Origin of the sequence: Acinetobacter sp. SwsAc5 (assembly GCF_013391485.1) — a bacterium.
Classification (GTDB): Bacteria; Pseudomonadota; Gammaproteobacteria; order Pseudomonadales; family Moraxellaceae; genus Acinetobacter; species Acinetobacter towneri.
Map to the genome: position 1 here is coordinate 1 of NZ_JACAXD010000005.1, position 57,671 is coordinate 57,671.

The following is a 57,671-nucleotide window of genomic DNA, read 5'->3' on the forward strand; positions in this document are numbered from 1 at the left end:
CCACCTGAGCCATGACAGTATCCATCCCTGCTCGCATATCCAGAGGTTGGGTAGAAAGCCAGATTTCATCGATACGGATCATGTTGCCAGCACCTTGAGTAATTCTGCCAAGGCAGGTATTTCTGATACTTGCCATTTCAAGCCAATTTCTGCTTTTGAGTGGGGTAAAGTAATTTGAACTTTTAACATGTCAGTAGGAGTAGGATCTAATGGTGCAGAGCAAGATAAGGCAATAAATGCAGGTTTATTCGGTAGTGGTGAGCGATCACTCCCTGGCTTAGCATCAATTAAGCGAATCCATTTGGATACAAGATTTGTATTCAATCCATGTTGCAAAGCGACTGAAGCAATTGAAACGTCCGGTGCTTTACAAGCCTGAACGATCTGCTGTTTAAATTCAGCACTGTATGTTCTTCGTTTTTTCGCAAGAGATGCGATGGATGTCTGATTATTTGTAGTCATAAATTTAAGTCCCCACTTGTTTCTAAGTGGGGACTAAATTAAGGCTTATAGGATGAATTCAGAAGGTGTGTTCAGCGGACGCTTACCAAGTGTTTAACTTTAAGTTACAACAAAAAAACAACCTGCATTTCTGCAGGTTGTTTTTTATGTCGTCAACGATGCGCTAAAACTTAGTTTTTATGACGCATGTGTGGGAATAAAATCACATCACGGATACTCGCAGCGTTGGCAAACAACATTACCAAACGGTCAATCCCGATGCCCTCACCTGCAGTTGGTGGTAAGCCGTATTCCAAAGCTTCAACAAAGTCTGCATCGTAATGCATCGCTTCATCATCGCCTGCGTCTTTTTCTGCAACCTGTGCTTGGAAACGCTCAGCTTGGTCAATCGGGTCATTTAATTCTGAGAAACCATTCGCCAATTCACGACCACCAATAAAGAACTCAAAACGGTCAGTAATGTGTGGGTTATCGTCATTACGACGTGCCAAAGGCGACGTTTCTGCAGGATATTCTGTAATGAAAGTCGGCTGACGTAATTGAGTTTCTACGGTTTCTTCAAACACGATGGTTTGTAGTTTGCCCAAACCAAAACCAGGCTTCACCTGTTCTTTCAATTCTTCCTGCACAAATTTAGCCAAGAAATCACGGTCATTAACATTTTCTGGCGTGAATTGTGGATTATGCTCAAGAATGGCATCAAACATAGAAATTTTCTTGAATGGGCCTTTGAAGCTATACACTTCATCACCATACGGCACATCGGTAGTACCCAAAATATCCAAAGCCAGTTTTTCTAGCATTTGCTCAGTCAATGCCATCAAATCTTTATAGTCGGCATAAGCTTGGTAGAATTCGATCATGGTAAATTCAGGGTTATGACGTGTAGACACCCCTTCATTACGGAAGTTACGGTTAATTTCAAACACACGTTCAAAACCGCCAACCACTAAACGCTTTAAATATAATTCAGGCGCAATACGCAAGAATAACGGCATATCTAAAGCATTATGATGCGTTTCAAATGGACGTGCCGATGCACCGCCAGGAATCACATGCATCATTGGCGTTTCAACTTCCATAAAACGCTGTTCAGTTAAAAATGCACGAATACCCGAAACCACTTTGGCACGAATTTCAAAGGTTTTACGGGTGTCTTCATTTACGATTAAGTCTAAATAACGCTTACGATATTTCGCTTCGGTATCGCTTAAACCATGATATTTGTCTGGTAATGGACGTAAAGATTTGGTCAACAATTCAAAATGTTGAATATGAACATATAAATCGCCTTTGCCTGAACGACCAATATAGCCTTTCACTGCGATAATATCGCCCAAATCTAGGCTCTTGATCGTCTCTAATGTTTCAGCACTAAGTTCTTTACGCGCCACATACAACTGAATACGACCTGTCATGTCTTGAATTACGATGAATGAACCGCGGTTCAACATCACACGACCTGCTACAGACACATACACTTTTTCGCCTGCTTCAATTTCTTCTTTAGAAACTTCTGCGAATTGTGCCTGCAAATCTTCTGCGTAGTTTTCACGCTTAAACGTATTTGGCCAAGGGCTAGTTCCCTTCGCCTGCGCTTGTTCTTGAATTTGCTTTAACTTGGCATGACGCTGCGCAATTAAATCGTTTTCGGAAATAGTGGGTTCAGAAGTCGATTGAGCGTTATGTTGCGTCATCTCTGCCTCGAATAATTACTAAAAAAAGAAGTTCAATAGAATAGCAGATTTAGACACGATTTCGTATGCCTTCTCTGACTCGAGCAATTTATTTTTTAAATTGCCACTTGCTTTTGTGATTTTTTGTAGACTTAGACCAAAAGCTAACTTCTTTCTCAGGCTAAGCGCACTACAATATTGTTCAGAAAATAGATGAAAAAGACCGTATTTTGCTGTTTTTAAACCTGCTGATGTATCAGTCTAAATATTTTATTTTCTATCCACTTTATCTTTAGGCTCAGTTTGACTCAAGATGTTTAACTTTGTGAATCTGACAATGAATACATGTGCTTTAAAAGTCTTGTTTTTACATGGATTAGATTCCTCGCGGGAGTCGACTAAATTCCATGCCATAGATGCAAAACAAAAATTTTGTATCAATGTCGATTATCGCAACTTAAATTATCAAACTGTTGCCGATTTTTATCACAATATCATTCAAAAAATTAAGCCTGAAATTTTGGTGGGACATAGTCTAGGCGGCTATTGGGCACTCAAAATGTCTTTGTCTCACCATATTCCGTGTGTGGTGGCAAATCCAAGTTTAGCTCCCACGTTTCGCAATGACTATCCTGCAATTTCAGATGATGACTTGCAGCACGATATTCCACAATTGGCTTATTTAGAATTGGGCGATGAAATTTTGGATATGCATGCCGCGCAAGCATTTTTAGAAAACTATATGCAGACCTCTACTTTTGAGTCTGGGCATCATCGCTTATTGCATCCAGAAAATATTAATTCTTGTATTCAGCAAATCGAACAAGCTTATCTTGCCAAATAAAGTCAAAGCTATCCATTAAAAATAATCAATTAAACATCACCCATTAAAAAAGCCTGATCACAACTATGGAGATCAGGCTTTTTTACAGCAGTTACAATAACTTAAAAGGATTAAGCCACTGCTTGTTCTGGTTTAGATTTATTGTCCAATACGGACCAAATATCTAAACCTAAATTTTTGTGTAAATCTGGTAAGTCTAGGAAAATGCTTGCACCTAAAACTTGATGATTACATTTTTCAGCCAATTGTTTCACTGCTTTTAAAGTGCCACCTGTCGCCAATACATCATCTACAATAATGACTTTTTGCGCTTGCACATCGGCAGCCATTTCTAAACGGTCTAAACCGTATTCTAAGCTATAACCCACACCCACAACTGGTGGTGGCAATTTACCTGCTTTACGCACAAGTACCAAACCTTTGCCTGTACGCTGTGCCAAAAGGCTCGCCAATACAAAACCACGTGCTTCTACTGCAATAAAGCTTTCAACTTCAGCTAATTTTTCTGCAGGAATGCTGGCAATTAAAGCATCTGTTAATGAATCCAAATTATTCATAAACAAAGGCGTTAAATCATAAAAATCTACGCCTGGTTTTGGAAAATGAGGAACTGTACGAATATGCGACCACAAAAAAGTAGACAAATTGCTCATGGAAGATCAGAAATGTGACTAAAGAATGGTTGAATTTTACCGTTTATTTTCACATAAGGCTAGTGATCGAATCGGCAAGACTGCCATCAATCACGCATCAAAACACTACAAGGTTTTGATTTATATAAACTTTAATATACTTAAAAAATACTTAAAAATATTAATATATATTTATTCCATAATAAAATAGCAAAAATATAAGACTTTTACTGTACGACCAAGGTCTTAAATGGCATTTAAACGCATAAAAACGTGATTTTTCCTGCAGCCATTCTCTCATTACAATGCCGTATCTATATCAAAAGAGGTCTTTTCTGCGCGGTTATGTCCCATGCAGCTATTCATTCTATAAAAGCACAGATTAAAATCGCTTATTTACTTTACTTTAGCCGTATAACTGCGTAAAAATTTAATCAAATAGATATATCATACAACTAGTCGTAGATAAGTTTTTTGCTGATCTGGAAATTTAAAGATCGGTTTATGGAGAATTGAATGAAAAAGTATCAATGCATCGTTTGTGGATGGATTTATGACGAAGCAGAAGGCTGGCCTCAAGATGGTATTGTGGCAGGTACATTATGGGAAGATATTCCTGATGACTGGACTTGCCCAGACTGCGGCGTTTCAAAAGCTGATTTTGAAATGATTGAAGTTTAAGACCACGAAAAGACCATGTCCGATGGTCTTTTTTTAACGCCAATTTCTATGCCCTCATTTGGAGTACACCTTATGCATCCTATCGTTATTATTGGTTCAGGCATGGCAGGTTATACTGTTGCACGCGAGTTTCGTAAGCTAAATGCAGAACAAGAGTTAGTCATGATTTGTGCAGATGATGCTGCCAATTATGCCAAACCAACTTTATCTAACGCATTGGCGGGCAATAAAGCCCCTGCTCAAATTGCATTGGGCGATGCAGCTAAAATGGCAAGCCAACTCAATATGCGTATTGAAACCCACACTTGGGTTAAAGCAATTGATGCAGAAGCGCATGTACTTGAATTAGAAAAAGAGGGTGTAAGCAGCCAACAACCTTATTCTAAATTGGTTTTGGCAGTGGGTGCGAATCCTGTACGTTTAGCCATTGCGGGCGATGGCAGTGATGACATTCATGTGGTAAATAATTTAAGTGATTACACCGCATTTCGCCAACAGCTTGAACAACGTCAAGACAAACGTGTGGTGATTTTAGGTGCAGGTTTAATTGGTTGTGAATTTGCCAATGACTTGCAGCAAACAGGACACCAAGTCACGGTGATTGACCTTGCACCACAACCACTAGGTCGTTTATTGCCGGATTATGTAGCCAGTGCTTTTAAACAAAACCTAGAAGAAACGGGTATCCATTTTGTATTGGGTACAACCGTTGAAAAAGTTTCGAAAATTAAAAATGACGACTATTTAGTGACCATTACCAGTAGTCAGTCTTTAATTGCCGATGTGGTACTGTCTGCCATTGGTTTACAACCAAACATTGCTTTGGCTAAAACAGCAGGCATCGAAACCAGTCGTGGGGTCTTAACCAATGCGCAACTTGAAACCAGCCAAGCTGATATCTATGCAGTAGGTGACTGTGCGGAAGTGAATGGTATTTTATTGCCGTATGTGATGCCAATCATGCAGCAAGCACGTGCCTTAGCCAAAACCTTAAATGGTGAAACTACTCAGGTACACTACCCTGCCATGCCTGTTGCAGTGAAAACACCTGCTGCACCACTGACCGTTTTACCTGCGCCACTAGGGGTAGATGTCAACTGGCATACCGAAGAATTTGACGATGGCATGATTGCCAGAGCCTATGACCAAACCGATACCTTACGTGGCTTTGTCCTATTAGGCGCAACAGCGGCCAAACAACGCTTGAGTTTGACCAAATTAGTGCCAGACTTATTGCCTGTATCGGAATAAAATAAAAACAATAAAGGGCGATTGATTTCGCCCTTGCCTGACATGAGGATCACAACATGAATAGTGCACTTCAGTTCACCACATCGCCCTATACGGCATTTATGCACGAAACCAAAGTCGATTTAGGCAACGGAATTCAGCTGCATGTCGAAGTGGGCGGCAAAACTGAAGATCCACCTATTTTGCTGATTATGGGTTTAGGCGCACAAATGTTGTACTGGCCCGATTTCTTTTGTAAATCACTGATTGATCAGGGCTATCGTGTCATTCGCTATGACAACCGCGATATTGGTTTGTCATCCAAAATTCGCCACAAAGGCCCGCGTCTGAACACCTATAAAATGATGGGACGTTTTAGCTTAGGTCTGCAAAACCACGGTGCACCTTATAACTTATTTGATATGGCGGATGATGCTGCATTGCTATTAGAGCGCTTAGGCATTGAAAAGACCGAAGTGATTGGTGCTTCTATGGGCGGCATGATTGCCCAAATTTTGGCTGCCAAATATGCAGATCGCGTGAATAATTTAGGCTTATTATTTACCAGTAATAACCAGCCTTTTTTACCACCACCATTTCCGAAACAACTGTTCAGTTTGCTAGAAAGACCAAAATCGCAAGATGAAAATGGCATTGTTGATCATAGTTTAAAACTCTTTAAGGTGATAGGCTCACCAGGCTATGTGAATCAACTCGAAGCGATGCAAACTGCACGCAAATTATATCAGCGAAGTTATTACCCTGCGGGTGTACTTCAACAGTTTTTAGCAATATTATGTACAGGCTCGTTGCTACAACTGGACAAACAAATTCAGCAACCTACCCTTGTGGTACATGGTTCGCAAGATCGTTTGCTCCCACCAGGGCATGGTAAGGCTGTTGCGAAAGCGATTCCGGGCGCTAAGTTTGAATTAATCAAAGGAATGGGGCATGATATTCCTCCACACTTTATTCCTCATCTTAGCGAACTGTTTGCTCACCACTTTAAATCATAATCATTAGGACACTATGGCTGCATTACCATCTTTAAGACAGCTGTCATACCTCGTTACACTGTCTGAAACGTTACATTTTACAGAAGCGGCTCGCCGTTCTTTTGTAACTCAGTCGACTTTGTCTGGCGGGATCATGGAACTGGAGCGCCTGCTTGGCGGCGTACTGGTAGAACGTGATCGACAGAATGTACGTTTAACCCCATTGGGTGAACAAGTCGTAGCACGCGCCCGTGTTCTGTTAGCAGATGCACAGGACTTAATGCGTTTAAGCCGTGAAATGAGTGAGCCTCTCACAGGTGATTTACACTTAGGCGTGATTCCAACCATTGCCCCATTTATTTTGGCGCAACTGTTAGATGAAGTGCATAAGCAGCTACCTAAAATTCAATTGCATTTACACGAAGCGCAAAGTGAAAAAATTGTCGAAAAACTGGAACACGGCAATTTAGATATGGTGGTGTTAGCCCTGCCATTCGATACGCGTGGTTTGAAAGTGGCTGAAATTTCTAAAGAAGATTTGTTCTTGGTTTATCACAAGGGCGATCAAAAATCGGCGCAGGCCAATTCTTTAGATGATTTGGATTTATCGCGTTTAATGCTGCTTGAAGAAGGTCATTGCTTACGTGATCACACTTTAAGTGCTTGCCCGATTGGTGAACGCAAAAACGATCATCGTTTAAAAGCCAGCTCTTTGCCGACCTTGGTTGAAATGGTGTCTGCAAATTTAGGCTTTACCCTATTGCCTGAAATTGCAATTCATAATGCCATGATCAAATCGAATCCAGATTTACAGATCAAAAGTATTGAGGCTGCACCAAGCCGTACTTTGGCTTTAGTGACGCGTAAAAGCACGCCATTACAAAGTGAATTTGACGTTTTGCTGCAGATTTTACAGAAAATCACTCAAAACGCAGTCTAAATTTAGACACACGATCCAACATTTCATTAAGGAGCCAACATGGCTCCTTTTTTATTTTTCGTTCAAAAATGCGTATTGTTTTTGCAGTTCACTATGATTTAAGTGACTTATAAATATGAATAAGTTTTAAAATGTGAGATTCATCACAAATTCAACAATTCACTCTTACAACTGAACGAAAGAACGGTATCGAGTTACATTACTCACGTTTTCAACACATTTCAAAAAAAATATTCAGCAACAATTACTTATATTTACCATTTTTATATAAAAATCACTATATTTAAGGATATTCAGTTACAGCAATATCACGCACAATCTATTTATCAAAATTATTTATAGAACAGCACAGGAGTATTTGTCATGATTCACAGAGATCTCATTTTACCTGTGCCTGTTCTGCTGATTGATGATCAGGTAGAAGCATCACAAAATTTAAGCCACATTTTACAAAATTTTGGCTACCCTAAAGAGGTTCTACTTTGCAGCCCATCGCTCGCAAATGCAGTGCTGATGGTGCAGCAACATTTGCCTAATTTGGTATTTATCAATTTACAGTCTTGGTCAAAAGCTCAAATTGATTTTATCCAAAATCTCAAACTTTTCCGTAAAGATACCTTAATTGTGGCGGTGCTGCCTTCAAGTATGCCAAAACAATTGCTACAAGCTATTCATTTAGGCATTTCAGCCTATGTCTTTAGCGACCAATCTGCAACAGGCATGCAAAACCAGATTCGCACCATTTTACGTGGCGGCTCACCGCTAGACAGCAACTTAGCCAATGAAATCTTAGCCTGCGAACAATCCATTGTCGCACATGGTCATTCTTTGGCACTCTCTAAAACTGAACATGAAATATTGGCGCTTTCAGGACAAGGTTTACCTTCACAACAAGTTGCTGCCAACCTGAATGCTTCAGAACAACTGGTGCATGGTTATGTGAAAAGTATTTATCGCAAAATTATGAATGCGGATGATGCGATGTGCTGTTTTTCTTAAATTATTGATCAATAAATATCAATCAAAAATATAAGTCTTAAATAAATATTAGAAACAAAAAAAGAGCGATGTCTGGCATCGCTCTTTTTACCTGTTATAAATGTTTGAAACTAAACAATACTATCGGTCAGTATACGCTGCGCATTGTGTGGCTCTTCACCCTCAGCTGCTTTTACACGCACCCAAGTTCCATCACCCTGCAACAACCACGCCTGTTGATTGTCTTGCATGTAGGTCAATAAACCTTGCTCATAAATACGCTTTTTCAAGGCAGGATCTTCAATTGGGAAACACGCTTCAACACGGTTAAATAAGTTACGATCCATCCAGTCAGCACTTGAACAATAAATACGTGGATTGCCATTATTAGAGAAATAATAGACACGGGTATGTTCAAGGAAACGTCCGACAATCGAACGCACACGGATATTTTCCGATAAGCCCGGCAAACCTGGGCGCAAGCAGCAAATTGAACGGATGATGAGATCAATTTGCACACCCGCCTGAGACGCCTCGTACAATTTATTGATCAATTGCATTTCAGTCAGTGCATTCACTTTCACAATAATTTGTGCGGGCTTACCTGCTTTAGCATTGGCAATTTCTTCATCAATATAATTCACCAACTGTGCGTGCAGGGTAAATGGTGCATGCAACAACTTTTTCAGTTTTGCCATTTTACCCATGCCTGTTAGCTCTTGGAAAATACGATGCACATCTTCACACAGCTCTTTGTCTGTGGTCAGTAAACCATAGTCGGTATAAATACGCGCATTGCCTGCGTGGTAGTTACCTGTGCCTAAATGTACATAACGCACCAATTTATTATTTTCACGGCGCACCACCAAAATCATTTTGGCGTGGGTTTTATACCCCACAATACCGTACACAACCACAGCGCCCGCTTCTTGCAACACGTTAGCCACAGCAATGTTAGATTCTTCATCAAAACGTGCACGCAGTTCAATCACCGCAGTCACTTCTTTACCGTTTCGTGCAGCCTCTGCAAGCACTTGTACAATTTCAGAATCTGCGCCACTACGATATAAAGTTTGTTTGATTGCCAAGACTTGTGGATCACGTGCAGCTTCACGCAGCAAGTTAATCACGGGTGCAAAAGATTCAAACGGATGGTGTAATAAAATGTCTTGCTTTTGCATCGCTGAAAAAATATTTTCAGACTTTTTTAACACCTTTGGAATGGCGGGTGTATGTGAATCATAACGTAAATGTGGACGTTTAAAATTAGACAATAAACGCGCCAAGTTCACTGGGCCATCTACTTTATAAAGTTGTTCTTCTTCAAGATCGAACTCATCTAGCAAATAATCATAAATGGCTTTCGGGCAGTTGTGCGTTACTTCTAAACGTACCGCACGACCAAAACGGCGTGAGTTTAATTCGCCTTTTAGGGCTTTGGCCAAGTCTTCTACATCTTCATTTAAGGCCAAATCTGCATTACGGGTCACACGGAATTGATAGCATCCAGTCGCAGTCATGCCCGGGAATAAGTCAGACACATGCTCATGAATAATTGCTGAAAGCATGACGTGGTGCTCTTTACCGCCTGTAAGTTCATCGGGCAAACGCACTACACGTGGTAATGAACGTGGTGCAGGAACAACCGCCAAATCAATTTGACGACCAAAAGCATCTTTCCCTTCTAAAGTCACAATAAAATTCAGACTTTTATTGACCAAACGTGGAAATGGATGTGCAGGGTCTAGGCTAATTGGGGTTAATACAGGGGCAACTTGCTCTTGGAAATATTTTTTCACCCATGCCGATTGTGCAGGGGTTAATTCACCACGACGTAAGAAACAAATGTCTTCTTCACGTAATTTTGGCAAAATTTCCTGATTTAAAATACGGTACTGGCGTTCAATAGCAGCATGTGCTGTTTTAGAAATTTGATCTAACACCTGCTTAGGGGTTAAACCATCTGGACTACGGCTTTCATTGCCCAAGTCCAATTGTTCCATCATGCCCGCAACACGAATTTCAAAAAACTCATCCAAGTTACGTGAAAAAATCAGCAGGAAGTTCATGCGTTCCAACAAAGGATGCAACGGATCGACAGCTTGCTCAAGCACGCGCAAATGGAAATCTAAAATAGACAGTTCGCGGTTAATGTAGCGATCATTATATGTATATTCTGTTTGCGCAGGAGTCGCGCCTGTTGCCGTATTCATACCCACCTATGCTTTTTTAAAATGTTTGGCACTGCTACAAGTATGCTTCAATTTTGTGACATTTTCATAAAAAAAGCCTAAAAAATTAGGCTTTGTGGATATTTTCACATTTTATAGTTTGTTTTCGCTCAATTTAGGGAATTTCCGCATAACGCATATAGCGCTGCACCATCTGTTTACGGGCTTTTAATGCCCCCGCATTACGATGTTCCTGAAAATATTTTGGATTGGTTAAAATCGCAGCCAAGAAAATTGCTTGATCACGGCTTAAACTTTTTGCACTTTTGCCAAAATAATGCTGTGCCGCAGCTTCGGCACCATAAATATTATCGCCAAATTCTACCGAGTTGAGATAGACCTCTAAAATACGCTGCTTTGACCACATGCGTTCCATCATCCATGTCGCCACAACTTCTTGCCCTTTACGCAAAAAAGATCGCTTATTGTATAAAAACAAATTCTTGGCGAGCTGCTGAGAAATTGTGGAACCACCTGCAACAACCTTGCCTTCATCTTTGTTCCGTTCCAGCGCAGTTTGAATACCTTCCCAGTCAAAGCCATGATGTTGCATAAATTTGCCATCTTCGGCAGTCACCACAGCTCGCTTTAAATTATCACTGAGTTGGTCATAGTCGCGCCATTGATGTTGTATAGGCTTACTCGGTTCAGCCCAATAATCCAAACGCATCATCATGGTCGATTGCACAGGCTGCGTACGCCACCACACCAAGCTGCTAAAAATCCATAATTGAACCAAAAGCACCACACTGACAAGAATTAACAAAGTTCGTATAAAAAAAGCTTTCATCTTGGTGCATGGCTCCTGAAGCGTTATTTTTTCGTGTTAAGCTTAGATTGATCACTACGACACAATATTCAAATATATGTCCCAACATCCCCCAAACCTGCGCAACAATAAAGTTGAAATTCACCTGTGGTGGATTACCGCAGCCCTGATTGCAATAAACGTGGCTTTGTTTGCATGGCAAGTGCTCAACGGCATGAACATTAGCAATCCAAGCCCGCAAGATGCAATACGCTGGGGTGCTGATTATGCACCTTTAACCTTTTTGGCGGAACCCATTCGCCTGTTCAGCAGTATGTTTTTTCATTTTGGTTTAGTACATTTAATGTTAAACATGTGGGCGTTGTATATTTTTGGCAGCGTCAGCGAACAGTTATTTGGGCGTGCCTATTTCGTAGTTTTATATCTCTGCGCAGGGCTGATGGGTAGTCTGCTCAGTGGCTATGTCAGTATTCAAGACAGTTACACCCTGCTTGAACAAGGTGTTGCCAATCCTAAACTTTTACCTAGCGTAGGTGCAGGTGCTTCTGGTGCAGTCATGGGTCTTGGAGCAGCACTCACTATATTCGCTTTACTGCCAAAATTACCACGGCAAAAGTTTTTGCTAGATCGTAAAACTTTGGTCATCGTGATGGCACTGAACTTAGGCATGGGCTTTATGATTAGCGGCATTAACAATGCTGCCCATATTGGTGGCATGCTCATGGGCGCAGCCATGGCATTGCTTTGGTACATTGGGCAACGTACTCAGCAGAATACATTCTTTACCGTATTGGGGATGTTGATTGCCTTAGTGGCTTGTGCTGTCTTTTATTGGTATTGCCAACAATTGATTGACCCGGTTCAACCACTTTGGCAAGAGTTGCTCAGCATGATGCAGCGCAGCTTAGGTTCAACATAAGCAACATTGCAATCTGAACTGGCAAATAAGAGATGAATCAGGACTGATTCATCTCCCTCAAACTTTGCAGTGGTGGAATATCGCATAAATAACTTAAACGATAGCGTCCAATCACAGCACAAAGCACAGTCATAAATACAGGTAAAATTAGCCAGATTTCCCAGTGCGGTTGTAGCATTAAATCCATACGGTAACTGGCAACAGCACTAATCACTTCGGCAAATAAACACGCTACAATTCCCGCAATAAAGCCCATAAAGCCAATTTCCAGACTCAGCATACGTTTCAGTTTTTGTTTAGAACTACCAAAAGAACGTAGCAAAGCAACTTCGCGTTTGCGTTCATCCATGAGTAAATTTAAGCAAGCCACCAAAACCAACAGCCCCGACACACTCACCAAAATTGCTAAAATCGTGATGATCTGTACCAACACATTCACAATACGTTTGATTTCATCCAAAATTAAACTGACATCAATAAATACTGTATTGGCAAACTGCTGAATCAATTGAATCAGTTTAGGCTTATCGGCCTCGGGTACATAAAAGCTGCCCAAATAACTACCTGCATTTTCATCCATGGTATGGGGTGAAAAAATAAAGAAAAAGTTAGGGCTAAAACTTTCCCATTCCACCGTGCGCAGATTAATGACTTTGGCTTGTAGGATACCTTCAGGCAAATTAAAACTGAGCTGATCACCAATTTGAATACCAAGTTCTGCGGCAGTATTGGCCTCGACCGACACCTGTCCGACAGCACTGAAATCTGCCTGCCCGTTCACAATGATATTGTCGGCAGGATAGCTGTCTGATTGGGTCAAGTTCAGTTCACGTCTTAAGGTATTACTCTGCTGAATTAATGCTTCGGCAAAAGGTTGATCATTTTTGGCGACCAAACGCCCACGTACATTCGGATACAGTGGTGTCCTGTGCCATTGATGCTGCTCTAATTGTTGTTTTAGCTCAGGCATATCAAAAGGTGGTAAACCGTAAACAAACTGATTTGGAGTACCTTCAGGTAACTGTTGCTGCCAGCGATCTAGCAGGTCGGTACGCAACACTGCAAGTACCGTAATTAAACTTAATCCTAAAGCCAATGCAGTAATTTGAAATGCCGTGACAGCAGGCGCACGAATATACGCTGCGAGTCTGCCTTTAGAATGACGCAATAATTTTAATAAACTCCACACCACTCCATACAGCAATACGCACAGCGCAATAATCGCACCAATCACCCATGTACTAAGCACTAAACTTTCGGTCAAGACCACACAAAATACGATTAGACTTAGCGTCCCTGTAAGCAACATCCACCACCAAGCGCGCATGCTTTTGTCTTGTTGGCGAATCACGCGAATCGGTGCGGTATTCAGCAATTGCAATAAATTAGGCAGCACAAAACCCAACAACACCACAGCACTGGTGAGCATGGCGATTGGCAATGGCCCAAGCAACATTGCCATGGCTGAAAATTGAATTTCCAGGTGCGGAATCAGTTGCAGCATGATTTGCAACAAAGCATAGCCCAACGTCACGCCCAAAATACTGCCAATGCCCATAGCGATAATTAAGACCAAAGCAAGCAAAGCCAAATAAGCGGCTAAAATTTGTCGTTTACTTGCACCAATACAACGTAATAAGGCGATATGATCCTGATTTTGTTGCACATAGCGCTGACTGGTCAAACCAATCGCAATCCCACACAATAAAATGGTCAGGATATTCGCTAACTGTAAAAAGGTATCTAAATTGGCAATGGGGCGCATTAAGCGAGTATTGCCTTCACTGGCATTGCGTAGTCTTAAACTACTTTGTTCTTCAAAGTTTTGTTTAGGGCTGGCCGTTTGCTGTGCCTGTGCAGGCTGTTGTGTATGTGTTTTAAAATACTGCTCAAAATTTTGTGTATCTTTGGCGCTGCCTGCCAACAACAAACGGTAATCTATGCGGCTACCCACTTGAATCGCGTGGGTACGTGCCACATCGGCCTGTGAAATAATTACTGTCGGCGAAAAACCTGAAAAACCGAGTTCCTGATTAGAATCATGTTCAATTTTGGCAGTCACGGTAAATGCTGCATCGGCAATATTTACTGTTTCACCCAGTTTAACGTGAAGTAAATCCATAGCACGTTGGCTTAGCCAAATTTCGCCAGACTGAATCTTGTCCGCTGCAGGACTGACCCGTAATTCACCGCGTAACGGAAAATTGTGCTCAATCGCTTTGACATTCACCATCACAAATTGTGCTTGAGTATGTGCCATCGAACTAAATACAGTCACATGCGACTGTTGTAACTGATGTGCAGTCGCCTGATCCTGCCAGTCTTGTGCAATGGGTTCATTGTCGCTCAGGACTAAATCACCCGCCAACATTTCTGCCGCTTGCAACGCTACAGCATTTTGAATTTGCTCATTGCTAAACTTTAAGGCTGTGGTCGCGCTAATCGCTAAAGTCAGCGCAATAATCAGTAAATAGACACCACTGCTTTTAAAACTCTGCTTTAACAGTTGATGAAATAATGCGTTCATTTCATCCTCCTGTTATGGCAGCGGTTGGCTTAGCTGCAAATTGCTCAACCAATTGCCCATCAATTAAAGCGTAATGGCGCTGACATTGTGCCGCCAGTTTCGGGTCATGCGTGACCAACACCAAAGTTGTGCCCAACTCACGGTTCAATTCAAATAACAATTGCTCAATTTCAGTTGCAGTTTCACCATCCAAGTTTCCTGTCGGTTCATCGGCAAAAATAATTTTAGGTTCACGAATTAAAGCGCGTGCAATGGCGACACGTTGTTGCTCGCCTCCCGAAAGCACTTTCGGCGTTTGCTGTGCTTGTCGTTCTAAACCCACACGTTTCAGCAAGTTGAGGGCTTTTTGTTCTGCCTCTGCATATTTAAATTTTTCCTGCAAACGTAGTGGCAACATCACATTTTCCAGTGCCGTCAAATGCGGCAATAACTGAAATGACTGGAACACAAAACCAATATGCTTTAAACGAACTTCTGCACGTTGTTCTTCGTTTAATTCTGCAATTGACTCACCACATACCACCAATTTTCCACTGCTGGCCTGATCTAATGTTGCCAAAATACCCAATAAGGTCGATTTTCCTGAACCCGAACGACCTGTAATGGCCACTTGTTCACCTTCCTGAATATCGAAGTTTAAATTCTCAAAAATGGTCAATTGTTTTTGTGCAAGTTGTATCTTTTGTGTCAAATTTTGGGCAGAAATAATCGTTTGTGGCATGATATTAGATTCTTTAGTGTTTTGAGTCATACGTTTCCCATTATGCAAAATCGCAATCTAACTAGTCGTGTCTTCCCGCGTGTGTTGCTGCTCGGACTATGTTTCAGCCCATTCGTGGTATCTGCAAAAACCATTATGATTGTAGGTGACAGCTTAAGTGCAGGTTACGGCATACAACCACAACAAGGTTGGGTTCACTTATTGCAAAAACGTTTAGAACAACAGTATCCGAAACAGCATAAAGTGGTCAATGCAAGTGTCAGTGGCGAAACCACCAGTGGTGCTTTGGCGCGTCTGCCTAAATTGCTGCAGACCCATCGTCCAGACGTTGTAGTCATTGAGTTAGGCGGAAATGATGGCTTGCGTGGACAACCGCCACAAATGATTCAAAAAAATTTAGCGAACTTAATTCAGCATAGCCAAAAAGCCAAAGCGAAAGTGGTGATTTTTGGGATGAAAATGCCGCCAAATTACGGCTCGGCGTATAGCAAAGCATTTGAAAATAACTATAAAGTGGTGAGTCAGCAATATAAAGTCAAATTACTGCCATTTTTTATGGAAGGTATTGCGGGCAATAAGCAATTGATGCAAAAAGATTTAATTCATCCAAATGCCAAAGCTCAGCCTATTTTGCTAAATAATGCTTATCCATATATCAAAGGCGCTTTATAAAGCGCCTTTGAGGAAAATCTAATTGCTGTGCGGTTCGGATTAAAAATCAAAAAAAACCACTTCACCTGTTTCCAGTGAATATTCTGCACCGACTACTTTCAACTGACCTTGTTCAATCAGGTTTTCTAAAACTGCTGAACCATGACGCAATTGATTTACCGATGCAAATACATTGGAACGTACTGCATGCTTAGACAATTTCGCCAAATCATTTTTCAGTTCAGTCTGCATTAAGGTTTCAACTGAAGGGCGAACACGGTTCACAATCGACATTAAATTTGCCGATGGTGGACAGTCTGGGCACATTAAAGTATCAATTGTCGCTTGAATTGCACCACAGTGACTGTGTCCTAAGACAACAACCACAGCACAGTCATAACGCTCTGCCGCAAATTCAACACTACCTACCTGTGATGGCGCAACCACGTTGCCCGCAACACGAATTACAAAAAGATCACCCAATCCTTGGTCAAATACCATTTCTGCAGGAACACGTGAATCTGAACATCCTAAAATAATGGCAAATGGATTTTGGTCTTCTGCCATTTCTGCACGCTGTTGGTGCGACAATTGCTTCGGATGTCTGGTATCACCAGAAACAAAACGTTGGTTTCCTTGTTTAAGACGTTCTAAAGCTTCTTGAGCTGTTAGCATTCTTGATTTACCACCGATCTTTGAAGTTGCGATATTCTAAAGCCAGTTTTTATGAATGTCACTTGCAAAAAAATATGCAGCTGCGCTTTTCTTTATTCATTTTTGTTATAAATTTTTTCACTTTTTATTGAGATAGGTCACATTTTCTACCAATTTCAAAGCTTTGATCAAAAAAGCAAGGGATGACTTTCATTTTTAAACGCCTACAATAGACAGAATACACTTGTGCAATTAGACCTAAGAGCTAGTGCCTATCATTATTGGAGCCTGTTTTGGGTTCGTCAGGGGAAGACGTTTTCATGATGAAATTTATTCGATCACGTTATCTACATACGACTTTATTGGCTTTGGGACTAAGTACATCTTGCCTTGTGCAAAGCGCTGCGCCCAATCCATATACCTTCACAAAAAACAATAACGCCAGTAACAGCAACGCAACTGAACTTAAACTATTACAAAATCATTTTCAGCAACAGCGCAAACAAGCAGGACTAAGCTCTAAAAGCATTCGTGTTGGAGATGTCGTCTGGAGCTATAACGAAGGTGGCTCGCACAGCAAACCCACAATTTTATTGATTCATGGTTTGGCAGGCACACGTGATAATTGGAACCGTGTCGCGCAATTTTTAACCCCACATTATCATGTGATTATTCCAGATTTACCCAATAGCGGTGACACCAAAACTCCAAGCAATTTTGATAATTCAGTTCCGAATGTAACTTCACAACTGCGTCAATTTATTGAAGCAATTGACTGTGAAGAAAACTTACACGTGGCAGGACATTCTTTAGGCGGCTCAATTGCAACCGTGTATGCCTCGCAATATCCTTTTGATACGCAAAGTTTATTTTTACTCAATAGTGCAGGCATTTATAAACTTGCCAATACGCCTTACACCAAAAATCCATTATCTTTAAATGACTTAATTGTGAGCAAGCATGGGGATTTAGCCGATGTTGCCAGACAGGTCATGCAAAACCCGCCTGCGATGTCATCACAAATTCAACATGCGCAAGAAGAAGTGTTGATTTCTCGCTCAGCGCAAACCCGCAAAGCAATTGAGCAAATTGTCAAACTCAACCGTATTTATACCCCAGACTCTTTTGCCCGTTTAACGGCATCAATCGAAGCACCCACCCTAATTTTGTGGGGCAAGCAAGATCGCATCATTAATGTTGAAGTGGCCAAAGAATTACAATCATTATTAAAACGTGCGGAAACACCTGTTATTTTGAATAATGTCGGACACATGCCTTTACTGGAAGCAGAAAAACAAGTAGCACAATATTATTTGCCGTTTCTGTCTAAAACACAGAACCTAAAAAACCCACTTGCTGATAAACTGATTCCTTTAAATTAATTATTATATCAACCATCATGCAAAAACATTCGATGATTGAGCAACTGATTGATGCTCACCTAGATTTTTTGGATCAGGAATTTGCTCAAGCCGAAACTGTGCAAATGGAATTTGTGCAATTTTACCAATGGTTCCGCAAACAAACATTACAGGACTTATGGCGCTCGGAAGCAATTTACGCACTTATTCAACAACAAATTTTAAATACCCCAGCTAGCTCATTTTTAATTGAACAAATTGTAGAGCATATCCGCTTTGCCTTGGTACACCCTGCGAATGACAACAGCAAAATTTCCGATGTCATCCCAGTTTTGACCATAGATAAAATTGCCCAATACGTTGCCAGTAAAAGTGGGCATCGCCAACGCCTAATTAAAACTGTGGTAAATAATCCTGCCTTTGCCGCTATGATCACCCAACTCATTCAACACTCAATTCAGGACTATTTGGATAACTCTGTGATAGCCAAAAATGTTCCAGGTGTTTCGCGCTTTATGAAAATGGGTAAATCAGTTTTAGAAAGTGTGACCGATACCAATTTGGATCATGCTATTCAGCATTATTTGCAAAAAAATGTGCAAAAACTGACGCAAATGAGTGAGTCAGTTCTGAATCAGCATTTTGATGATGAAAAGCTGTATCATTTTCAGGCAAATTTATGGCATAAAATTAAAGATTTACCACTTTCGACCTTAAAAAATTATATCGAGATTCAAGACCTACCCCAAACCGTGAATCTTGGTCATGAAATCTGGGATCATTTACGTCAAAGTGACTATTTGAAACAGCAAGTGCATGATGGGGTTTATGCGTGGTATGTACGCAATCAGGCGCGCCCTTTTGACTTGTTATTGCACGACTTAAACATTGATGAAGCGCTAGTCCAACAACAATTACAACAACTGTTAAATCCAGTCATTCAAAAAATGATCGCTGAAGGCTATTTAAAGCAACGTGCGCGCCATTATTTAGAGAAATTTTATTATTCTGAAAAAACACAACAAATTTTAAATCTACAAACGAATGAATAGGGTCTGTTGACAATTTCAGATAAAAAATAACCTCCTAAAATTTAGGAGGTTATTTTTAAGCGAGGCTTAGAGCTTATTTAAAATAAGCACCTTCAGATTGACTGTGGTCAGTCTGATCCACCACACGCATTAATTCTGGTACATGCTGCTTCAAAGTAGTTTCAACACCTTGCTTTAAAGTCACATCAATTGCTGAACAGCCTTGGCAACCGCCACCAAATTTCAACACTGCTGTTAAACCATGTTCTTCATCTTCCACAACTTCTACCAAAGCACAATTACCGCCATGCCCTGCTAAGCCCGGGTTAATTTCAGACTGTAAAACATAAGTAATACGTTCTTCGACCGAAGCATCTGGGCCAACACGTGGCACTTTTGAATTCGGTGCACGGAACGTCAACTGACCACCAAAACGGTCTTTGTTGTAATCAATCACAGCATCCAATAAATATGGAATAGACGGTGTGTCAATAAATGCAGGAAAGTCTGGGTATTCCTGTTTGTAATCTGTTGGTACAACTTCATCAGGTGCACTATAAGCCATGCAACATTCAGCACGCGGTGTACCAGGATTTTCCACAAAAACACGTACACCAATACCCGGTGTGTTTTGCTTTGCCAATAAATCCTTCAAATACTCTTGAGCAGTTGGCGTAATCAATAAGTTTGGAATTTCATCTACAACTGCTGTGCTGCTGTTCTCAGTCGACATAACAATAATTTCCTCAAGCTGAAGTGGCTATTTTAACTGAAGATGCGGGGTAATAAAAAAAAATCAACCAAAATTGTCGGATTTATTCACAAAGTTCGACTCAAACTTGGTTTTGATGCATTATTACAGCAGAATTCAATTAAAAGAATAGGCGTTTATGCTCGATTTACCCATTAATCATACCGTAACCCTGATCATCATTACGGTCATTGTCTCGTTGCTGGCATTTTCCAAACAAGAATTGATGAACCGACTGATCTTTTGGCCACCTGCCATGCAACGTGGGCAATATGACCGCTTTATCACGCATGGCTTTGTGCATGCCGATGGTACGCATTTACTGTTCAATATGATCACGCTGTTTTTCTTCGGGAGCATTATTGAAAGCTTTTATCGTCAATATTTGTATGATCTAGGCTTTGTGCTGTTCTATTTAGGTGGCTTAATTGCGGCAATTATTCCAAGTTATTTAAAACACAAAAATGACCATCGCTGGGCCAGTTTAGGTGCTTCAGGAGCGGTATCTGCTGTGCTATTTGCCTATATTTTATTTGAGCCATGGAAGTTGATTTTTGTATTCTTCATTCCAGTTCCTGCTATTATTTTTGCAGTGCTGTACGTGGCGTATAGCATTTGGTCAGGCAAACGAGGCAATTCTAATATTAACCACAGTGCGCATTTATGGGGCGCAGCTTATGGTGTAGTTGTCACTATTTTAATTGAGCCTCGCATCTTGCCACATTTCTTAAATAAATTAGCTCAATTGCCTTTCTAGCCACCTCACATCGCAGCATACAGCGGCTCTGTGTATATGCATTGAGTCGCTTTCTAAGCAAAATGCTCAACGAACTGAGTAAAACAATCCGATCATTCTTTGCACAATAATACTGATAAGCAATAACACGCTGTAACCCAGCCTCAGCCTATACTGAATACACATAAAATAAAAAAGGAGTGTGGCATGAAAAAAATTGCACTTCCGAGCAGCATATTACTCAGTTTAAGTTTAGGCGCCTGTGCGGTACATACCCCTGAAGGGAGTATTGTGGTCGATCCAGATCGGAGCGTTTATCCGAAAGGCTATTCTCCGCACCGCCATCCACATGCAAATGGTGACTTCTGTCCACCTGGCCAGGCGAAAAAAGGACGCTGTTAATTTGCTGAAGCAATCTGCTATTTCTTCCAAAACTACTACTTTTCCAAAAGTTCTTCGCTAAAAACCTTCGTCTCCACGAAGGTTTTTTGTGCAAATTTTACTTTAGAATTCATACAATTTTGGTAGTTTATGCCACCCAAACTCGCAATTTGGCATAGATAATGTATACATCTGTATATTAATTTCAATTTAGTTTGCGAGTTTTTGCATGTCCACTTCTTACGATGGCCTACAGTTCCCAATTCATCCTGAAAATCACAAACCCAGTACATCAGGCACTGGTAAGCAAATTATTGCCGAAGCATTAGCCACGGTAGATCATGAAAGTTCAAACAAAGCTTTGGCTGAAAAAAACTGGCGTAAACACTACCCGCAATATTTTAAAGCTTTGGTCGAGCATGGTATTCGTAGCCAGCACAACCCTATTCAAATTGCAGAAGATGGTTTAAGAAAAGCACATCAAAGTTTTGAGTTTTATCGTCATGGCCAAAAACATGTGCTGAAAGATGCCATGCAACTGCCTACTGAAAATTTGCATACCTTTAAATTACAAGGGACTAGTCAGGCTGAGCCTGAATGGTATGTGCCTTATCATGGGCAGAAATTACAAGGTCAAGCCTTGTTGGATCAAATTGCAGCGTGGTTGGCTGCAGGGATTATTGAACCAAGTCATGCTGCTGCGTTAAATGCAGCTGTGGCGCATCCCGAATGGTTTGATTTGTCAGACCGTAATACGGTGCTATTTGGTGCAGCTTCTGAAGCTGGCCCACTGACATGGTTAGCCAAATGGAAAGCCAATATCATTGCGGTCGATTTACCCAATAGCCGTGTATGGAACAAAATTTTAACCACGGTTCAGCAAGGTAATGCCACCTTGTATGCACCTAGTTCCGAGCCATTGCCAACAGATAGTCCGTTGAATATTTTACAGGAAAAACTGGGGGCAAACTTACTAACCCAAACTCCAGAAATTGCACAATGGTTAGCGCAAAAATCTGAAACACTCGATCTTGCTGCGATTGCTTATTTAGATGGTGAAAAACACGTGCGTGTTGCCATGGCAATGGATGCTATAATGCAATACGTCAGTGCACAAAAGCCTGATACCAGCCTGATGTTTATGTGCACCCCAACCGATGTCTATGCTGTGCCTGAAGAAGTGGTTAGCGCATCGGCAGAGAAGTTTAAGCAACGCTCTCAAGGGCAAAAGCTACTAACCAAAAGTATTTCCACTATTTCACGCAGTCATTTCTTCCAAAAAAATCTGCACAATTTAATTGCTTCAGACAACGGGCAGCATTATGGCATTGCAGACTGCTTAGTGGTTGAACAAGGCCCAAACTATGCCTTAGCTAAACGCATCCAACAATGGCGCGCAATCTTATCCCGTCATAACGGTCAGCGTGTCAGCATCAATATTGCACCTTCAACCACCACACATTCAGTCACCAAAAATCCATTGCTGAAAGCTGCATTTAGCGGTGCTAGTTTGTTTGATGTAGAAGCGTTTAGCCCTGAAACCACCAATGCCATTATGGCAGCCTTATGGATTCATGACTTGCGTAATCCGGATTCAGCGGCTAACCCTGCTGTGCAACTTGAGCATCCTCTTCAATTGATGATGGAAGGTGCTAACCACGGTGGATTGTGGCGTGTGGCATATTTAGCCCGCACTGCACTGCCTTTTGCTGCGCTATATGGTTTTGCTGCAGATAAATTACCGCTAGACAAAGTCATCGCTAAGTTTAAAAAGTAAAGCAGAGACCTCACTTTAAAAGCTTGCTTGCAGATATTTCATTTAATTGATCTGTAAGCACAAAAAAAGCGCTGTATCGTTACAGCGCTTTTTTAACACTCAAATGTTTGATATTAGTTAAACACTTTTAGGAATAACCAGAACAAGCTACCCGATAAACAAATTGTTGCAGGTAGTGTGAAAATCCATGCAGAAAGAATCGTGCGAACCATCTGGAAATTCAGACCTGATTTATTTGCAACCATCGTACCTGCCACCGCACTGTTCAGTACGTGTGTAGTCGAAACTGGCATCCCTAAACCATCTGCAGCAGCAATCGTTGACATGGCCACAAGCTCGGCAGACATACCCTGACCATAAGTCATATGCTGCTTACCAATACGTTCGCCAACGGTCACCACAATACGTTTCCAGCCAACCATCGTACCCAAGCCTAGTGCTAAAGCAACGGCAACTTTGACCCAAGTTGGAATGTATTGTAAGAACGAATCTAAATGGCTACGGTAGCTTTTAACCACTTTTTTCTGTTCTTCCGACATTTCAGGCAAGGCATTGGCTTTGTCTAAACGCTTGAATGAAGTCGTGCTTAAATACATATCATTACGCATTTCTGCCACTTCAGCTTCAGGTACGTCTTTTAAGTTGCCATATTGACCCACTCGCTCACCCAAATGATCTGTTAAGCTTGCCAAAGCAGGTACGACTTCAGGAGTAATTTCTTTGGTCTGAATATAACTAGTAATAATCTGACGCGCTTTCTCATCTGGCATATCTGTATGTTGTGGATAAATCACATCAGCCGTTTGCGTAGAAAGCTGCTGGAACGATTGGATGTGGTTTTGGCCTAACTCTTTGTTTAACGAATACGCCAACGGCACAATCCCGATCAAAATCAACATGATTAAACCCATGCCTTTTTGACCATCATTTGAACCATGCGCAAAACTTACCCCAGTACAGGTAAAAATGAGAATGGCACGAATCAGGGGTGGTGGTGGTTTATTGCCTTCAGGTGGCTGGAATAACTCCATTTGTTTCTTGAAGATTTTTTTCACCAAGAGGAACAAAATCGCAGCAAAGGCAAAACCAATTAATGGCGAGAACAATAAAGCCTTACCGACTTTCATGACTTGTTCCATGTCTACGCCACTAGCGCCTGCACCAGAGTTAAGCAAGTAGTTCATAATCCCCACACCTAAAATCGAACCGATTAAAGTGTGTGAACTTGACGCAGGAATACCAAAGAACCACGTTCCTAAGTTCCAGACAATTGCGGCAATCAACATGGCAAACACCATGGCAAAACCTGCACCTGAACCGACATTCATAATCAGTTCGACTGGAAGCAAAGCAATAATACCGTAGGCAACTGCACCACTGGCGACCATCACCCCAAGGAAGTTACAGAAACCCGCCCACATTACTGCCACAGGTGCAGACAAGGCATTGGTATAAATGACCGTTGCCACAGCGTTGGCTGTGTCGTGGAAACCATTCACAAATTCAAAGCCTAAGGCAATGAATAAAGCAGTTGCCAATAAAATCACCGAGTACATGCTCAAGGCAGGTACGTGGGATAAGTCCGCAGACAATTGGAAACCAATATAAATAAGGGTAGAAACGATGATCGTTAAAAACACCGGCATAAAAAATTTCGGTGTAGGCACATGAACATTGGTCGATTTAGTGGTCGACTTGTGCGCTGAATCTACAGGAGTTGGTTTAGAATTCATGCAAGCAGAAAAGAGGATTTAAAATCCCCTTATTGTTCAATTAAATTGTGACAATTATATGACAAAGAGCTGCTATATAAAGCAACTTTCATACTTTATTTTCACACTTTAAGCTGTGTTTTAGGTGCATAAAAATAAAATAAATATTTAAATTTAAACACTTAGAATAAATAAACCTACTTTCCTTATGCCATTCTCTCAAATTTAGATTTATTACACGGTTGTCATATTTGTCTAAAAGTTCAGACAAATTTCAGATTGAGCCAATTTTGCCTGAGCAATATGACAAATCCATGACGATTCAATACGAAATCTAAATTGGAATGCGATTCATCAACACTTTTATTCAAGTATTTCAAATTCAAAGCCGATCAAAATTGCAAAATCGCTGCTTTATACACAATTTTTCAGACTTCCTATATCTGTATCTGTTTCAAGTGCACGAAAGCGTAGCGAACTCTGCTAAAATAGCGCTCATTTCGGATTCAGTCATAAAGGGTTTTTTATGTCCACGCTTACCACCCTGAAAGCGCTTCTTGCCCAAAGAATTTTAATCATCGATGGTGCCATGGGTACTATGATTCAACGCCATCAATTGGAAGAAGCCGATTATCGTGGTGAACGCTTTGCAGATTGGGCACATGACCTTAAAGGTAACAATGACTTATTGGTACTGACCCAACCGCAAATTATTCAGGGCATTCACGAAGCCTATTTAGATGCGGGCGCAGACATTATTGAAACCAACAGTTTTAACGGCACTCGGGTTTCTATGTCCGACTACCATATGGAAGATTTAGTTCCTGAAATTAACCGTGAAGCAGCACGTTTGGCTAAAGCTGCCTGTGAAAAATATTCAACCCCAGACAAACCACGTTTTGTGGCAGGTGTACTTGGCCCAACATCGCGTACCTGTTCAATTTCACCCAATGTAAATGACCCTGCATTCCGTAACATTACGTTTGATGCTCTCAAAGAAAACTATATTGAAGCTGCGCATGCCTTAATTGAAGGTGGTGCAGATATTCTGCTCATTGAAACCGTGTTTGATACCTTAAACTGTAAAGCTGCCATTTTTGCGGTCAAAGAAGTGTTCAAACAACTCGGTCGTGAGTTGCCATTAATGATTTCAGGCACCATCACCGATGCCTCAGGCCGTACCTTAACGGGTCAAACTGCAGAAGCGTTCTGGAACTCGGTGCGTCATGGCGATTTACTTTCAATTGGTTTTAACTGTGCTTTGGGTGCAGATGCCATGCGTCCGCACGTCAAAACTGTTTCAGACGTGGCCGATGTATTTGTTTCAGCCCACCCGAACGCAGGCTTGCCAAATGCCTTTGGTGGTTATGATGAAACCCCTGAACAAACTGCAGCCTTCTTAAAAGAATTTGCAGAAAGTGGTCTCATCAATATTACAGGTGGTTGCTGTGGTACAACGCCTGACCACATTCGTGCAATTTACAATGCAGTAAAAGACATTCCACCACGTAAAATTCCAGAAATTAAACCTGCCTGTCGTTTAAGTGGTTTAGAACCATTTAACATTTATGACGACTCTTTATTTGTGAACGTGGGTGAGCGTACCAACGTCACAGGCTCTAAAAAATTCCTACGTTTAATTCGTGAAGAAAATTTTGCCGAAGCTTTGGATGTTGCACGTCAACAAGTCGAAAGTGGCGCACAAATCATCGACATCAACATGGATGAAGGCATGCTCGATTCAGAAGGTGCGATGGTGCACTTCCTGAATTTGGTGGCTTCTGAGCCTGATATTTCTCGCGTACCCATCATGATTGACTCATCTAAATGGGAAATCATTGAAGCAGGCTTAAAATGCGTACAAGGTAAAGCCGTTGTTAACTCCATTTCCTTAAAAGAAGGATATGATGAGTTTGTCGAAAAAGCCCGCCTCTGTCGCCAATATGGTGCAGCCGTTATTGTGATGGCTTTTGACGAAGTAGGACAAGCCGACACAGCAGCACGTAAACGTGAAATTTGTAAACGCTCTTATGATGTGTTGGTCAATGATGTTGGCTTCCCTGCCGAAGACATTATTTTTGACCCGAACGTGTTTGCAGTTGCTACTGGTATTGAAGAACACAACAACTACGCGGTCGATTTCATTGAAGCTACAGGCTGGATTAAACAAAACTTGCCACACGCTATGATTTCGGGCGGTGTGTCGAACGTATCCTTCTCTTTCCGTGGTAACGAACCTGTACGTGAAGCCATTCACGCTGTATTCCTGTACCACGCCATTCAGCAAGGCATGACCATGGGGATTGTCAACGCAGGTCAGTTGGCCATTTACGATGACATTCCAAAAGAACTTAAAGAAGCGGTTGAAGCCGTTATTTTGAACCAAAACCAAGGTGAAACTGGTCAGGACGCCACAGAAAAACTGCTGGAAGTGGCCGAAAAATATCGTGGTCAGGCAGGTGCGCAAAAAGCCGAAGAAAACTTAGAATGGCGTAATGAATCTGTCGAAAAACGTCTTGAATATGCCTTAGTCAAAGGCATCACCACCTTCATTAATGAAGATACCGAAGAAGCACGCCTGAAAGCCAAACGTCCTTTAGATGTAATTGAAGGCCCATTAATGGACGGCATGAACGTTGTGGGTGACTTGTTTGGTGCAGGTAAAATGTTCCTGCCTCAAGTTGTGAAATCTGCCCGTGTGATGAAACAAGCCGTTGCATGGCTCAACCCGTACATTGAAGCTGAAAAAACCGAAGGTCAGTCTAAAGGTAAAGTTTTGATGGCAACGGTAAAAGGTGACGTTCACGACATTGGTAAAAACATTGTGGGCGTGGTGTTAGGCTGTAATGGTTACGATATTGTCGATTTAGGCGTGATGGTACCTGCAGAAAAAATCCTGCAAACGGCTATTGACGAAAAAGTCGATATTATTGGTTTGTCTGGCCTGATTACCCCATCTTTAGATGAAATGGTTTTTGTTGCCAAAGAAATGCAGCGTAAAGGCTTTAATATTCCATTATTGATTGGTGGTGCGACCACATCTAAAGCACATACAGCAGTTAAAATTGATCCACAGTTCTCAAATGATGCAGTGATTTACGTTGCCGATGCTTCGCGTGCCGTGGGTGTTGCAACAACCTTGCTCTCTCCAGAAATGAAACCGGCCTTTGTTGCAGAGCATCGTGCAGAATACGCTAAAATTCGTGAACGTATCGCCAACAAGCAACCGAAAGCCGCAAAATTGTCTTATGCTGAAGCCATCGACAATGGTTTAAAAATTGACTGGGCCAACTATACACCTGCGGTGCCAAATTTCATTGGTACGCAAGTGCTTACCAACTACCCTCTTGAAACCTTGTTGCCATATTTTGACTGGACACCATTCTTTATTTCTTGGAGCTTAGCGGGCAAATTCCCGAAAATTCTGGAAGATGAAGTAGTGGGTGAAGCTGCGACTGATTTGTATAATCAAGCGCAAGCCATGCTCAAAGATATTATTGCCAACAATCGTTTTGATGCACGTGCGGTATTTGGTATCTACCCAGCTAACCGTTCTGCGGCAGATTCGGTACAGGTTTATGATGCAGCACGTGATCAAGTGACGCATACATTCCACCATATTCGCCAACAGTCAGACAAAGTGACTGGCAAACCAAACTTGTCTTTGGCAGACTTTGTCGCAACTACAGAGCAAGGGCAAGATTACTTGGGCGGCTTTACCGTGTCGATTTTTGGTGCGGAAGAAATGGCCAATGAGTTTAAAGCCAAAGGCGATGACTATTCTGCCATTTTGGTGCAGTCTTTGGGTGACCGTTTTGCAGAAGCGTTTGCTGAACATTTGCATGAGCGCATTCGTAAAGAGTTCTGGGGCTATCAACCGACCGAACAACTTAGCAATGAAGAGTTAATTAAAGAGAAATATGTAGGGATTCGTCCTGCACCAGGCTACCCTGCTTGCCCTGAGCACTCAGAAAAAGCTACCTTGTTTAACTGGTTAGGTTCAACTGAAAAGATTGGCACACAGCTCACCAGTAGCTTTGCAATGTGGCCACCTTCTTCTGTCAGTGGCTTCTACTATGCCAACCCTGCTTCAGAATACTTTAACGCAGGTAAAATCTCTCTAGATCAGCTTGAAGATTATGCACAGCGTAAAGGTTGGAGTTTAGATGAAGCGAAGCGTTGGTTAGCTCCAAACTTGGATGATTCGATTAATTAATTGCTTTATGCCGCATGGGTAGTACATCGGCCCATGCGCTCTACATAATGTCATTTCAAAAACCAGTGAATTGTAAAATTCACTGGTTTTTTGTTTAATGGGACAGTTCGTTACTTAATCTAAATTTGTTGAGTAATTTGACTGTTAAAGGTGTTTTCTCACCTCTATGGGAAAGGTATTCAGCTAAACGAAACCCATAGAAAGAACAAAGCGACTACTATTTAGTTGTTAGTAGCCGCTTTTCCGCCTATTTTGTCTTATGATGAATGGGAAGCGATTGCTGTATTACATCAACAACAATTAGTTGACGATACTAGGAATTAATTAATCAACTTTTTACTTACCTTGAAAAGCATTCCAACTGGAGATTGCTTAACTTGTTTATTCTGATCAACCAAATCACGAAATCTTTCAGGTATTTCTCTCAATTTAGGAGCATCAAGTAATTGATCAGCTGCTAATACTGCTAATCCCCATGTAGGTGTTCCAGTTAAAGCTGCCCCTATTTCTATTCCTCCAGAAACAATCCAAGATCCAATATCGAATCCAGCAAATTTCCAATTTTTAGCTTTCAACTCATCAAGTTTTTTACGATGTTTATCAAAACTTTGCTCAATATTTTCTAATATTTGATCTCTAGTTCTAAAACAATTAGTAGGATTAGTTTCTACTAATTCCTTGATATTATTTCCTAAAATATTGCGGATTTCTTCTAAAGCTCCTTGCTTTCTAAGCTCCAACAATGATTCTGGAGGAATATTGCCTAACCAAGGTAAATCCGTTTGAGATAAATCTGTTAGTCCTTTCATTATGTGCAAATTTTCAGAACCGTAATATTCTTGAGCCTTATCGGCATCATATTCTAATTTCCAGTTAAAATATTGCCACGATGTTTCAGCTTCAATAATTGGGGTTCCTGAAAGCTGTCGTGCTTTGAGTAATAATTCATTACTCACCGACATTCTGCCAACAGCTTGCATTTGGAGTAACAAACCTGGCTCTGTTCTATTAAGAGCTTTTAGCTCATCTCCATTTAAAGCCCTATTTATTTGTTCCTCTAAAGAACCTTTCCAATTTGTATCAAATAAGACCCTATTCTTATCTTTAATTGCTCGAATTGTTTTTTCTACAGTATTAAGGCTTAAACAAAACTCATTAAATTCCTCAATACTCTCAAAATTTTGACCGAATAATTTACTACCATGAATTAATGCATCATTTTGGGAAAAGTTATAGATAAAATCTTTACCACCCTCTTCCAAATTTGATAAATCAGGGAGTATTACAACCACTGGCATTCCATCTTCAACACATGCTAAATTTTTATATTTGAGAATATTCATAGCATGCTTTATTAAGAAAAAGACAGCTTTCTCTTTTGGATAAAATTCAAATATATGCTGTGATCGTACATAAGGATCTGGTAGAACAATTGTGTCCGTGTAAATACCACATTTTGAAGCAATATTTTCATCGTGGGTAGGAAATAAATCTCCTCCATATACACCAGTAAGATTTGAGTGATTGTCTTCTAAATGCCAATAACCTATATCACCTACTTGTTTCCAAAATGATATAATTGCATCCATAAAACCAGGAATTTGTTCAAACATATTGTCAACAAAATCGGCTTTTGTTGATAAAAATTCCGCAATATGGTGAGGTGTAGAGTTCGCCTTAAGCATTTGTTGATAGATAAAATCAAAATTATGCTCTATCAGGTCAAAATATAATTTTTGAATTTCAACTAAAGAAATTTCTTTTTTTAATTTTTCCCTTGTGTCGAAATGTTCTATAGCCAAAGCCATTGAACGAATTCGCCCATCAACAGACTCTAAAATGATCTCGCCACTTTCATCATATTTGATATTTCGAAAACTCTCTTCGAAACCTTCAGCTAGGTGTGAAGCGATTTTTACTTTATCGGCTTTTAACTGTTCTGAAAGAATTTTAAGTCTATACCTTAATCTTTGTTCATAATCTTGTTGTTCTGATTCTAAGCTCATTATTCCAAAACTTTTTACTAATATTTAAAGTTTAATAGAGCTAAAATTTTTAATTTCAATAAGGCTATGTGGTTTTATTTTTTTGCTTACTACAGGCTTACGTTGCATAAACCCCAAAAACAACAAAACCCTGACAATGTCAGGGCTTTGTTGGTAATATTTGGCGGAAGCGGTGAGATTCGAACTCACGGAGGACTCACACCCTCGTCGGTTTTCAAGACCGGTGCATTAAACCGCTCTGCCACGCTTCCAATGGCGGCTATCATATAAAGAAAAATTCAGCTTGGCAAATATTTTCTAAAAATTATGATCCAAATGTTCAAAATAAAATCAAAAATCAGTCATTTTCTGCAATTTCAGGCTTTTCATAGCGTATCGAATTAATAAACCAGCTCTTTTTGCCCAGCGGTGTCTGCACTTCCACCTCATCATCCACCTGTTTAGACAACAAAGCCCGAGCCATAGGTGAATCAATCGAAATATGTTGTGGATGATGATCATAAATTTCATCCACGCCCACAATTCTCAAGGTCTTTAGCTCGCCTTGTTCATTTTCAATTTCGACCCATGCGCCAAAATATACTTTACCCTCTTGTTCAGGTGCAAAATCGACAATACGCAGCTCTTCTAAACGCTTGCCCAAATAACGTACCCGACGGTCAATTTTACGCAAAAGCTGTTTGTTATATTGGTAATCAGCATTTTCAGAGCGATCGCCGAGACTTGCCGCCCAGTTTACTTTTTTGGTGATTTCAGGGCGTTCTTCATGCCACAAATGCTGTAACTCAGCCACGAGTTTATCGTGTCCAGAACGTGTAATTAAGTTAGATTTCATGGTGTTTTTGCAGCCGGTTTTTTACATTTGGTTAACATCAATCCTATATTTTATTGCATTTTTATACACAATAAAAATTTATAAAATTTATTTCTCAATGAAATGAATATCTTATGTTACATTTTTCAAAAAATTTATGTACAAAATTTGACATCCAAAATTTTCATCTTTATTATTCGCACATCTTTTAGTTTTGATCACTTTTTAACCTGTGTATAAATTTTACACATTTTCCCTTTAATCCCAAGTCATTTTGAATGACGTCATGACTGCCCAACCCTTATTGAATTTATCAAACTTGAAAAAGTTTAAGGTGTGTTGCCTTTGCTTTTTAGGGCATAAATTACTTGTAGCGGAGCCAACATGCACAGTAGTTCAACGTCTGGGTCTAGGCTTAGCCTTCACTCATTTTTTAATCGCCTCCCATTCAAAGTCCTCGCTTTCAGTACTGTTCTTCTCCCATTCCACAGTATTAACGCAGGCAAAGCCGTTCATCAATTTGACAGCGTCGTCAATCAGAACAAATTGACCGTCGTGTCTGTGGAAAATCCAACCACAGTGTTTAAAGATGGACAACATTTACATGGCTTTGGTTATGACCTTGTGCGTAACTATGCCGACAGCATGAATGTGAAACTCGAATTTAAAACGGTAAGCGACAATGCGACCGCTTTAAAATGGGTGTCTTCTGGTAAAGCGAACTTTGCCATGACCACGTCGAGTATCCAAAGCATCGAAAAGCAGCAACTCACGGCATTTTCTGCCAGTTGTGGCGATTTAAATACTTTAAAGCGTAATGGTTTAAATAGTGAGCTGAACTGGGTGTTTAAACACGCAGATGATCCTCTTAGCCAAACCGCAAGCAACTTTGTTTGTCGTGGCAAGCAAAACGGCTCAATTACCCAATTGGCTTCATTTTATAATCGTAATGTGGTCAAACAAGAATCGTGGGATGTGATCCAGCGGGATTTGCGTAATCGTTTACCTTTATATAAGGCCAACTTTAAAAAGACTGCCACGCAGTACGATTTAGACTGGCATCTTTTGGCGGCAATTGGTTATCAGGAATCTTACCTCAAACCCAACTCGGTTTCGCCAACAGGTGTGCGCGGTATTATGATGCTGACCAATAATACAGCCAAAGCGATGGGCGTAAGCAACCGTACCGATCCTGCACAAAGTATTCAGGGTGGTGCTAAGTATTATGACCAAATGCTGAGCCGTTATGAGCATATTCCATTTCCTGATCGTAACTGGTATGCCCTAGTCGCTTATAACATGGGTCCTGGTGCAGTCAGTCAAATTCAGAAGCGTATTCGCTCACAAGGCAAAAACCCGAACAATTGGGTTAACCTATATGCGTATTTAGACCGTAACAAAGCGAGCAACGGTCGTTATCGTCAAGCAGTGCAATATGTGACTCGTATTCGCGCCTACCTTGAGCATATTAAGACCACACCGCAATTGGTGAATATCTAAAATTTACCTCGCGTGATTGAGTTGCAGTGTATATCAGCTGCAATTCAAACATGAATAATGCGCTGTTAAAGCTGCAGTGCATAAAAAAGCCTAGTTGATACTTCAGCTAGGCTTTTTTGTACTATAGCGGGAAATTCGCCTGCTACAGCGTAAATCGCTTGAATTAAGCAGATTGCTCAAGAATCTTCTTAAATAAGTCTTTTTGTTCTTGGCTTGGTTTTGCAGTTTGTAATGCCATTAATTGTGACATATCGCCCTGTACTTTGATTTTACCTGTCATAAAGGCTTGCATAGCAGCCGCCATGTCAAACTCTAGGAATACTTTACGTAAAGTTTCCGCATCCATATTTAATGTTGTTTTTGCGTTGTCCGCCAAACCTTTTTGGATTTTACCGCCATCTAAAGACAATTCTGTGTTGCCTGCAGCATCAGTCACCACTAAGTTAATTGCCAGATTTGCAAGTGCTGGAGGTAGGTTTAAATCACCAGCTTGAGCCGTTAGATTTTCTACAGTTGCAAACCAATCATCAGTTAAAAAAGCAGGCATGATTTTTCCTCAATATATTTGTGCATGTGTGTTGTCTATCCAGACACCATCATTATTAAGCTGTTTTGCTTGCTGATTGTTATAGCATGAACCTTTCGTGAAAGGCTAAGAAATTTTGTACGGGACGTTCAGTTTTTGTATTTTTAGTCGAAATGACGACTTTCTCAAATAAATCAAATTCATAAAAAAACACCAAGCTCTGGCTTGGTGTTGATTACATTTTGCAGGGATTCACAGGCTGTTATCGCTTAGTCTGCAGCGTAGCCTAAATTGACCATATTGATGCGTTTGTTTTGCTCTGCTGCGTTTTGTTCGGCCTGATCGGCAAAATCAAATACGCGCTGGCTGTCTAACGCTTCAAAGTCGAATAATTCACGGTCTGCCAACTGCGATGGCGATACATTCTGTAATGCGCCAAAAATACTGTGCAAACGCTTAGGATGTGCTTTATCCCACTCACGTAACATGTCGTTAATAATGGCACGCTGTAAGTTTTCCTGTGAACCACACAAGTTACACGGAATAATTGGGAATTTACGCATTTCTGCATATTTAATGATGTCTTTTTCTTCCACATAAGCCAGTGGACGAATCAGCATATTTTTCTTGTCTGATGACAACAACTTCGGTGGCATGGCTTTTAAGCTACCGCCATGGAACAAGTTTAAGAAAAAAGTCGCCAAAATATCATCACGGTGATGCCCAAGCGCCACTTTGGTTGCCCCTATTTCCTGCGCAAAGCCATACAAAGAACCACGACGCAAACGCGAACACACTGCACAGTAAGTTTTACCTTCAGGCGTTAAACGCTTGGTGATGCTATAGGTGTCTTTTTCTAATATGTAATATGGGATGTTATTTTCTTCTAAATAACGCGGCAATACATCTTCAGGGAAGCCTGGTTGCTTTTGGTCTAAGTTCACAGCCACCACATCAAAATTGATGGGTGCGATGCGCTTGAACTGCAACATAATGTCCAACAAGGTATAACTGTCTTTACCACCAGAAATACACACCATGACTTTATCGCCATCTTCAATCATGTTGAAGTCACGAATCGCATGCCCGACTTGACGACGCAGCTTTTTCAACAAACGATAATACGCAGAGCTGGTTGGAAGTTCTGGTTTGAAATTAAAGCCTTGATCGGACTCAACTGGTGAGAACATAGACGCGATTAACCCATGAAAAAAATTACCGCGCAATTTTAGCCGATTCAGACCAATCCCGCATCAAAAGAATGTAATTTCATCGCAATCTTCCTTTTCGTCAAAGAACTTAATTTCTGACTGCGCGTTCATTTCTGTTTACACACTTTATTTCTATCTGCGCAGATCGTTTTTTTCTGTGGCAAGTTTGAACCCTCAGGTTCACTTTTTCGCCAAGATGCTTATCTTTTGGACTTTTCCACAGTTTTCCACAAAAGCTGTGGATAACTTTGTGGATTTAAAACAACTTGACAACGCCTCTTGCCGTTATTCTAAGGCTTCTCTTTAAATTGATTACTTTTTGATCGATTTTATTTTAATTTAAAATCATACACTTAAGTGTGTCAAGCTGATCCAATTAAAAAAAAATAAATATTTTTTTTGATTACTCTGTCAGCAATTAAGCTTGATTTTTTTCGACACTACTGTAAATGAATTTGTACAAAGCCTTTTCATCTGTGAGATTTTTGTTAAACTCCTCATAACTGTTTGGGGACAGCTTTTAGTGTATTCACAGCATGAACAATAAAATTAATGCCTTTTTACTGTATATTTTGGGGACTGCCAGCATCATGCCTTTGGCAACGACAACGCACGCAGGTCAAATTTATATGTATAAGGACAGCAATGGCAGTACCTTGCTGACCAACCGTAAAAGTGCAGATCGTTCGCTGACAAAAGTAAAAGTCACCTATTATCCAGACAGCAATATTCACAGTTATCGCAACTGGGGCAATTCCGAAGCATCGGTATTGCCAAGTTATAGCCGCAATAAAAATGCTTTTGACCATATTATTCAGCAGGCAGCACAGCAACACGGTGTTTCAGAAGGTCTAATTAAAGCGGTAATGCATACTGAATCGGGGTTTAATGTCAACGCCCGCTCGCCTGTCGGTGCGCAAGGTTTAATGCAGCTCATGCCTGCGACAGCACGACGTTTTAATGTTAGCAATGCTTATGACCCGCATGAAAACATTATGGCGGGTGCAAAATACTTGGCTTGGTTACTCAAACGCTTTAATGGCAACACCACTTTAGCTTTGGCGGGCTATAACGCAGGCGAAGGCAATGTTGCAAAATACGGCGGCGTACCGCCTTTTCGTGAAACACAGGATTATGTACGTCGTGTGACCAGTCGCTATAGCAACCTATATGCTAGCGGCGTTAGTGCAAGTTCTGGCAGTAACGCGATTACGGCAAATAACAATAGCAATACTCAGAGTCAAAATGCACAAGTGATTGCGCAGTCAGACAATTACACTGCCAGTAATCATCAAGTGGCGGCAAACAAACGTCCACAACGTCAAATTATTATGGCTGCCGATGGTCGCTTTACCGATGCACCTGCAGGTTCTTACGCGACAGGGAATGCCACGGCTTCGGCACGTATTTTTATTTCAGAATAAAAGCTACAGCACTTCATTTGAGCTTGCGTTGTCGCAAGCTCAAATGAAGTGCCGATTGCAGTATCAGCTCAAAATATTTTTAGTACAGTTTTATTATTTTTCTTGAATTTTTAATACATACACCGCATATTTACGGCATGGTTTATTAATAAATCAGATTACATTTTTAATATAAGAGGATTTACTCAATGATGCGGATTGGTTTGTTCTTGCTAACCAACCTCGCGGTACTGGTTGTAGCTGGCATAATTTTGTCACTCTTCGGTGTCGGTAGTTACCATGGCGCGGGTGGCTTAAACCTAGGCAACCTGTTGGTCATCTGTTTTGTCTTTGGTATGGTTGGCTCTTTAATTTCACTATTCATGTCTAAATGGATGGCGAAAAAAACAACTGGGACTGAATTAATTGACCCGAATGCCCCTCGTAACCAAGCTGAAGCGTGGTTATTAAATGAAGTTGCGCAATTGTCGCAACGTGCTGGTATCAAAATGCCAGAAGTGGGTATTTTCCCTTCTTACCAATCGAATGCTTTTGCAACAGGTTGGAATAAAAACGATGCTTTAGTCGCTGTATCTACAGGGCTGCTTGAGCGTATGAACAAAGATGAATTACGTGCAGTTTTGGCACACGAAATTGGTCACGTTGCCAATGGTGACATGGTGACCTTGGCACTGATTCAAGGTGTGGTCAACGCATTCGTCATGTTCTTTGCCCGTGTTGCAGGTGACTTCATTGACCGTAACGTATTTGGTCGTGAAGATGGCGAAGCACCAGGCTTGGCTTATTTTGCAATTACCATTGTACTGGATATCGTATTTGGTATTTTGGCCTCTTCAATCGTGATGTGGTTCTCGCGTCAACGTGAATACCGTGCCGATGAAGCAGGTGCACGTTTGGCAGGTAAACAAGCCATGATTTCTGCATTATTACGCTTACAAGCAGAATCTGAAATGCCTGATGCAATGCCAAAAGAAATGAAAGCTTTTGCGATTTCTGCAGGTAAAGAAGAAGGTTTTAGCTTGGCAGCGTTATTCCAAACTCACCCAAGCATTGAACAACGTGTTGCAGCTTTACAGCAATTAAATTTACCTTAATACTGCTAGCAAGATATTGTAACAGCGACACCAAAAAGCTTCCTCAGGGAAGCTTTTTTCATGTCTGTAAATTAGATCTGCCAGATGGTTTTGTACTTTAAACAGGTTCATTTAAACAGCAAAACTTTGTGACCAGTGCCACAACCAACTTGCACCGAGCCATGCTGCCCAAATAAAGAAAATAAGAAAAATCACACCAAGCAAATCAGGCAAATGTAGCCACAGCCATGCCACTACAGGATTACGCCAAAATGCTGACTGCTGCTGTTTACGTTCCAATCGCTCATGTAAAAAAGGATGTACCACATGATGCTCACTGTGAATCTGATATTCTTCACGGATATGCGTATGCACTACATCTAAAGCTTTACGGCTTGGACGAATAAATACATCAAATACTGTGCCGACAATTGGCACAAAACCAACTACTGCATCCATCACAGCAAGTTTAATCACGGGAGTGAGTTTGGTTTGTGGTACACCAATTTGTTTGGCTTTATAAATCGCATAACAGGTCAGTGCAAAACCTGCGACATCCCCCGCGACAGGTACAGTGCCTAATGCGGCATCTGCTCCCACGCCCTGCTTGGTAAATGGAATACGCACCACAGAATCCATCATATTGGCAAACTTGGCTAAATCGCGCTCTAAGCGAATCACCTCTTGCTGGCTAAGTTTTTTTGAAGATGCAGGTTCTGGCATAGAAAACGTATCGTTGGGTAAATGCAATCTACTTGAGAATAAAGCAGTTTTTTACTCAGGTCTGTTATGATTTTATAAACAGAATTTTGATCAATGCAAAAAGTTTTAAGATGAGGTCTTGAATAAGTCATCATCACCGACAGTGTTTAAAGTAACAACTGTGAAGCAATAAATAAGTACACCACCACGCCCGTTGCATCACAAATCGAGGTTACCAAAGGCGCAGAGGCACTGGCAGGGTCTAGTTTCAGGCGATGCAAAATAAAAGGCAAACTCATGCCAATTAAACAGCCCATCAGCACAATGCCCAGCATACTCAGTGCCAATACCACAGACACCATCATATCGCCACGGTAATAGCCTAAAATTGAAACCGCAAAAGCCATCGTTCCACCCAAACATAGCGCCACCAAACTTTCACGTCCGAGTAAATGCAGCCAATCTTTAAATTGCACATCACCTGTAGCCAGTGCCCGTACCATTAAGGTCGCAGACTGAGAACCCGCGTTGCCACCGCTACCGACCAAAAGCGGCAGGAAAAAAACCAGAACAATATGTGCTGCAATAATGTCTTCATAATGCGCAATGCCAATTCCTGACAATAAACTGCCAAATACCAAAATCACCAACCAAAACACACGTTTGCGATATAAAAATAAAATTGGCGCAGTTTTTATACTCATGCCAGGTGAAGACGCTACCGCACTGGATTTTAAAAAGTCTTCTGTAGTTTCTGCCTGTACCACGTCCATCGCATCATCATAGGTGACAATCCCCAGTAAATGCTGTGCATCATCTACAATCGGTAAGGCCAAAAAATCATAATGGCTGAGTTTTTGCGCGATACTTTCCTGATCTTCACTCACCAAACCTGTGACCAAATCGGTGCACATCACATTTTTAATTTTTTGTTCAGGCGGGTTTTGAATAATTTCCCTTAAAGAAATAACCCCCAATAGTTTCATTAGTTCATCGACAATATAAATCAGGTACAAAGTTTCCCGATCTGTGGTCATTCTGCGCAATTCATCTATAGCTTGCTGCATGTTCAGTTCTGGCGAGAGCACCACGAAATCCGAACTCATAATCGCGCCCGCAGATTCTTCAGGATAGCGCGCTAAAGTCTGAATCTGTGCGCGTTTTTCTTCCGTAATGTGTAAGCTGACAAAACGCTGTAAATGCGGTGAAAGTAACTTAAATAAGTCGGTGCGGTCATCTGAATGCATGGCTGAAATCAGTTTGACCAATTGCTGCGGTGCAATCGCTTCGGCAATTTGAAGTTGTGAATGCAGTGGTAAAAATTCCATCACCAAGGCAGCACTGTCAATTTGTTCAATTAAACTCAGCTGTGCTTTCAGGCTTAAATACTGCATCAAGTCGGCTAAATCGGCAGGATTGATACTGTCGATCAGGCTGTGTACTGTGCTTGGCTGATGCAATTGTAAGGCTTGTTCTAACTGTTCAGCGTGCAGATTGGTCATTGCTCTCACCCACTCCATCATTCCAAAAACGTAAAATGAAGAATGGGCGCAGTGTCTCGGCCCAAACCAACCCTTAAAAAACCGAAAATCTGTAGATTTATGCAAGATTTTTAGCGTTTCATATCATAGCCTATAATTTTGCTAAGTGCCTAATAAAAAACATCTTTAGTTTATGGGTGATGAACGATTCACTTGAAATATAGAACGAATCAGCACGTACATAAATGGAATAAAAACGAGCACTAAAATTGTGCCAAAAATTACCCCACCCAAAACACTCACCCCAATTTCCTGACGACTTGCTGCACCTGCACCATACGCAAATACCAACGGTAAAATACCTGCACCAAATGCCAATGAGGTCATTAAGATTGGTCTGAGCCGCAAACTTGCACCTTCTAAAGCGGCTTGAATCACCTGTTTGCCTTGTTGCTGCGCAGCCGAAGCAAACTCCACAATTAAGATGGCATTTTTACATGACAAACCAATGGTGGTGAGCAAGGCAATTTGGAAATAAATATCGTTCGGGAAACCTGCCAAATAGCTGAAAATAATATTTCCACCAATCCCTAAAGGAATGGCACTCATGACCGCTGTTGGAATACTCCAACTTTCATACAAGGCCGCAAGGCACAAGAAAATAAACCCGATGGAAACCAAATACAGTAACAAAGCCTGATTGCTAGACTGATTTTCTTCAAAAGACAACCCACTCCATGCCAAGTCAATGCCCTGCTGCTGTGCCACCATCTGTTCTAAATCACGCATCGCCTGCCCTGAGCTATATCCTTCGGCAGTATCGGCTTCCATTTGCACGGCGCTATACCCCATAAAACGATTGACGACTTCTGGCCCACCGCTCCAACTGAGTTGAGCAAACTGGCTAAAAGGTACCATTTGATTTTGCTGACTGCGTACCGACCATTGATTCAAATCTTCAGGTTTACCACGAAATTCGGCATCACCCTGCATAATCACACGTTTAATTCGACCACGGTCAATAAAGTCGTTGATATAACTACCGCCCCAAGCTGCCGCTAAGGTACTGTTAATAGCCGTTTGATTTAAACCTGCTGCCATCGCCTGTTTCTGATCAATCGTGACGTTTAACTCCGCTTTTTCAGGATTGGCACGTTGATCTAAATTTTTAAAGCTTTGATATTGAGCGGCTTGCTGCTGTAAATTTTGAAATTGCTGAATTAAAAAATCGCGTCCTGTACCATTCACATCGCGCATCCAGAACTCTAAGCCATCGGTTTGCCCCAAACCACGAACTGCTGCGGGCATGCCAATGGTAATTTGTGCATTGGGATGCTGTCGAAAATGCTGCATGGCACGTTCACGAATAGCTTGTGCGGTATGCTGTTGCCCTTGACGCTCATCCCAATGTTTTAGCGCAATAAAACCCTGCCCTAAATTCTGCCCTGTTCCCGAAAAATTACGTCCATAACGAATCATCACCAAATCAACATTGTGGGCTTCATGCTGCATAAAGTATTCACGTATGCTTTCGCCCACTTCACGACTTTTAGACAACGGCGCACCTTCCTGTAATTTAAATTGCACCGACAACATGCCCTGATCTTCATTCGGGATAAAACTGGTAGGTAAGGCACGGTAAAACAAGGCAAACACCGTCAGTAAACCTGCAAAAATAACCAGACACAACGCTTTATGCTGAATCGTCCAGCCTGATAATTTGAGATAGTGTTGTTTTAAGCGTTCCAGTTTTTGATTAAACCAGATGGCCCATTGGGCTGGTTGTGGATTGGGTTTTAAAATCAAGGCACACAAGGCAGGCGTTAAAATTAAGGCCACACCTAAAGACAGCACCATCGCAGTGACTAAGGTGATGGAAAACTGGCGATAAATCACCCCAGTCGAACCACCAAAAAATGCCATAGGAATAAATACTGCGGTCAAAACTAAGGTAATGCCGACCAAAGCACCGCTAATTTCCTGCATTGATGCGATGGATGCCTGTTTAGCCGAGAGCTGCTGTTCGTGCATTAAACGCTCGACGTTTTCGACCACGACAATCGCATCATCCACCAACAAACCAATGGCTAAAACCAAAGCGAATAAGGTCAGCGTGTTAATACTTAGGCCAAAGAGTTGCAACACGGCCATAGTGCCTAAAATCACCACAGGCACGGTTACGGTAGGAATGAGCGTCGCGCGCCAGTTTTGTAAAAACAAGAACATCACGATGACAACTAAAATCACCGCTTCAATTAAAGTTTTCACCACTTCATTAATTGATTCCTGCACGAAAGGCGTGTTATCTCGTGGATAGACAATTTGGTAACCTTCGGGCAATTGTTGTTTTAAATGCTCAATTTGTTTTTGAATTAAGGCTGAAGTTTGTAACGCATTGGCACCAGACGATAAAGAAATCCCCATCCCTGCCGATGGAAAACCATTAATGGTATTAAAGCTTTGATAATTTTCTGCACCGAGTTCTATACGTGCCACATCTTTTAAATAAACAAAGCCACCTGCCTGATCTGCTTTTAAAATAATATTTTCAAATTCTTCTACCGTTTTTAAGCGTGAACCTGAGGTGACTTTGGCATTGAGATATTGTTCTTGTGCTGTGGGTAATTCACCAATTGCGCCTGCTGCGACTTGGGTATTTTGTGCCAATACTGCAGCACGTACATCACTTGGCATGAGTGCGTATTGTTTTAACTTTAACGGATTCAGCCAAATCCGCATTGCATATTGTGCACCAAAAACATCGACCTCACCCACACCTTCAATGCGTGCCAACTCTTGCTCTAAATGACTCATCATATAGTCAGACAAGGCAATATTGCTGCTTTTGCCTGTGGCATCGTACAGCCCAATGACCATGTGGGTATCACCCAATGATTTAAAGACATTTACCCCCTGACGTTGCACATCTTCAGGTAAGCGGTTAATTGCGCCATTAATCGCATTTTGTACCTGGACTTGTGCGGTATCGGGGTTGGTACCATTTTCAAAGCTAATGCTGATTCTACTTCGTCCTGAAGAATCGCTGCTAGAACTAAAATACAGTAAGTGATCTAAGCCTTTAATTTGCTGTTCTAAAACCTGTGTGACGCTTTCTTCAACCGTTTCTGCCGAAGCTCCAGTATACGTGGCGCTGACGGTGATACGCGGTGGTGCAATGTCTGGGTAGCGTTCTACAGGTAAATTTAATACTGAAAAAATCCCAAGTGCCATCACCATAATGGCGAGCACACCAGCAAAAATAGGACGTTCAATAAAAAATTTAGACAGCATAAAACAGGATCACTTATAGATGACAATTTTGATATTTAAATATGAAATGAATCAAGTGGACGAATATCATCAAAAAACTTGAAACTGTATTTCAAATTAACACAGCTAAATAGAACTTCTATGACTGCATATCAAAAAACCTAGTTTTGTCACAAAAATGTTGTTTGGTCTTCATTTTTTCTTGCAGATTTTTTAATTTACCCTCCCTATTTTGGGATAGCTCCTAGATTCATCTTATTTCTATACTTCTGACATAACAATTTGGATGACAAGGAATTCATGATGAAAAAAACCTTATTATGCTTAACTTTAGCAGGCTTACTCAGTGCATGTGGTGGTTCAGACAATGATTCTAGTAGCAGTCCCAATCCATCACCATCAAACACCACAAAAACTGGCGTACTGACCGATGGGCCTGTGAGTGGTGCAACTTATACAATTAATGGTGTCTCTAAACGTACAAATGCTCAAGGGGAGTTTGAATATCAAGAGGGTGATGAAATCACTTTCTCTATCGGAAATATTGAAATTGGCACAGTGATTGGTGCTGATCGTATTACCCCTGTGGAGTTAGCCGATGATGTAACAACACGAACAAATTTACTTATTTTTTTACAATCTTTAGATTCTCAGGGGGGTCATGACGATGGTATTCAAATCCCTGACTCAGTGAGTCAACTCCCTGCAAACTCAATTGACTTCTCTAAACCAACAACAGAATTTATTACAAGCTTTCAACCTGTTCTACAAACAATAGAAGATTTTAAAGATAAAGTCGTAGTTAGCGCAACAGAAGCACAAGCTAACTTTAACCAAACACTACTCAAAGATATCGTTGGGGTTTGGTATGCGAAAAATGCTGACTCAGAAATCGTACTTCAAGTAACCTCAGACGGGAAATACCTGATTGGCGAACCTATTGTTAGCTCACCATCTGATAGTGCAAATGGCATGGAGTATGGTGAATTATCGGTAAATGCTGTTGCTGGAGATTTATGGGCGCAATCTTCAATTGATACAAATGAAGATTGGGGCTTAACTGATTCTGGAAAAACACGTGATATGAAAATATCATTTGATGGTACACAGTTAAAAATTTCTGAAGCTCAAAACCCTAATGAAAGTGCAACATTTACTAAAGTCCCTCAAAACAATTCGAGCATTGCAGGTGCTTGGAACTCAAGTTCAGGCAAGCAACTATTTGTTTTCAATCTGGATAATAATACCTATATCATGGTTGATGCTGTTGGGGACGATCAAGTGGAAGTTGGAGAAACGCCTTGTGGTGGACCAGGTATCGAATATGGTAAATATCGTGTTCAAGATGGAAAGTTATTCGTAGATAATATCCTGATCGATACAAATGGCTGTGCAGGCTTATCTGACAATAGTGCAAGCTCAAGCTCAGGTCTACCAGTCACGGTTAATACGACATCACTTACACTCCACGAACCAAATGAAGGTACATTTATACTCACAAGACCCAATATAGAAGGTACTACCACAAGTAGCGCAAGCCAATTCTATAAAGATATTGCTGGAACTTGGGAAATTGGACGCACCAACACATCTGCTGTTTTATTACATATTTTACCCGATGGACGTTATGCGCTAGGTGAAGCAGATGAAGCTGATGTAACGGGGCAACCTGGTATTGAAATAGGACGACTAAATTGGAATGCTTTAACTTCAGCACTGAGTCCAGAGATCTCACTCGATACAAATGGTGACTACGGGCTTTCACATCCTGACAATGATGGTCATCACCGCTTAAGTTATAACGGTACAGATCTAGTGCTGACCGATGTAGGAAGTAATAGCACCTATATTTTAACTAAAGTAAAACAATCATCAGGTCTAGTCGGCACTTGGCAATTTAATCAAACTCACTTGTTTGCTTTCTTTGACACAGGATTCTATTTCTTGTTAGACACCGAAGGTGATTGCGATAACCCAGGAATTGAATATGGTAAATATTCAATAACATCCAATACACTTGCCGTAACAGAAGTGTTATATGACACCAACGGTTGCGGTGGATTACATGACACTTCGGATAGCACTAAAGTTAATGCAACTTATAGCATCTCCGGAACAAGCCTAACCTTGCATCCGCAAGGCGAAGACACTTTTACCCTACAACGTAGTAACTAAAATACTCAGAAGCAGCTTAAGCCCGACTTAGGCTGCTTTAACCAATATGCTCAAAATGAATGGTACAACCCATTAATAAATGCATGAGTTCAATTTGCGAGTTGCATTGGGTTTTTTCATAAATATTTTTAAAATAAGTGCGCACCGAACTGAGGGTAATCCCGCAATGTTCCGCAATTTCTTCTAACTTACAACCATTCAACAACAACTCACACAGCTCAAACTCACGTTTAGACAATTGATAAGCTTGCTGCAAATAGGCTTTTGACAAGGCATAGTGCTGATGCTTATCGGTCAGAAATACCGCAATTTGATGTTGTCCTGCATTTTGATGCTGCATATTTTTTAATTTAGAACAAGGTACGATAGTCAGCATTAATTGTTGTCCTTTCGCATCTGACAAAGACAATACACCGCCTACATCTGCGTTTAATGCCGACTGTCCCAACAACGCTGAATGTAATAATTGATCTAAACGACTTTGATCATAAGCATGGGTTTTTAATCGATTATACAAATCCAAATCTAAACATGAATCGTGTTCCAGCATGCTTTGAGCTAAAGGGTTTGAATAAGTCAAACTCAGCTGATGATCAAGCAAAATTACACCTGTTTTTAAATGATCGAGCACGCTATACAAACTTAAATTTTCTTGTTTAACCAAACTAAACTGACGATGGATTTGTAAAGCACGGCGTAAATGCACACCCAAATGCTTTAAAAAATCCAACTCTTTTTGTTGATACGGCGCTACATCTGGCGCACGGTGTAATCCCAAAACCGCCCAGCGATGTGAACCCTGATCGAGCAAAACAGCCGAGATATAACTAATTCCCGTCGGATTCAAACACCGTTCATAAAAGATATATTCATCACTTTCAGGGTTTTCCCCATAATGCGATAAATCCGAGCTCGCTACTTGGCCCACACCTAAATTTTCCCACAATACTCGGTGTAACTGCATGTCAATCACACGAATCCGCTCATCACGATAGGCATGCAAAGCTTCATCTGGAATATTGTGACTAAATAAAAAATCGTAACTTGGACTAAATTGATCTAAGGCAGTAAAAATGGCGGTTTTACTGTCTGTATATTGAACAATTTTTTCAATTACTTGCGGCCATAAATTCACATCTACAGCGGCATCATAAATACTGCCTATAATTTCGTGTTCTCGGTTATCCATTTTTATCCCCTTTATGCCTACTCCAGCCTGCATTACACTTATTTAATCATTTGTTTTTCTTATTATTCCAAGTAGCATAGTGGGTTTTATTCACAAAAAAAAGCAGTTTAAATACATATCACGCATTTAATAAATAAATGGAAAATGGCTAGGCAGTTTTGCTTTTTCATGCGTGCAAACTCTGAATTATAAAAACCACGTCATAAAAAAACCCCGTATCTGACGATACGAGGTTTTTGAAGTTTGGGTACGCTGATAATTACATCATGCCGCCCATACCACCCATTCCGCCCATGTCAGGCATTGCTGGTTTTTCTTCTGGGATTTCAGTGATCATACATTCAGTCGTCAACATTAAGCCCGCAACAGATGCTGCATGCTCAAGCGCAGAACGTGTTACTTTTGCAGGGTCAAGAATACCCATTTCAAGCATATCGCCATATTCAGAAGTTGCAGCGTTATAGCCGTAGTTACCTTCACCGCTCTTCACTGCATTGATCACTACAGATGGCTCATCGCCTGCGTTTGCCACAATTTGACGAAGAGGCGCTTCAATTGCACGACGTAAAATGTTAATTCCGACATTTTGATCGTCATTTGCACCAGTTACACCGTCAAGTGCTTTCGCTGCGCGTACTAACGCAACACCACCACCTGCAACAACACCTTCTTCAACCGCAGCACGAGTTGCGTGAAGTGCGTCATCTACACGGTCTTTTTTCTCTTTCATTTCAACTTCAGTTGCCGCACCAATCTTGATCACTGCAACACCGCCAGCCAATTTAGCAACGCGTTCCTGAAGTTTTTCTTTATCATATTCAGAAGTAGATTCTTCAATTTGCGCACGGATTTGTTGTACACGCTCAGCAATTTGACCTGCATTGCCTGCACCATCCACAATCACGGTGTTTTCTTTAGATACTGTTACTTTGTGTGCAGTACCCAAGTGCTCTAGTGAAGTTTGCTCCAAAGACATACCAATTTCTTCAGAAATCACAGTTGCACCTGTCAAGATTGCGATATCTTGAAGCATTGCTTTACGACGGTCACCAAAACCAGGTGCTTTCACCGCACATACTTTAATAATGCCGCGCATGTTGTTTACAACAAGTGTTGCTAACGCTTCGCCTTCTACATCTTCAGCGATAATCAATAATGGCTTACCTGTTTTCGCAACTGCTTCTAAAACTGTGATTAATTCACGAATGTTGCCCACTTTTTTGTCTACCAACAAAATGAATGGGTTTTCAAGTTCAGCAGTTAAAGTATCTTGTTTGTTTGCAAAGTATGGTGAGATATAACCACGATCAAACTGCATACCTTCTACAACGTCTAGTGAGTCTTCAAAGCCTGAACCTTCTTCAACGGTAATCACGCCTTCTTTGCCCACACGCTCCATTGCTTCTGCAATTAACTTACCTACAGTCGTATCAGAGTTAGCAGAAATCGAACCAACTTGTTCAATCGCTTTAGTATCTGATGCAGGTTTAGCCGTCGCTTTAATGTTTTCAACCACTGCTTTTACAGCAATGTCGATACCACGTTTCAAATCCATTGGGTTCATGCCCGCAGTTACAGATTTGATGCCTTCATTTAAAATGGCTTGTGCAAGTACAGTTGCAGTTGTTGTACCGTCACCTGCGATGTCGTTGGTTTTACTTGACACTTCACGAACCAACTGTGCACCCATGTTTTCAAATTTATCTTTTAGGGTGATTTCTTTAGCAACAGATACACCATCTTTAGTGATGTGCGGTGCGCCAAAAGAACGGTCGATCACTACGTTACGACCTTTAGGGCCTAAAGTTACTTTTACTGCATCTGCAAGGATGTTTACGCCTGCAATCATTTTTGTGCGGGCTGAATCACCAAATTTTACGTCTTTAGCTGACATGTTTGACTCCAAATATCTTTAAATAATGTTCAAATTGACTTTGAATAACGAGTGCTGAAATTAGCCTTCAAGTACCGCTAAAATGTCAGACTCTTTCATAATAAGAAGTTCTTCACCGTCTACTTTAACTGTGGTGCCTGCATACGTACCAAACAAGACTTTGTCGCCCACTTTAACGTCTAAAGCGCGCACGCCATTGTCTGTGATTTGACCATTACCTACTGCAATCACTTCACCTTGAGCTGGTTTTTCTGCAGCAGAACCTGGAAGCAAAATACCGCCAGCTGTTTTTGTTTCTTCTTCAACACGACGAATAACTACGCGGTCATGTAATGGACGAATGTTGCTCATAAATAACTCCATCAGACTAAGTCTATGTATAGATTCCTGATGACGACTTATTTATTCCATGTGTCATCATCAAAATAAATTTTAGATGACACAGTTGTGGGGATGGAAAAATTCGCTTCAAGGGGAAACGCTAAAAATATTTCAGTTTTTGTTGTTTTTTTAGACAAGTTGAGTGGATCAACCTTTTATTCTGTGTTTTGCAGCCACAACACGAATTGTTTTTGTTCTTCATCAAAGATGTAATGCTGCACATCACCATTGTTACACAATACATTTAAGCTATTCGGCATACCTTGATGCAAACGATATGAAATTGCAGTACCCGCATGAATATCCAGCACAGGATGCGCTGAGCCTAAGGCATAAATTTGATTTAAGTCATATACTGCGGGTTGATGTAAATGCCCATGCAGCAAGGCATATAAACCATTTTTACTCCACTGCTCTAAGGCAATTCGCCCCAACACAGGACAATCTTTAATACCGTGCAGATTATCGGGCTGTGTATAGAACGGCTGATGCGCCACCAAAATTTTTAACTTATTGCTGGGCGCAGCTTGCAATAAGGCATCTATCTCCTGAATTTGATGCAAAGAAATATGCCCACGGGTATGAAAACGTCGCCGAATACTGTTCACCCCTATCACATAAAAATGGGCAGTTTCCAAAATTGTTTCCATACGGCCAAAAAACAACTGATACCGTGCAAACGGACTAAAAAAACGATTCCAAAGGTGATATAGCGGAATATCGTGATTACCTGGCACAACCAAATATGGTAAATTCAAACTGTCTAAAAAATGCTTACAGGCATAAAACTGTGCGTAGCGTGCACGTTGGGTTAAATCACCACTGACCACGACCGCTTCTGGTCGCATACTTGCACACAGTTGTTGTACTGCCTGCATACAAGCCACATTTTCAGTGCCAAAGTGCAAATCAGATAGATGCAGCAGCATGCGGCAACTTAATCTTCAATGCATTTTTCAATACTGAAATACGCAGCGGCGGACGCATTTTGACAATTTCTCCATCAAGCGCCACGGTCAGTTGTGGGCGTTTACTATGAATGACCACCTGCTCTGCTGCAAAACTATACATATCATTGGCTTGATCTAGTTTGCCCTGAATCATTTGCCATAAAATTTTAAATAAAGTCAGCTTATCGCTTTTGGCAACCACGACACCCGCAACTTTGCCCTGTTCTGCCGCTTGCGCAATACGTAAATTCATTTCAGACAGTTGTAATTGATTATTCCCAAAGAAAATGAGCGGCGTTTTCAGCGGATAGCGCTTTGTATCGACCTCTATTTCTAATTTTAATTCTTTACGGTCACGCAGCAGTACATCTAAAGCCGAGGTATAGGCATGTAAAGGAAAGCGTCCTAAATAACGGTTATAACGCTCACGTTTTTGAATAAATAAAGGGTATAAACCCAAACTGGCATTATTTAAATAGATGTGTTGATTGATTTGTGCCACATGCACAGCACGCGTACTGCCAGTTGCGATGACATGCGCTGCTTCAATTAAATCTAGCGGAATATTCAGTAAGCGCGCCACATAATTAAACGTGCCCAAAGGCAAAATACCCATGGGGATAGATGTCCCTTTTAACTTTGCAGCAACCGCATTTAAAGTACCATCTCCACCCGCTGCAACCACAACACCGCTTAACTGCGCTGCTTGATGCCGTGCTAACACCTGTTGCATCAGTTGATCAAAATTGGCGATTTCACCCATTTCAAACAATTGGATTTCAAAACCATGCTGTGACAAAACATGCAACAGTTCTTCATAGACACCTTCTTGCTGTGTGGCATGAAATCCTGATTTTTGATTATAAATAAGAGATAAAGGCTGTAATGTTGTCGACATTTTCTTCAATCATTTTAAAGCTTTTGCTCTAATTTCAACCAATTGATGCAGAATGAAAAGCAGCTTTATGTAAAAATCGAATGACGACCATTCATTAAATCAATAATCATTCTTTATAAAATTTAAGATATAAGTACATGTTTTAATTAAAAATAATTAAAATAAATAATGCCCATAATTTTTTTAAATAATGATAAATGGAACACAAAAAAGTTGTAAGCCCATGTTTCATATATGTTATTCATTATTTATATGGGTATTTTTCACATAAAGCTAAATCAAGCCTATGTCTTATTTTTTTTATGTTTTTGTGCTTTAATACAGCCACTTTTTTTTCATATTTCATCTGAACCATGTACCCCATCGTTCAGATTGTACTTTGTACACGACTTGTACACATTTAAGATAGGCCTCACCATGACCCAAGTGAACGCACCAGAATTCGTTCGTCACCCTAAGCTTATTGCATGGGTTGAAGAAATTGCAAAGTTAACGAAACCAGCAAAAATTGAATGGTGTGACGGTAGCGCAGAAGAATATCAACGTCTAATCGACTTGATGATCGCTAACGGCACCATGCAAGCATTAAACCAAGAAAAACACCCTGGTTCGTACCTTGCAAATTCTGATCCTTCTGACGTTGCTCGTGTTGAAGACCGTACTTACATCTGCTCTGAAAACAAAGAAGATGCTGGTGCGACAAACAACTGGGAAGCGCCAGCTGAAATGCGCGCTAAATTAAACGGTTTATTCGACGGCTCAATGGCTGGTCGTACCATGTATGTGGTTCCATTCTCTATGGGCCCATTAGGTAGCCACATTGCGCACATCGGTATTGAATTAACTGACTCTCCTTATGTTGCTGTCAGCATGTCTAAAATGGCTCGTATGGGTAAAGCTGTTTATGACGTATTGGGCACAGATGGCGAATTTGTTCCTTGCGTACACACTGTGGGCGCACCATTGGCTGAAGGCGAGAAAGACGTTGCTTGGCCATGTAACAAAGAAAAATACATCGTACATTATCCAGAAACTCGTGAAATCTGGTCGTATGGTTCTGGTTACGGCGGTAACGCATTATTGGGTAAAAAATGCTTAGCGCTTCGTATTGCTTCTGCAATGGGTCGTGAACAAGGCTGGTTAGCAGAACACATGCTAATTTTAGGCGTGACCAACCCACAAGGCGAAAAACACTACATCGCAGCAGCATTCCCTTCTGCATGTGGTAAAACCAACTTTGCGATGTTAATTCCACCTGCAGGTTATGAAGGCTGGAAAATTGAAACTGTAGGTGACGATATTGCTTGGATCAAACCAGGTGAAGATGGTCGCTTATATGCAATTAACCCTGAAGCTGGTTTCTTCGGTGTTGCTCCTGGTACAAACACCAAGACTAACCCGAACTGTATGGCAACTCTGCACAAAGACGTGATTTATACCAACGTTGCTGTGACTGACAACGGCGAAGTATGGTGGGAAGGTCTATCTAAAGAAGTTCCTGCAAACTTAACCAACTGGAAAGGTCAACCACATACTGGCGCAGAAAAAGCAGCTCATCCAAATGCGCGCTTCACTGTTGCAGCAGGTCAATGCCCTTCTATCGATGCTGACTGGGAAAATCCAGCAGGTGTTCCAATTTCAGCGTTCATCTTCGGTGGTCGTCGTGCAGACACAGTGCCTCTAATTTCAGAAGCATTTGACTGGGTAGATGGCGTATATAAAGCAGCAACGATGGGTTCTGAAACGACTGCAGCAGCCGTTGGTCAACAAGGTATTGTACGCCGCGACCCATTTGCAATGCTTCCATTTGCTGGTTACAACATGGCAGACTACTTCTCTCACTGGTTAGAAATGGGTGAGAAAGTTGGCGAAAAAGCAAAAGCTGCAGGCAACAAATTACCAGGTATTTACAACGTAAACTGGTTCCGTCGTGATGCAGAAGGCAACTTCGTATGGCCTGGTTTTGGTCAAAACATGCGTGTACTTGAGTGGATCATTGATCGTTGCGAAGGTCGTGCAGAAGCTGTTGAAACTCCAATTGGTTTTGTTCCAACGTATGAGCAATTGAACTGGACTGGTTTAGATTTCTCTAAAGAGCAATTTGAAACTGTAACAGCGCAAGACAAAGAACAATGGATCAAAGAGTTAGAAAGCCACACTGAGTTATTCAACAAACTTGGTGAGCGCCTACCTGCTGCATTGAAAGCACGTCAAGCTGCTTTACTTGAAGCGGTTAAATCTGCGTAATTCAACGCTGATTGCTAAGAAAAGGTCACTTCGGTGACCTTTTTTTATTGCCCTAATATTTTATGTGTTAAAAGCACCGAAATCCGCTCTTCAACAATCCCACCTGATGTGTAAATACTAAATAATACGAAGATTCAAGGTAAAAACATGACATCACAAGCACACGCTTATCAGCTCAAATATAGACAGCCTGCTACACCGCCAACAAAGCCATGCTTTGTCCTCTCAGCTATGGCATACTTAAAACAAGAATGAAATGACATCAAAAACATGGGACATGATCATGAATAAAACCATGAAGAATACAATGATTATTTTGGCTATGACGGGACTTGGGTTAGGTTTATCCGCTTGTCAAAGTTTGCCAGAGCAAAACGAGAATAGTTTTGTTGGCTATAAAGTCGAAAGCAAAACTGATCGCACTGCCGTATTGGCTTATACGCTTGCAGGACGTCAAAACCAACAGCGCGATGAAAGTAAATTACAGCGTGCCTGCCAAAAAGAACTTGGTGCGCATAAAACTTATCAATTGCGGATTTTAAGTATTAATGAAGTGGTGAATCCTGCAGCCAACCAACAAGACCCGTATGGTCGCCAACTTGGGCAAAGCCGCACCTCTATTGGCTTATCGAACACACCTGAGCTACATAGCAGTGAAAACTATGCTACACGTCAGGCCTTAGATGCTCGCCCAAGCACACTGCGTATTGTGCGTTATAGCTGCAATTAATTCGCGCCACAAAACTGGCTTCCTATAAGACGTGATGAGTTATCGCGTCTTATAAAAACTCACATTACGGAACTCTTTGGCTTCATCCAAATCTGGCCATGTGGTCGCGCTGCGTTCATCTATTTTTATATATTGTGGATGACTAAAGTTTTTCACTCGGCTGTCTGCCACCCAAACTTCTGGGGCGAACTTTAAGAACTCATCTAAAAAAAAGCGATTGCATTGATCATAAAGTACATCGGCAGCCAACAATACATCCACTTGTTCTGCTTTGTATAGATCATCTAAATATTCAAGCACCACATCATTCAATTCAGCATTGGCTCGACAGGCTGCAAGGCTAATGGGGTCAATATCACAACAAATTACCCGTTTGGCACCTGCCATTTTTGCAGCAATCGCCACCACGCCCGAACCTGCACCAAAGTCTAAAACGACTTTATTTTTTACTTGCTGCGGTTCTGCCAATAACCATTGCGCCATTGCAAGTCCTGAAGCCCAACAGAAAATCCAGTACGGCGTATCATTCCAAATACGACGAATCACTTCATCATCTAGCTTGTCGGTAGGAAATACTGGTGGAATAAGCCAAAGTGAAATAGGCGTTTCAGGCAATTGCTGTGCCAGTAATTCACAATTTGGAATTACATCATGTAAAGCATCTAAAAGATGTTCAGGCGCTTGAAGAAATTGAAAGGTACAGCTCATTGGATTTTTATTCGTTCTAATTTAAAAAGTTCCCTCTGCTTTTTTAAAGGAGAGGGAGCATTCATTATTTTTACAATGAATTCCCCACTCTTTTTTAGGAGAGTTAGGGAGAGAATTTTTAAGCCCTCATCCCAGCCTTCTCCCTGAGCCGTATACGGCGCAAGAGAAGGAGCATCCATTATTTTCACAATGAATTTCCCCTCTCCTGAGCAAAATTTAAAGCACTGCTTTTAAATTGAAGCGCAAGAGAGGGTTAGGGAGAGGTCTTCATCAACCTAACGCTTTCTCAGCAGCTTCAACCGTTTGACGAATTAATGTCGTAATTGTCATTGGGCCAACACCACCTGGTACAGGCGTATATGCAGAAGCGATTTCTTCAATCCCTTGCAATTGGATATCACCAACACCACCGCCATCACGTGGATGGAAGCCTGCATCAACAACCACAGCGCCTGGTTTGATCCAGTCTTTTTGAATCAATTCAGCTTTACCAACCGCACCCACAATAATGTCCGCTTGTTTCACAAAACTTGCAAGATCTTGGGTACGTGAATGGCAAATGGTCACTGTGGCATTGGCTTCAAGAAGCATCGCAGCCATTGGTTTACCTAAAATTGCCGAACGCCCCACAACAACGGCATGTTTGCCTGCAATTTCAATGTTGTTTTCTTTAAGAATGGTCATAATGCCTGCAGGTGTTGCAGAACCATATGCAGCTTCGCCCATTGCCATACGACCATAACCTAAACAGGTCACACCATCTACGTCTTTTGCAAGTGAAATCGCATCAAAACAAGCACGCTCATCAATTTGCGCAGGAACTGGGTGTTGCAACAAAATACCATGCACATCAGGATTGGCATTCAATTTTTCAATTTCTGCCAATAATTGTTCTGTGGTGGTTTCTGTTGGCAATTCTACTTTTAAAGAATCCATGCCCACACGACGGCAAGCATTGCCCTTCATGCGTACATAAGTTGCAGATGCACCGTCATCACCGACCAAAATAGTCGCTAGAATTGGGGTACGACCTGATTTTGCTTTTAACGCTTCTACACGTGTTAACAGATCAGCTTCAATTTGTTTTGCCAATGCACGACCGTCTAAAATTAATGCCACGGCACATCTCCAAATGTTGATATGAATCAATTTTGCAAATAATACATGATTATTTAGACTATTTTATTCTATATGTCGAATTAATGTGCATCTGCTCATTTAATAGTATTGTTTTTTTTTCAGAGCTTGCTAATATACGCATCACAAGACGCGGCGGGGTGGCAGAGTGGTCATGCAGCGGACTGCAACTCCGTGGACGCCGGTTCGATTCCGACCTCCGCCTCCAATCTTGTAAAACTATGCCCGAGTGGTGAAATCGGTAGACACAGGGGATTTAAAATCCCCCGCCCTCAAAGCGTGCCAGTTCGAGTCTGGCCTCGGGCACCATTTTAAAATAGATTAAAATGGTGCAAATAAAGAACCCAGCATTAAGCTGGTTTTTTTATGCCTAAATTTTAGGTTTTCCCTTCTTTATTCAATATTCAATGATGCCTCTATGAACCCTAAACAAGCGCTTCTTGATTTGCAGCAATTGCAACAACAATACCCTGCTGCATTTAAAAGAAATATTTTGTTTTATGGTTTTATTCAAAGCAAAGGCATGCTGGATGATTGGAAAGAAATGATTCCATGGGTCTTGGCCTGCCTGATTTTTATTCCTATTTCAATCAGTCTGGCGCACGGGATTCAAAACTTTGCACCGCAGTACGATGCTTTTCAAGCCAAGGCATTGGCGATTTTAGCCATCATGTTAGGTTTTATGCTGCTTCTACCTTATGTGTTGTATCAAATTAAACACAGTTCGGCATCGTGGTATCAACTACAGCAACATGCCACCATAAAAATAGCAGTATTGATTCTGCTACAAGCGGTAAATTTCGCCTATTTTCAGAGTGCAATTCTGCAAGGGATTTTATTCTTTTTCTGCATCAGTTTTGGTTTTGTACGTTTCTATAAAGAGAATATGTTCCGTGACCACATAAGCCTTGAACAAAAATATTGCTTAACGCAATTTCGCCGTGCTGCGTATTGGTCATATCGTCAAGCTGCTAAAATTCAATATCGGATGTATTTTTCCAATAAAAATAGCCCTCGTTTTGCCCAATTGAATCAGCAATATCAACATGCAATTCAGTTACATCAACAACTGATGCAGGTTGAACACAATTTATGTAAAAGCATTAAATACATAGATTTAGACAGTTATATTCAAGATAAACTCGATTAAAAACCTCCGCTTAATCATCAAAAAAAACCGAGCAACTTAGACTCGGTTTTCTGTAAATATCACACCAATTTTAAGTAGTTTTAGCGACATCAATGATTGGTTTTAAGTCTACACCATACTTCTGTTGATGACCACGCGTATCATCGAGTTTGTATTCACGTGCCTTAACCGTATCTATAAACTTCCAATCTGCAACCACTTGCGCACGATCAAAAGTCACCGTTAAATAACCACGTTGATTTAAGTTGCAATAATCCAGTTCATCAATCAGTTCTTGAAAGGCATATTCCAACGCTGCCATTTCGTCTGCAGGCACATTTAAGTAATACTCAATTCCGGGCGATGATACCGAGCTGGTCGCGAATTCCAACCCAACCTTATGATTTGTTTCATGTGTATGCAAGGTTGCAGCCCAAGCATTGTGAGTATCACCTGCCAACACCACTGCTTTTTTCCCAAGTTGCTGCAATGTCCCATACACAACTTCTCGCTCGTAGGCATAACCATCCCAAGCATCGAGGTTATAAGGTGCAACCGCATACAAACGTGCCTTATCTACTGCTGTCAAAGTTGGATCATTCGCTTTTAAACGCAATTTCAGCGTGACCAATTCTGTAATTTTCTGCTTCATTTGTGCAAGTGTTTCAGGTTGCTGATCACCATTGGTGATTTTTGCTAAAGGCAATAACAGTTCTTGTGGAATCAGCATTTTCGCCATCAACACTTGTTGAGCCAAAACATTCCAAGTAGCCTTAGACTGCCCCAACTGCTTTTGCAACCATTCTCGTTGAACTCCACCCATCAATGTGCGTTGATCACTAAATAAATCTGCCTGAAATTTAGCAGCATCAATACCTTCTGCCGTCATATAGTTAGCATAATCTAATTGCTTATGACGCGCCAAAATACGCGTATCCAGCATCATCAAATTCACCAAACCACCAAAATCAAACTGGCGATAAATATTCAAATGATCATTTTCTGCAACTGGACGAATTGGCATCCACTCGAAATAAGCCTGTAATGCCGCAATTTTACGTTCTATAAAGCTGCCTTCACCTTCTTGATGATTATCTGCACCCGCTTCCCAAGTATCATTACTGAGTTCATGGTCATCCCAAATGACAATAAATGGATGGCGTTGGTGAGCAGTCTGCAAATCAGCATCGGTACGATATAAAGCATAACGTTTACGATAATCATCTAACTTGATAATTTCTTTATCATTGTCTGCAGCAAAGGTACGTCCTAACTGTTTTGCATCGTCAGTCGCGTAGCCACCTTGTCCATATTCATAAATATAATCACCCAAGTGAATAATCACATTCAG

Annotated in this window: 47 protein-coding genes and 3 tRNA genes (1 of these 50 running past the window's edge); 23 read left to right on the forward strand and 27 right to left on the reverse strand. The window is 41.1% G+C overall.

The genetic code is table 11. The annotated features are described in order from the left end of the window. Positions 1-78: 78 nt before the first annotated feature. Both HYG89_RS03795 and lysS read right to left on the reverse strand, forming a co-directional pair. The gene (locus tag HYG89_RS03795) at positions 79-462 is read right to left on the reverse strand and encodes a transposase (RefSeq protein WP_002114018.1); all 384 of its coding nucleotides are present in this window, start codon (positions 460-462) and stop codon (positions 79-81) included. A gap of 170 nt (positions 463-632) precedes the next feature. Next, positions 633-2,159, reverse strand: coding sequence for a lysine--tRNA ligase (gene lysS / locus HYG89_RS03800; RefSeq protein ID WP_096900968.1), 1,527 nt, complete (start codon positions 2,157-2,159; stop codon positions 633-635). Positions 2,160-2,475: 316 nt separating this feature from the next. On the opposite strand from lysS, the gene HYG89_RS03805 reads away from it, so the two are divergent. Continuing rightward, complete coding sequence (locus HYG89_RS03805; RefSeq protein ID WP_026438299.1) at positions 2,476-2,982, forward strand: YqiA/YcfP family alpha/beta fold hydrolase; 507 nt, start codon at positions 2,476-2,478, stop codon at positions 2,980-2,982. 110 nt (positions 2,983-3,092) lie between these two features. On the opposite strand, the gene HYG89_RS03810 is transcribed toward HYG89_RS03805, so the two are convergent. Next, positions 3,093-3,635 (reverse strand): adenine phosphoribosyltransferase, encoded by a 543-nt coding sequence (locus HYG89_RS03810; protein ID WP_004972003.1) that lies wholly within the window; start codon positions 3,633-3,635, stop codon positions 3,093-3,095. 495 nt (positions 3,636-4,130) lie between these two features. Here HYG89_RS03810 and rubA point away from each other — a divergent pair, with 495 nt between their 5' ends. The 5 genes from rubA to HYG89_RS03835 all read left to right on the forward strand — a co-directional run bounded on the left by rubA (position 4,131) and on the right by HYG89_RS03835 (position 8,459). Continuing rightward, complete coding sequence (gene rubA, locus HYG89_RS03815; protein ID WP_004972007.1) at positions 4,131-4,295, forward strand: rubredoxin RubA; 165 nt, start codon at positions 4,131-4,133, stop codon at positions 4,293-4,295. 72 nt (positions 4,296-4,367) lie between these two features. Continuing rightward, positions 4,368-5,546, forward strand: coding sequence for an FAD-dependent oxidoreductase (locus HYG89_RS03820; RefSeq protein ID WP_178866122.1), 1,179 nt, complete (start codon positions 4,368-4,370; stop codon positions 5,544-5,546). 56 nt (positions 5,547-5,602) lie between these two features. Beyond that, complete coding sequence (locus HYG89_RS03825; RefSeq protein WP_154320942.1) at positions 5,603-6,541, forward strand: alpha/beta fold hydrolase; 939 nt, start codon at positions 5,603-5,605, stop codon at positions 6,539-6,541. A 13-nt stretch (positions 6,542-6,554) separates the two neighbouring features. Beyond that, positions 6,555-7,460: a LysR family transcriptional regulator OxyR gene (gene oxyR, locus HYG89_RS03830; RefSeq protein WP_096900971.1), complete on the forward strand. Its 906-nt coding sequence runs from the start codon at positions 6,555-6,557 to the stop codon at positions 7,458-7,460. 363 nt (positions 7,461-7,823) lie between these two features. Then, a complete protein-coding gene (locus tag HYG89_RS03835) occupies positions 7,824-8,459 on the forward strand; it encodes a LuxR C-terminal-related transcriptional regulator (RefSeq protein ID WP_178866124.1) in 636 nt (211 codons plus the stop codon). A gap of 110 nt (positions 8,460-8,569) precedes the next feature. Here the strand turns inward: HYG89_RS03835 and ppk1 are convergent, their stop codons facing one another. Next, positions 8,570-10,651: a polyphosphate kinase 1 gene (ppk1, locus tag HYG89_RS03840; RefSeq protein ID WP_096900973.1), complete on the reverse strand. Its 2,082-nt coding sequence runs from the start codon at positions 10,649-10,651 to the stop codon at positions 8,570-8,572. Between the two features lie 133 nt (positions 10,652-10,784). Then, positions 10,785-11,459 (reverse strand): monofunctional biosynthetic peptidoglycan transglycosylase, encoded by a 675-nt coding sequence (mtgA, locus tag HYG89_RS03845; protein ID WP_004972019.1) that lies wholly within the window; start codon positions 11,457-11,459, stop codon positions 10,785-10,787. A 76-nt stretch (positions 11,460-11,535) separates the two neighbouring features. On the opposite strand from mtgA, the gene HYG89_RS03850 reads away from it, so the two are divergent. After that, positions 11,536-12,357 carry a rhomboid family intramembrane serine protease gene (locus HYG89_RS03850; RefSeq protein WP_178866126.1) on the forward strand — a complete coding sequence of 274 codons (822 nt, stop codon included), beginning with the start codon at positions 11,536-11,538 and terminating at the stop codon, positions 12,355-12,357. A gap of 37 nt (positions 12,358-12,394) precedes the next feature. Here the strand turns inward: HYG89_RS03850 and HYG89_RS03855 are convergent, their stop codons facing one another. After that, on the reverse strand, positions 12,395-14,884 hold the full coding sequence (locus HYG89_RS03855; protein WP_178866128.1) for an ABC transporter permease: 2,490 nt from the start codon (positions 14,882-14,884) through the stop codon (positions 12,395-12,397). A 1-nt stretch (position 14,885) separates the two neighbouring features. After that, entirely contained in the window at positions 14,886-15,635 is a 750-nt protein-coding gene (locus HYG89_RS03860; protein ID WP_004972026.1) for an ABC transporter ATP-binding protein, read from the reverse strand. Positions 15,636-15,647: 12 nt separating this feature from the next. Between HYG89_RS03860 and HYG89_RS03865 the strand changes: the two genes are divergently transcribed. Beyond that, entirely contained in the window at positions 15,648-16,277 is a 630-nt protein-coding gene (locus HYG89_RS03865) for an arylesterase (protein ID WP_004972029.1), read from the forward strand. Between the two features lie 39 nt (positions 16,278-16,316). Here the strand turns inward: HYG89_RS03865 and HYG89_RS03870 are convergent, their stop codons facing one another. Continuing rightward, the gene (locus tag HYG89_RS03870; RefSeq protein WP_004972031.1) at positions 16,317-16,931 is read right to left on the reverse strand and encodes a carbonic anhydrase; all 615 of its coding nucleotides are present in this window, start codon (positions 16,929-16,931) and stop codon (positions 16,317-16,319) included. Positions 16,932-17,230: 299 nt separating this feature from the next. Here HYG89_RS03870 and HYG89_RS03875 point away from each other — a divergent pair, with 299 nt between their 5' ends. Next, on the forward strand, positions 17,231-18,292 hold the full coding sequence (locus HYG89_RS03875) for an alpha/beta fold hydrolase (protein ID WP_178866130.1): 1,062 nt from the start codon (positions 17,231-17,233) through the stop codon (positions 18,290-18,292). A gap of 17 nt (positions 18,293-18,309) precedes the next feature. Beyond that, complete coding sequence (locus HYG89_RS03880) at positions 18,310-19,323, forward strand: hypothetical protein (RefSeq protein WP_178866132.1); 1,014 nt, start codon at positions 18,310-18,312, stop codon at positions 19,321-19,323. A gap of 73 nt (positions 19,324-19,396) precedes the next feature. On the opposite strand, the gene nfuA is transcribed toward HYG89_RS03880, so the two are convergent. Next, complete coding sequence (nfuA, locus tag HYG89_RS03885; protein WP_096900978.1) at positions 19,397-20,035, reverse strand: Fe-S biogenesis protein NfuA; 639 nt, start codon at positions 20,033-20,035, stop codon at positions 19,397-19,399. Positions 20,036-20,192: 157 nt separating this feature from the next. Here nfuA and HYG89_RS03890 point away from each other — a divergent pair, with 157 nt between their 5' ends. The 3 genes from HYG89_RS03890 (at position 20,193) to HYG89_RS03900 (ending at position 22,947) form a co-directional block, all read left to right on the forward strand. Further along, the gene (locus HYG89_RS03890; RefSeq protein ID WP_136144417.1) at positions 20,193-20,810 is read left to right on the forward strand and encodes a rhomboid family intramembrane serine protease; all 618 of its coding nucleotides are present in this window, start codon (positions 20,193-20,195) and stop codon (positions 20,808-20,810) included. Positions 20,811-20,996: 186 nt separating this feature from the next. Next, positions 20,997-21,191 carry a hypothetical protein gene (locus tag HYG89_RS03895; protein WP_178866134.1) on the forward strand — a complete coding sequence of 65 codons (195 nt, stop codon included), beginning with the start codon at positions 20,997-20,999 and terminating at the stop codon, positions 21,189-21,191. 208 nt (positions 21,192-21,399) lie between these two features. Beyond that, positions 21,400-22,947: a hypothetical protein gene (locus HYG89_RS03900; protein WP_178866136.1), complete on the forward strand. Its 1,548-nt coding sequence runs from the start codon at positions 21,400-21,402 to the stop codon at positions 22,945-22,947. Positions 22,948-23,060: 113 nt separating this feature from the next. On the opposite strand, the gene HYG89_RS03905 is transcribed toward HYG89_RS03900, so the two are convergent. Then, positions 23,061-24,680 carry an inorganic phosphate transporter gene (locus HYG89_RS03905; RefSeq protein ID WP_178866138.1) on the reverse strand — a complete coding sequence of 540 codons (1,620 nt, stop codon included), beginning with the start codon at positions 24,678-24,680 and terminating at the stop codon, positions 23,061-23,063. Positions 24,681-25,185: 505 nt separating this feature from the next. Here HYG89_RS03905 and metH point away from each other — a divergent pair. Further along, entirely contained in the window at positions 25,186-28,875 is a 3,690-nt protein-coding gene (gene metH / locus HYG89_RS03910; protein WP_178866140.1) for a methionine synthase, read from the forward strand. A 320-nt stretch (positions 28,876-29,195) separates the two neighbouring features. On the opposite strand, the gene HYG89_RS03915 is transcribed toward metH, so the two are convergent. From HYG89_RS03915 to greB, 3 genes are all read right to left on the reverse strand, one after another. Beyond that, positions 29,196-30,881 carry a hypothetical protein gene (locus HYG89_RS03915; RefSeq protein ID WP_178866142.1) on the reverse strand — a complete coding sequence of 562 codons (1,686 nt, stop codon included), beginning with the start codon at positions 30,879-30,881 and terminating at the stop codon, positions 29,196-29,198. A 161-nt stretch (positions 30,882-31,042) separates the two neighbouring features. Then, positions 31,043-31,132 (reverse strand) — tRNA-Ser (locus HYG89_RS03920). A gap of 86 nt (positions 31,133-31,218) precedes the next feature. Then, positions 31,219-31,716, reverse strand: a complete 498-nt coding sequence (greB, locus tag HYG89_RS03925; RefSeq protein ID WP_104853171.1) for a transcription elongation factor GreB — start codon at positions 31,714-31,716, stop codon at positions 31,219-31,221. 363 nt (positions 31,717-32,079) lie between these two features. Between greB and HYG89_RS03930 the strand changes: the two genes are divergently transcribed. Then, a complete protein-coding gene (locus HYG89_RS03930) occupies positions 32,080-33,195 on the forward strand; it encodes a transglycosylase SLT domain-containing protein (RefSeq protein WP_004972108.1) in 1,116 nt (371 codons plus the stop codon). Positions 33,196-33,358: 163 nt separating this feature from the next. On the opposite strand, the gene HYG89_RS03935 is transcribed toward HYG89_RS03930, so the two are convergent. Continuing rightward, entirely contained in the window at positions 33,359-33,742 is a 384-nt protein-coding gene (locus HYG89_RS03935; protein ID WP_004972111.1) for an SCP2 sterol-binding domain-containing protein, read from the reverse strand. Positions 33,743-33,990: 248 nt separating this feature from the next. Further along, positions 33,991-34,911, reverse strand: coding sequence for a tRNA 2-thiocytidine(32) synthetase TtcA (gene ttcA / locus HYG89_RS03940; protein WP_104853169.1), 921 nt, complete (start codon positions 34,909-34,911; stop codon positions 33,991-33,993). A 557-nt stretch (positions 34,912-35,468) separates the two neighbouring features. On the opposite strand from ttcA, the gene HYG89_RS03945 reads away from it, so the two are divergent. Both HYG89_RS03945 and htpX read left to right on the forward strand, forming a co-directional pair. Then, positions 35,469-36,356, forward strand: coding sequence for a lytic transglycosylase domain-containing protein (locus HYG89_RS03945; RefSeq protein WP_004972115.1), 888 nt, complete (start codon positions 35,469-35,471; stop codon positions 36,354-36,356). 188 nt (positions 36,357-36,544) lie between these two features. After that, positions 36,545-37,450 carry a protease HtpX gene (gene htpX, locus HYG89_RS03950; RefSeq protein ID WP_004972117.1) on the forward strand — a complete coding sequence of 302 codons (906 nt, stop codon included), beginning with the start codon at positions 36,545-36,547 and terminating at the stop codon, positions 37,448-37,450. A gap of 111 nt (positions 37,451-37,561) precedes the next feature. Here the strand turns inward: htpX and HYG89_RS03955 are convergent, their stop codons facing one another. The 3 genes from HYG89_RS03955 to HYG89_RS03965 form a co-directional block, all read right to left on the reverse strand. Next, entirely contained in the window at positions 37,562-38,152 is a 591-nt protein-coding gene (locus HYG89_RS03955; protein WP_004972119.1) for a DUF4112 domain-containing protein, read from the reverse strand. Positions 38,153-38,298: 146 nt separating this feature from the next. Next, positions 38,299-39,633 carry a magnesium transporter gene (mgtE, locus tag HYG89_RS03960; protein WP_178866144.1) on the reverse strand — a complete coding sequence of 445 codons (1,335 nt, stop codon included), beginning with the start codon at positions 39,631-39,633 and terminating at the stop codon, positions 38,299-38,301. 165 nt (positions 39,634-39,798) lie between these two features. After that, positions 39,799-42,903, reverse strand: a complete 3,105-nt coding sequence (locus HYG89_RS03965) for a multidrug efflux RND transporter permease subunit (RefSeq protein WP_178866146.1) — start codon at positions 42,901-42,903, stop codon at positions 39,799-39,801. A gap of 282 nt (positions 42,904-43,185) precedes the next feature. Here HYG89_RS03965 and HYG89_RS15980 point away from each other — a divergent pair, with 282 nt between their 5' ends. Beyond that, positions 43,186-45,057 (forward strand): hypothetical protein, encoded by a 1,872-nt coding sequence (locus HYG89_RS15980; protein WP_256733925.1) that lies wholly within the window; start codon positions 43,186-43,188, stop codon positions 45,055-45,057. 37 nt (positions 45,058-45,094) lie between these two features. Here HYG89_RS15980 and HYG89_RS03975 read toward each other — a convergent pair whose 3' ends face one another. The 5 genes from HYG89_RS03975 to HYG89_RS03995 all read right to left on the reverse strand — a co-directional run bounded on the left by HYG89_RS03975 (position 45,095) and on the right by HYG89_RS03995 (position 50,369). Further along, the gene (locus HYG89_RS03975) at positions 45,095-46,246 is read right to left on the reverse strand and encodes a helix-turn-helix transcriptional regulator (RefSeq protein WP_178866148.1); all 1,152 of its coding nucleotides are present in this window, start codon (positions 46,244-46,246) and stop codon (positions 45,095-45,097) included. Positions 46,247-46,505: 259 nt separating this feature from the next. After that, complete coding sequence (gene groL, locus HYG89_RS03980) at positions 46,506-48,140, reverse strand: chaperonin GroEL (protein ID WP_168418833.1); 1,635 nt, start codon at positions 48,138-48,140, stop codon at positions 46,506-46,508. 60 nt (positions 48,141-48,200) lie between these two features. Next, on the reverse strand, positions 48,201-48,491 hold the full coding sequence (gene groES, locus HYG89_RS03985; protein ID WP_004972131.1) for a co-chaperone GroES: 291 nt from the start codon (positions 48,489-48,491) through the stop codon (positions 48,201-48,203). A gap of 185 nt (positions 48,492-48,676) precedes the next feature. Further along, positions 48,677-49,450, reverse strand: coding sequence for a metallophosphoesterase (locus tag HYG89_RS03990; protein WP_178866150.1), 774 nt, complete (start codon positions 49,448-49,450; stop codon positions 48,677-48,679). Then, positions 49,431-50,369 carry a diacylglycerol kinase family protein gene (locus HYG89_RS03995; RefSeq protein WP_178866152.1) on the reverse strand — a complete coding sequence of 313 codons (939 nt, stop codon included), beginning with the start codon at positions 50,367-50,369 and terminating at the stop codon, positions 49,431-49,433. Before HYG89_RS03995 ends, HYG89_RS03990 begins: the two co-directional genes overlap by 20 nt. Positions 50,370-50,786: 417 nt before the next feature. On the opposite strand from HYG89_RS03995, the gene HYG89_RS04000 reads away from it, so the two are divergent. Both HYG89_RS04000 and HYG89_RS04005 read left to right on the forward strand, forming a co-directional pair. Continuing rightward, a complete protein-coding gene (locus HYG89_RS04000; RefSeq protein ID WP_004972137.1) occupies positions 50,787-52,616 on the forward strand; it encodes a phosphoenolpyruvate carboxykinase (GTP) in 1,830 nt (609 codons plus the stop codon). Between the two features lie 295 nt (positions 52,617-52,911). Continuing rightward, positions 52,912-53,346 carry a hypothetical protein gene (locus HYG89_RS04005; protein ID WP_026438295.1) on the forward strand — a complete coding sequence of 145 codons (435 nt, stop codon included), beginning with the start codon at positions 52,912-52,914 and terminating at the stop codon, positions 53,344-53,346. Positions 53,347-53,385: 39 nt separating this feature from the next. On the opposite strand, the gene HYG89_RS04010 is transcribed toward HYG89_RS04005, so the two are convergent. The 3 genes from HYG89_RS04010 to folD all read right to left on the reverse strand — a co-directional run bounded on the left by HYG89_RS04010 (position 53,386) and on the right by folD (position 55,173). Next, complete coding sequence (locus tag HYG89_RS04010; RefSeq protein WP_178866155.1) at positions 53,386-54,054, reverse strand: methyltransferase; 669 nt, start codon at positions 54,052-54,054, stop codon at positions 53,386-53,388. Beyond that, positions 54,051-54,233: a hypothetical protein gene (locus tag HYG89_RS04015; protein WP_096900994.1), complete on the reverse strand. Its 183-nt coding sequence runs from the start codon at positions 54,231-54,233 to the stop codon at positions 54,051-54,053. The genes HYG89_RS04010 and HYG89_RS04015 overlap by 4 nt, the downstream gene beginning before the upstream one ends. 91 nt (positions 54,234-54,324) lie before the next feature. After that, entirely contained in the window at positions 54,325-55,173 is an 849-nt protein-coding gene (gene folD, locus HYG89_RS04020) for a bifunctional methylenetetrahydrofolate dehydrogenase/methenyltetrahydrofolate cyclohydrolase FolD (protein ID WP_178318548.1), read from the reverse strand. A 152-nt stretch (positions 55,174-55,325) separates the two neighbouring features. Between folD and HYG89_RS04025 the strand changes: the two genes are divergently transcribed. The 3 genes from HYG89_RS04025 (at position 55,326) to HYG89_RS04035 (ending at position 56,341) form a co-directional block, all read left to right on the forward strand. Then, positions 55,326-55,399 (forward strand) — tRNA-Cys (locus HYG89_RS04025). Positions 55,400-55,414: 15 nt separating this feature from the next. Beyond that, positions 55,415-55,500, forward strand: a tRNA-Leu gene (locus HYG89_RS04030). Positions 55,501-55,609: 109 nt separating this feature from the next. Continuing rightward, complete coding sequence (locus HYG89_RS04035; protein WP_096900995.1) at positions 55,610-56,341, forward strand: hypothetical protein; 732 nt, start codon at positions 55,610-55,612, stop codon at positions 56,339-56,341. A 70-nt stretch (positions 56,342-56,411) separates the two neighbouring features. On the opposite strand, the gene HYG89_RS04040 is transcribed toward HYG89_RS04035, so the two are convergent. Beyond that, positions 56,412-57,671, reverse strand: partial view of an alkaline phosphatase gene (locus HYG89_RS04040; RefSeq protein WP_178866157.1) — the 3' portion only. The gene runs 513 nt beyond the window's last position; the window shows 1,260 of its 1,773 coding nt (coding positions 514-1,773); its start codon lies off the right edge, out of view; it ends in the stop codon at positions 56,412-56,414.

Bases quoted from the DNA above. Each gene is read 5' to 3' on its own strand.
- HYG89_RS03795 (WP_002114018.1), bottom strand. From the start codon at position 462: ATGACTACAAATAATCAGACATCCATCGCATCTCTTGCGAAAAAACGA.
- lysS (WP_096900968.1), bottom strand. From the start codon at position 2,159: ATGACGCAACATAACGCTCAATCGACTTCTGAACCCACTATTTCCGAA.
- HYG89_RS03805 (WP_026438299.1), top strand. From the start codon at position 2,476: ATGAATACATGTGCTTTAAAAGTCTTGTTTTTACATGGATTAGATTCC.
- HYG89_RS03810 (WP_004972003.1), bottom strand. From the start codon at position 3,635: ATGAGCAATTTGTCTACTTTTTTGTGGTCGCATATTCGTACAGTTCCT.
- rubA (WP_004972007.1), top strand. From the start codon at position 4,131: ATGAAAAAGTATCAATGCATCGTTTGTGGATGGATTTATGACGAAGCA.
- HYG89_RS03820 (WP_178866122.1), top strand. From the start codon at position 4,368: ATGCATCCTATCGTTATTATTGGTTCAGGCATGGCAGGTTATACTGTT.
- HYG89_RS03825 (WP_154320942.1), top strand. From the start codon at position 5,603: ATGAATAGTGCACTTCAGTTCACCACATCGCCCTATACGGCATTTATG.
- oxyR (WP_096900971.1), top strand. From the start codon at position 6,555: ATGGCTGCATTACCATCTTTAAGACAGCTGTCATACCTCGTTACACTG.
- HYG89_RS03835 (WP_178866124.1), top strand. From the start codon at position 7,824: ATGATTCACAGAGATCTCATTTTACCTGTGCCTGTTCTGCTGATTGAT.
- ppk1 (WP_096900973.1), bottom strand. From the start codon at position 10,651: ATGAATACGGCAACAGGCGCGACTCCTGCGCAAACAGAATATACATAT.
- mtgA (WP_004972019.1), bottom strand. From the start codon at position 11,459: ATGAAAGCTTTTTTTATACGAACTTTGTTAATTCTTGTCAGTGTGGTG.
- HYG89_RS03850 (WP_178866126.1), top strand. From the start codon at position 11,536: ATGTCCCAACATCCCCCAAACCTGCGCAACAATAAAGTTGAAATTCAC.
- HYG89_RS03855 (WP_178866128.1), bottom strand. From the start codon at position 14,884: ATGAACGCATTATTTCATCAACTGTTAAAGCAGAGTTTTAAAAGCAGT.
- HYG89_RS03860 (WP_004972026.1), bottom strand. From the start codon at position 15,635: ATGACTCAAAACACTAAAGAATCTAATATCATGCCACAAACGATTATT.
- HYG89_RS03865 (WP_004972029.1), top strand. From the start codon at position 15,648: ATGCAAAATCGCAATCTAACTAGTCGTGTCTTCCCGCGTGTGTTGCTG.
- HYG89_RS03870 (WP_004972031.1), bottom strand. From the start codon at position 16,931: ATGCTAACAGCTCAAGAAGCTTTAGAACGTCTTAAACAAGGAAACCAA.
- HYG89_RS03875 (WP_178866130.1), top strand. From the start codon at position 17,231: ATGATGAAATTTATTCGATCACGTTATCTACATACGACTTTATTGGCT.
- HYG89_RS03880 (WP_178866132.1), top strand. From the start codon at position 18,310: ATGCAAAAACATTCGATGATTGAGCAACTGATTGATGCTCACCTAGAT.
- nfuA (WP_096900978.1), bottom strand. From the start codon at position 20,035: ATGTCGACTGAGAACAGCAGCACAGCAGTTGTAGATGAAATTCCAAAC.
- HYG89_RS03890 (WP_136144417.1), top strand. From the start codon at position 20,193: ATGCTCGATTTACCCATTAATCATACCGTAACCCTGATCATCATTACG.
- HYG89_RS03895 (WP_178866134.1), top strand. From the start codon at position 20,997: ATGAAAAAAATTGCACTTCCGAGCAGCATATTACTCAGTTTAAGTTTA.
- HYG89_RS03900 (WP_178866136.1), top strand. From the start codon at position 21,400: ATGTCCACTTCTTACGATGGCCTACAGTTCCCAATTCATCCTGAAAAT.
- HYG89_RS03905 (WP_178866138.1), bottom strand. From the start codon at position 24,680: ATGAATTCTAAACCAACTCCTGTAGATTCAGCGCACAAGTCGACCACT.
- metH (WP_178866140.1), top strand. From the start codon at position 25,186: ATGTCCACGCTTACCACCCTGAAAGCGCTTCTTGCCCAAAGAATTTTA.
- HYG89_RS03915 (WP_178866142.1), bottom strand. From the start codon at position 30,881: ATGAGCTTAGAATCAGAACAACAAGATTATGAACAAAGATTAAGGTAT.
- greB (WP_104853171.1), bottom strand. From the start codon at position 31,716: ATGAAATCTAACTTAATTACACGTTCTGGACACGATAAACTCGTGGCT.
- HYG89_RS03930 (WP_004972108.1), top strand. From the start codon at position 32,080: ATGCACAGTAGTTCAACGTCTGGGTCTAGGCTTAGCCTTCACTCATTT.
- HYG89_RS03935 (WP_004972111.1), bottom strand. From the start codon at position 33,742: ATGCCTGCTTTTTTAACTGATGATTGGTTTGCAACTGTAGAAAATCTA.
- ttcA (WP_104853169.1), bottom strand. From the start codon at position 34,911: ATGTTCTCACCAGTTGAGTCCGATCAAGGCTTTAATTTCAAACCAGAA.
- HYG89_RS03945 (WP_004972115.1), top strand. From the start codon at position 35,469: ATGAACAATAAAATTAATGCCTTTTTACTGTATATTTTGGGGACTGCC.
- htpX (WP_004972117.1), top strand. From the start codon at position 36,545: ATGATGCGGATTGGTTTGTTCTTGCTAACCAACCTCGCGGTACTGGTT.
- HYG89_RS03955 (WP_004972119.1), bottom strand. From the start codon at position 38,152: ATGCCAGAACCTGCATCTTCAAAAAAACTTAGCCAGCAAGAGGTGATT.
- mgtE (WP_178866144.1), bottom strand. From the start codon at position 39,633: ATGACCAATCTGCACGCTGAACAGTTAGAACAAGCCTTACAATTGCAT.
- HYG89_RS03965 (WP_178866146.1), bottom strand. From the start codon at position 42,903: ATGCTGTCTAAATTTTTTATTGAACGTCCTATTTTTGCTGGTGTGCTC.
- HYG89_RS15980 (WP_256733925.1), top strand. From the start codon at position 43,186: ATGAAAAAAACCTTATTATGCTTAACTTTAGCAGGCTTACTCAGTGCA.
- HYG89_RS03975 (WP_178866148.1), bottom strand. From the start codon at position 46,246: ATGGATAACCGAGAACACGAAATTATAGGCAGTATTTATGATGCCGCT.
- groL (WP_168418833.1), bottom strand. From the start codon at position 48,140: ATGTCAGCTAAAGACGTAAAATTTGGTGATTCAGCCCGCACAAAAATG.
- groES (WP_004972131.1), bottom strand. From the start codon at position 48,491: ATGAGCAACATTCGTCCATTACATGACCGCGTAGTTATTCGTCGTGTT.
- HYG89_RS03990 (WP_178866150.1), bottom strand. From the start codon at position 49,450: ATGCTGCTGCATCTATCTGATTTGCACTTTGGCACTGAAAATGTGGCT.
- HYG89_RS03995 (WP_178866152.1), bottom strand. From the start codon at position 50,369: ATGTCGACAACATTACAGCCTTTATCTCTTATTTATAATCAAAAATCA.
- HYG89_RS04000 (WP_004972137.1), top strand. From the start codon at position 50,787: ATGACCCAAGTGAACGCACCAGAATTCGTTCGTCACCCTAAGCTTATT.
- HYG89_RS04005 (WP_026438295.1), top strand. From the start codon at position 52,912: ATGAAGAATACAATGATTATTTTGGCTATGACGGGACTTGGGTTAGGT.
- HYG89_RS04010 (WP_178866155.1), bottom strand. From the start codon at position 54,054: ATGAGCTGTACCTTTCAATTTCTTCAAGCGCCTGAACATCTTTTAGAT.
- HYG89_RS04015 (WP_096900994.1), bottom strand. From the start codon at position 54,233: ATGGATGCTCCTTCTCTTGCGCCGTATACGGCTCAGGGAGAAGGCTGG.
- HYG89_RS04035 (WP_096900995.1), top strand. From the start codon at position 55,610: ATGAACCCTAAACAAGCGCTTCTTGATTTGCAGCAATTGCAACAACAA.